Source organism: Pseudooceanicola sediminis (genome assembly GCF_003575965.1).
Classification (GTDB): Bacteria; Pseudomonadota; Alphaproteobacteria; order Rhodobacterales; family Rhodobacteraceae; genus Pseudooceanicola; species Pseudooceanicola sediminis.
Genome location: NZ_QWJJ01000007.1, coordinates 72,976 through 130,267, shown reverse-complemented (window position 1 = coordinate 130,267; position 57,292 = coordinate 72,976). Strand labels below are relative to the sequence as shown.

50 protein-coding genes (1 of these 50 cut by a window edge) are annotated in these 57,292 nt (G+C 66.3%); 19 read left to right on the top strand and 31 right to left on the bottom strand.

What is annotated here, in order from left to right:
• A protein-coding gene (locus DL237_RS09555; RefSeq protein WP_119398831.1) for an McrC family protein crosses the window boundary here: on the top strand, positions 1-1,270 show its 3' portion. Its footprint begins 44 nt before the window's first position; the window shows 1,270 of its 1,314 coding nt (coding positions 45-1,314); its start codon lies off the left edge, out of view; its stop codon occupies positions 1,268-1,270.
• Between the two features lie 199 nt (positions 1,271-1,469).
• Here the strand turns inward: DL237_RS09555 and DL237_RS09550 are convergent, their stop codons facing one another.
• The 14 genes from DL237_RS09550 to DL237_RS09485 form a co-directional block, all read right to left on the bottom strand.
• Positions 1,470-2,537: an alcohol dehydrogenase gene (locus DL237_RS09550; protein ID WP_119398830.1), complete on the bottom strand. Its 1,068-nt coding sequence runs from the start codon at positions 2,535-2,537 to the stop codon at positions 1,470-1,472.
• 23 nt (positions 2,538-2,560) lie between these two features.
• Positions 2,561-3,715, bottom strand: a complete 1,155-nt coding sequence (locus DL237_RS09545) for an acyl-CoA dehydrogenase family protein (protein ID WP_119398829.1) — start codon at positions 3,713-3,715, stop codon at positions 2,561-2,563.
• Positions 3,712-4,527 carry an oxepin-CoA hydrolase, alternative type gene (locus tag DL237_RS09540; protein ID WP_119398828.1) on the bottom strand — a complete coding sequence of 272 codons (816 nt, stop codon included), beginning with the start codon at positions 4,525-4,527 and terminating at the stop codon, positions 3,712-3,714. The genes DL237_RS09545 and DL237_RS09540 overlap by 4 nt, the downstream gene beginning before the upstream one ends.
• A complete protein-coding gene (locus tag DL237_RS09535; protein ID WP_119398827.1) occupies positions 4,524-6,482 on the bottom strand; it encodes a 3-hydroxyacyl-CoA dehydrogenase NAD-binding domain-containing protein in 1,959 nt (652 codons plus the stop codon). Before DL237_RS09535 ends, DL237_RS09540 begins: the two co-directional genes overlap by 4 nt.
• Positions 6,483-6,503: 21 nt before the next feature.
• Complete coding sequence (locus tag DL237_RS09530; RefSeq protein WP_119398826.1) at positions 6,504-7,715, bottom strand: CaiB/BaiF CoA transferase family protein; 1,212 nt, start codon at positions 7,713-7,715, stop codon at positions 6,504-6,506.
• Positions 7,712-8,617, bottom strand: a complete 906-nt coding sequence (locus DL237_RS09525) for an SMP-30/gluconolactonase/LRE family protein (protein WP_119398825.1) — start codon at positions 8,615-8,617, stop codon at positions 7,712-7,714. Before DL237_RS09525 ends, DL237_RS09530 begins: the two co-directional genes overlap by 4 nt.
• The gene (locus tag DL237_RS09520) at positions 8,610-10,130 is read right to left on the bottom strand and encodes a tripartite tricarboxylate transporter permease (RefSeq protein ID WP_119398824.1); all 1,521 of its coding nucleotides are present in this window, start codon (positions 10,128-10,130) and stop codon (positions 8,610-8,612) included. Before DL237_RS09520 ends, DL237_RS09525 begins: the two co-directional genes overlap by 8 nt.
• Position 10,131: 1 nt before the next feature.
• The gene (locus DL237_RS09515) at positions 10,132-10,581 is read right to left on the bottom strand and encodes a tripartite tricarboxylate transporter TctB family protein (RefSeq protein ID WP_119398823.1); all 450 of its coding nucleotides are present in this window, start codon (positions 10,579-10,581) and stop codon (positions 10,132-10,134) included.
• A gap of 72 nt (positions 10,582-10,653) precedes the next feature.
• Entirely contained in the window at positions 10,654-11,886 is a 1,233-nt protein-coding gene (locus DL237_RS09510) for an SDR family oxidoreductase (RefSeq protein WP_158585610.1), read from the bottom strand.
• Positions 11,887-11,907: 21 nt separating this feature from the next.
• The gene (locus DL237_RS09505; RefSeq protein ID WP_119398821.1) at positions 11,908-12,660 is read right to left on the bottom strand and encodes an SDR family NAD(P)-dependent oxidoreductase; all 753 of its coding nucleotides are present in this window, start codon (positions 12,658-12,660) and stop codon (positions 11,908-11,910) included.
• The gene (locus tag DL237_RS09500) at positions 12,650-13,648 is read right to left on the bottom strand and encodes an acyl-CoA dehydrogenase family protein (RefSeq protein WP_119398820.1); all 999 of its coding nucleotides are present in this window, start codon (positions 13,646-13,648) and stop codon (positions 12,650-12,652) included. The genes DL237_RS09505 and DL237_RS09500 overlap by 11 nt, the downstream gene beginning before the upstream one ends.
• A gap of 3 nt (positions 13,649-13,651) precedes the next feature.
• Positions 13,652-14,824: an acyl-CoA dehydrogenase family protein gene (locus tag DL237_RS09495; protein ID WP_119398819.1), complete on the bottom strand. Its 1,173-nt coding sequence runs from the start codon at positions 14,822-14,824 to the stop codon at positions 13,652-13,654.
• Positions 14,821-16,953, bottom strand: coding sequence for an acetate--CoA ligase family protein (locus tag DL237_RS09490; protein WP_119398818.1), 2,133 nt, complete (start codon positions 16,951-16,953; stop codon positions 14,821-14,823). The genes DL237_RS09495 and DL237_RS09490 overlap by 4 nt, the downstream gene beginning before the upstream one ends.
• A 1-nt stretch (position 16,954) precedes the next feature.
• Positions 16,955-17,728 carry an enoyl-CoA hydratase/isomerase family protein gene (locus DL237_RS09485; protein ID WP_119398817.1) on the bottom strand — a complete coding sequence of 258 codons (774 nt, stop codon included), beginning with the start codon at positions 17,726-17,728 and terminating at the stop codon, positions 16,955-16,957.
• Between the two features lie 187 nt (positions 17,729-17,915).
• Between DL237_RS09485 and DL237_RS09480 the strand changes: the two genes are divergently transcribed.
• Positions 17,916-18,893, top strand: coding sequence for a Bug family tripartite tricarboxylate transporter substrate binding protein (locus tag DL237_RS09480; protein ID WP_233544932.1), 978 nt, complete (start codon positions 17,916-17,918; stop codon positions 18,891-18,893).
• 92 nt (positions 18,894-18,985) lie between these two features.
• Here DL237_RS09480 and DL237_RS09475 read toward each other — a convergent pair whose 3' ends face one another.
• Together DL237_RS09475 and DL237_RS09470 are read right to left on the bottom strand one after the other, a co-directional pair.
• A complete protein-coding gene (locus DL237_RS09475) occupies positions 18,986-19,612 on the bottom strand; it encodes a TetR/AcrR family transcriptional regulator (protein WP_119398816.1) in 627 nt (208 codons plus the stop codon).
• Positions 19,613-19,660: 48 nt separating this feature from the next.
• Positions 19,661-20,593, bottom strand: coding sequence for a LysR family transcriptional regulator (locus DL237_RS09470; RefSeq protein WP_119398815.1), 933 nt, complete (start codon positions 20,591-20,593; stop codon positions 19,661-19,663).
• 108 nt (positions 20,594-20,701) lie between these two features.
• Here DL237_RS09470 and DL237_RS09465 point away from each other — a divergent pair, with 108 nt between their 5' ends.
• Both DL237_RS09465 and DL237_RS09460 read left to right on the top strand, forming a co-directional pair.
• Positions 20,702-21,772 (top strand): LLM class flavin-dependent oxidoreductase, encoded by a 1,071-nt coding sequence (locus DL237_RS09465; RefSeq protein WP_119398814.1) that lies wholly within the window; start codon positions 20,702-20,704, stop codon positions 21,770-21,772.
• Positions 21,773-21,776: 4 nt separating this feature from the next.
• Positions 21,777-22,571, top strand: a complete 795-nt coding sequence (locus DL237_RS09460) for a flavin reductase family protein (protein WP_119398813.1) — start codon at positions 21,777-21,779, stop codon at positions 22,569-22,571.
• Positions 22,572-22,634: 63 nt separating this feature from the next.
• Here DL237_RS09460 and DL237_RS09455 read toward each other — a convergent pair whose 3' ends face one another.
• The 11 genes from DL237_RS09455 to DL237_RS09405 form a co-directional block, all read right to left on the bottom strand.
• Positions 22,635-23,165, bottom strand: a complete 531-nt coding sequence (locus DL237_RS09455; RefSeq protein WP_119398812.1) for a nuclear transport factor 2 family protein — start codon at positions 23,163-23,165, stop codon at positions 22,635-22,637.
• Positions 23,166-23,508: 343 nt separating this feature from the next.
• Positions 23,509-24,552 (bottom strand): FAD-dependent oxidoreductase, encoded by a 1,044-nt coding sequence (locus DL237_RS09450; protein WP_233544942.1) that lies wholly within the window; start codon positions 24,550-24,552, stop codon positions 23,509-23,511.
• A gap of 5 nt (positions 24,553-24,557) precedes the next feature.
• Positions 24,558-25,205, bottom strand: coding sequence for an ATP-binding cassette domain-containing protein (locus DL237_RS09445; protein ID WP_119398810.1), 648 nt, complete (start codon positions 25,203-25,205; stop codon positions 24,558-24,560).
• Positions 25,202-27,043: an ABC transporter permease gene (locus DL237_RS09440; protein WP_119398809.1), complete on the bottom strand. Its 1,842-nt coding sequence runs from the start codon at positions 27,041-27,043 to the stop codon at positions 25,202-25,204. Before DL237_RS09440 ends, DL237_RS09445 begins: the two co-directional genes overlap by 4 nt.
• Positions 27,040-28,239, bottom strand: a complete 1,200-nt coding sequence (locus DL237_RS09435) for an ABC transporter substrate-binding protein (RefSeq protein ID WP_119398808.1) — start codon at positions 28,237-28,239, stop codon at positions 27,040-27,042. The genes DL237_RS09440 and DL237_RS09435 overlap by 4 nt, the downstream gene beginning before the upstream one ends.
• Positions 28,240-28,467: 228 nt before the next feature.
• On the bottom strand, positions 28,468-29,175 hold the full coding sequence (locus DL237_RS09430) for a CDP-alcohol phosphatidyltransferase family protein (RefSeq protein ID WP_119398807.1): 708 nt from the start codon (positions 29,173-29,175) through the stop codon (positions 28,468-28,470).
• On the bottom strand, positions 29,172-31,334 hold the full coding sequence (locus tag DL237_RS09425; RefSeq protein WP_199672033.1) for an FAD-dependent oxidoreductase: 2,163 nt from the start codon (positions 31,332-31,334) through the stop codon (positions 29,172-29,174). Before DL237_RS09425 ends, DL237_RS09430 begins: the two co-directional genes overlap by 4 nt.
• A 336-nt stretch (positions 31,335-31,670) precedes the next feature.
• Entirely contained in the window at positions 31,671-32,450 is a 780-nt protein-coding gene (locus tag DL237_RS09420; RefSeq protein ID WP_119398805.1) for an ABC transporter permease, read from the bottom strand.
• Positions 32,443-33,252, bottom strand: coding sequence for an ABC transporter ATP-binding protein (locus DL237_RS09415; RefSeq protein ID WP_119398804.1), 810 nt, complete (start codon positions 33,250-33,252; stop codon positions 32,443-32,445). The genes DL237_RS09420 and DL237_RS09415 overlap by 8 nt, the downstream gene beginning before the upstream one ends.
• Positions 33,252-34,271 carry an ABC transporter substrate-binding protein gene (locus tag DL237_RS09410; protein ID WP_119398803.1) on the bottom strand — a complete coding sequence of 340 codons (1,020 nt, stop codon included), beginning with the start codon at positions 34,269-34,271 and terminating at the stop codon, positions 33,252-33,254. The genes DL237_RS09415 and DL237_RS09410 overlap by 1 nt, the downstream gene beginning before the upstream one ends.
• Before the next feature lie 177 nt (positions 34,272-34,448).
• Positions 34,449-35,456: a LacI family DNA-binding transcriptional regulator gene (locus DL237_RS09405; RefSeq protein ID WP_119398802.1), complete on the bottom strand. Its 1,008-nt coding sequence runs from the start codon at positions 35,454-35,456 to the stop codon at positions 34,449-34,451.
• A gap of 242 nt (positions 35,457-35,698) precedes the next feature.
• Between DL237_RS09405 and DL237_RS09400 the strand changes: the two genes are divergently transcribed.
• The 14 genes from DL237_RS09400 to DL237_RS09335 all read left to right on the top strand — a co-directional run bounded on the left by DL237_RS09400 (position 35,699) and on the right by DL237_RS09335 (position 50,277).
• Complete coding sequence (locus tag DL237_RS09400) at positions 35,699-37,309, top strand: extracellular solute-binding protein (protein WP_119398801.1); 1,611 nt, start codon at positions 35,699-35,701, stop codon at positions 37,307-37,309.
• Positions 37,310-37,388: 79 nt separating this feature from the next.
• A complete protein-coding gene (locus DL237_RS09395) occupies positions 37,389-38,249 on the top strand; it encodes a carbohydrate ABC transporter permease (RefSeq protein WP_119398800.1) in 861 nt (286 codons plus the stop codon).
• 5 nt (positions 38,250-38,254) lie between these two features.
• Positions 38,255-39,181, top strand: coding sequence for a carbohydrate ABC transporter permease (locus tag DL237_RS09390; RefSeq protein ID WP_233544931.1), 927 nt, complete (start codon positions 38,255-38,257; stop codon positions 39,179-39,181).
• Positions 39,178-40,239, top strand: coding sequence for an ABC transporter ATP-binding protein (locus tag DL237_RS09385; protein ID WP_119398799.1), 1,062 nt, complete (start codon positions 39,178-39,180; stop codon positions 40,237-40,239). The genes DL237_RS09390 and DL237_RS09385 overlap by 4 nt, the downstream gene beginning before the upstream one ends.
• Complete coding sequence (locus tag DL237_RS09380) at positions 40,239-41,252, top strand: ABC transporter ATP-binding protein (protein ID WP_119398798.1); 1,014 nt, start codon at positions 40,239-40,241, stop codon at positions 41,250-41,252. Before DL237_RS09385 ends, DL237_RS09380 begins: the two co-directional genes overlap by 1 nt.
• Before the next feature lie 43 nt (positions 41,253-41,295).
• On the top strand, positions 41,296-42,381 hold the full coding sequence (locus DL237_RS09375) for a Gfo/Idh/MocA family protein (protein ID WP_119398797.1): 1,086 nt from the start codon (positions 41,296-41,298) through the stop codon (positions 42,379-42,381).
• A 15-nt stretch (positions 42,382-42,396) separates the two neighbouring features.
• A complete protein-coding gene (locus DL237_RS09370; RefSeq protein ID WP_119398796.1) occupies positions 42,397-43,311 on the top strand; it encodes a sugar phosphate isomerase/epimerase family protein in 915 nt (304 codons plus the stop codon).
• A gap of 55 nt (positions 43,312-43,366) precedes the next feature.
• Complete coding sequence (locus tag DL237_RS09365) at positions 43,367-44,581, top strand: aldose 1-epimerase family protein (protein ID WP_233544930.1); 1,215 nt, start codon at positions 43,367-43,369, stop codon at positions 44,579-44,581.
• A complete protein-coding gene (locus DL237_RS09360; RefSeq protein WP_119398794.1) occupies positions 44,578-45,366 on the top strand; it encodes an SDR family NAD(P)-dependent oxidoreductase in 789 nt (262 codons plus the stop codon). Before DL237_RS09365 ends, DL237_RS09360 begins: the two co-directional genes overlap by 4 nt.
• A 36-nt stretch (positions 45,367-45,402) precedes the next feature.
• On the top strand, positions 45,403-46,596 hold the full coding sequence (locus DL237_RS09355; RefSeq protein ID WP_119398793.1) for a CaiB/BaiF CoA transferase family protein: 1,194 nt from the start codon (positions 45,403-45,405) through the stop codon (positions 46,594-46,596).
• Positions 46,593-47,717 carry a carbohydrate ABC transporter substrate-binding protein gene (locus DL237_RS09350; protein WP_233544929.1) on the top strand — a complete coding sequence of 375 codons (1,125 nt, stop codon included), beginning with the start codon at positions 46,593-46,595 and terminating at the stop codon, positions 47,715-47,717. Before DL237_RS09355 ends, DL237_RS09350 begins: the two co-directional genes overlap by 4 nt.
• Complete coding sequence (locus DL237_RS09345; RefSeq protein ID WP_119398792.1) at positions 47,714-48,481, top strand: enoyl-CoA hydratase/isomerase family protein; 768 nt, start codon at positions 47,714-47,716, stop codon at positions 48,479-48,481. The genes DL237_RS09350 and DL237_RS09345 overlap by 4 nt, the downstream gene beginning before the upstream one ends.
• Positions 48,482-48,492: 11 nt before the next feature.
• Entirely contained in the window at positions 48,493-49,647 is a 1,155-nt protein-coding gene (locus DL237_RS09340) for a fumarylacetoacetate hydrolase family protein (RefSeq protein WP_119398791.1), read from the top strand.
• Between the two features lie 264 nt (positions 49,648-49,911).
• Complete coding sequence (locus DL237_RS09335) at positions 49,912-50,277, top strand: hypothetical protein (protein WP_233544928.1); 366 nt, start codon at positions 49,912-49,914, stop codon at positions 50,275-50,277.
• Between the two features lie 115 nt (positions 50,278-50,392).
• Here the strand turns inward: DL237_RS09335 and DL237_RS09330 are convergent, their stop codons facing one another.
• From DL237_RS09330 to DL237_RS09320, 3 genes are all read right to left on the bottom strand, one after another.
• Complete coding sequence (locus DL237_RS09330) at positions 50,393-50,767, bottom strand: DUF1850 domain-containing protein (protein ID WP_119398790.1); 375 nt, start codon at positions 50,765-50,767, stop codon at positions 50,393-50,395.
• A complete protein-coding gene (locus DL237_RS09325; protein ID WP_119398789.1) occupies positions 50,764-52,854 on the bottom strand; it encodes a TRAP transporter permease in 2,091 nt (696 codons plus the stop codon). The genes DL237_RS09330 and DL237_RS09325 overlap by 4 nt, the downstream gene beginning before the upstream one ends.
• Positions 52,855-53,009: 155 nt before the next feature.
• Positions 53,010-53,957 (bottom strand): TAXI family TRAP transporter solute-binding subunit, encoded by a 948-nt coding sequence (locus tag DL237_RS09320; protein WP_119398788.1) that lies wholly within the window; start codon positions 53,955-53,957, stop codon positions 53,010-53,012.
• Positions 53,958-54,314: 357 nt separating this feature from the next.
• Between DL237_RS09320 and DL237_RS09315 the strand changes: the two genes are divergently transcribed.
• Complete coding sequence (locus DL237_RS09315) at positions 54,315-56,351, top strand: putative bifunctional diguanylate cyclase/phosphodiesterase (RefSeq protein ID WP_119398787.1); 2,037 nt, start codon at positions 54,315-54,317, stop codon at positions 56,349-56,351.
• A 165-nt stretch (positions 56,352-56,516) separates the two neighbouring features.
• Here the strand turns inward: DL237_RS09315 and DL237_RS09310 are convergent.
• Positions 56,517-57,292 (bottom strand): alpha/beta fold hydrolase (locus DL237_RS09310; protein WP_233544927.1); only part of this gene is annotated, 776 nt, incomplete at its 5' end.

Below are 57,292 nucleotides of genomic sequence, written 5' to 3'. Positions count from 1 at the left end.
TGACGATGACGGGCAAATCCCAGCACATTTCGCGGATCAGCTTGCGGCTTTGGCCAGGCGCTCACCCTTCGCTGGAAAGGGCGGCAGCGGGGTGCTCGAGCATGGACGGCATGCTCTGCGCGCAAGAGGTGTCGTCGGTATCTTGGCCACCGCGAATTGTAGTCTCGAGATCCTGCCCAAGATTGACGTAGGGACGACAGGGAATGTCGAACAGCAGAATGCGGCGATCAGGAAACGTCTGATCCACATGCTGGCCGTCGCTCTAAATCTGAAACTCGATCTCGGATCGATAACAGAATTAGCGTGGCAGCGAGAAACCTTACTTGAAATCCTGATCCGGATCTTTTGCGACAAACTTACCGAGGCCGTCCGGAAAGGAATGCCGCGCCGCTATGTCGAGCAAGAGGACGATCTTTCCGCCTTGCGCGGCAGGTTGGACGTAGCACGCCAGTTCACGCGATACGCAGTCAATCCTTCCCGTCTCGCATGCCGATTTGACGTCTTGTCGGAAGACACGTCGTTGAATCGGATCATGAAAGCCGCCGTGTTGCACCTTTCTCGGAGGTCTCGGAGTACGGGAAATCAACAGTGGCTACGAGAACTGGCTTTTGTGTATGCGGACATCGCGGATATTTCGCCCTCGGAATTGCGGTGGGATGACGTGGTGATCGACCGTACCAATCGCCGGTGGCGGGAGCTTCTGAGCATGGCCCGTCTCTTCCTAGAGGGCCGATATCAGACGACGACTGGTGGCGCGGGGCAGGGAACAGCGCTGCTGTTTGAGATGAACACACTGTTCGAGGAATATGTCGGGCGTCTGATTTCCCGGGCACTGGCTGGGGCGGACCTGACGGTTTCCCTTCAGGGCGGGCGTCTGTTCTGCCTTTCCGCAGAATCGACCGAGCGAGGGCTCTTCCAGACTAAGCCAGATATCCTGATCCGCCGTGCTGGCACCGTAACTCATGTAATTGACACCAAGTGGAAGAAGATCTCCTCCCGGATCGACGATCCAAAACAGGGCGTCTCACAAGGCGATGTCTACCAGATGATGGCCTATGCGCAGCTTTACCGCGCGCCGCGTCTTACCCTTCTGTATCCTCATCATCCGGGGCTGGGTGCAACAGAGCTTGTTCACGCTCGACACCGAATAACCGGTCACGAGACAATCCTGGAGACTGCAAGCATTGATGTGGCAAATGGTGTATGCGTACTTGACCGACTGCGAAGTCTACTTCTCGGGGATGAGCCAGTATCTGAGCTTTCAACGTAACGGACCTTCCAGCCTTTTCAATGTCTTGCAGGGTGGAGAAGGTTCGACGTCGGGCCCATCCCCTCCGCCAACCTGAATCTTCAGTGGTTCCGATTGAGCCGCCTTGGGTGGCCTTGTCTTGGCAGCGCGTCATGGTTAACCGGGGTGATGCCGAGAACGAGAAAACGTGCCCGGCATAGCCATTTACACTTCTAGCCTTTTAAACCTGCGTTGCCGGGGACAGGACCGCGCGCCCGACGATCTTGCCCTCTTCCAGCAGGTTGAGCGTCTCTTCGGCCTTGTCGAGCGGGAAGACGGTGCTGGGGATCGCATCGATGGCGCCGCTGCGGGCGATCTCGATCAGCTCGGCGAACTCGGTCAGGGAGCCGACGTAGCTGCCCATGATATGTACGGATTTCAGGGTGATCATGGGCAGAGACCAGGGGGCCGCCCCGCCGAAGAGGCCGACTGTGACCAGCTTGCCATTGCGCGCCAGAGCGTTGAAGGCGAGCTTGGCAGTTGCCTCGGCACCGACGAAGTCAAGAATGGCGCGGGGCGGGGTGCCGCCGCAGGCACTGGCGATCTCGGACAGGACATCGGGCGACGCGGGGTCGATCACGGCGGCAGCCCCAGCCTCCAGCGCGGCGGCGCGTTTGGCCGGGTCGATGTCGGCCACGACAGGGGCCTTGGCGCCCAGAGCGGCCAGGAGCCGGATACACATCAAGCCCAGGCCGCCGGCACCGATCAGCAGCGGCGGCTGGTCGAAATAGCTGTCCCCCAGCTTTTTCAGTGCCGAGAACGTCGTCAGCCCCGAGCAGGCCAGCGGAGCGGCACGCGCCGGGTCCAGGTCGCCGATGTCGAACAGGTAGCGGGGATGGGCGATCCGCAGCTGGGTGGCATAGCCGCCATCCACGTGGATGCCCAGGTAGCGCGGTGTGGCGCAGAGGTTCTCATCTCCTTGGCGGCAGACGTCGCAGGCACCGCAGCCGCACCAGGGAAAGACGACGTAGTTGCGGGTCATGTCGATCTCGCCCGCGTCGGGACCGGCAGCGATCACGCGGCCCACCGTTTCATGCCCTACGGTCAGTGGCAGCTTGATACCGCGATCCGCGTAGTTCAGGCGCTCTCCACGGCCCAGGTCGACACCGCCTTCGCGCATGTGCAGGTCGGTGTGGCAGACGCCGGCGGCCGTGACCTCCAGGATCACCTCGGTTCCGGTCGGGGTCATGTCAGGGCGTTCGTCCTGGATCAGCGGCTGGCCGAAGTGCTGGATGCATTGGCACTGCATGTGGGGTGTCCTTTCTGTCGCGGCTACGCCCGGGCGCGGCGCATCTGTTTCATGATGTTGAGCTGGTGGATCTGGCTGGTGCCCTCGTAGAGGCGGAACAGCCGAATATCGCGGTAATAGCGCTCAATGCTGCTGTGGTTGGCCACGTAGCCTGCACCGCCGAACACCTGCACGCAGCGATCCGCAACACGGCCGCAGGCCTCGGAGGCGAAGTACTTGCAGATCGAGGCCTCGAGCGCGATGTCGCGCCCCTGGTCCCGGGCGCGGGCGGTTTGCAGGACCAGGGCGCGGGCGGCCTCGATATCGGTGCGGCAATCGGCCAGCAGGGCGGCGACCAGTTGAAAATCGGCGATGGCGCGGCCGGACTGGTGGCGGCTTTCGGCGTGATGCATCGCCATGTCCAGCATTCGGATCGCCGGGCCGGTGCAAAGTGCGGCCAGGTGGATGCGTTGCTTGTTCAACACCTTCATCGCGGTGCGGAAGCCCTGACCCTCTTCTCCGCCGATCAGGTTGCGGGCGGGGACACGGACGCCGTCCAGATGCACTTCGCCGACGGGCGAGCCACGCTGGCCCATCATCTTGTAGCCCGCCGAGGTGGTCAGGCCGGGCATGGTGCGTTCCACCAGAAAGGCCGACACGCCGCGTGCGCCGGGCGTGTCGGGGGCGGTGCGGGCCATGACGGTGAACAGGTCGGCAATCGGCGCGTTGGTGATGTAGCACTTCATCCCGTCCAGGATGTAGTCATCACCATCGCGCCGAGCAGAGGTCGTCAGCGCCGAGGCGTCCGATCCGGCCTCGGGTTCGGTCAGCGCGAAGCTGCCCGTCATCTCGCCTTTTGCCAGCAGCGGCAGGTAGGTCCGTTTCTGCCAGTCGGTGCCATCTGCCACCAGCGCCTCGGAGCCGATGCCGGTGTTGGTGCCGACCCGGGCGCGAAAGGCCACGGCGCATTGCGACAGCTCCATCGCACCCATGACCAGTTCTTCGGTGGTCAGGCCAAGGCCGCCATATTCCTCGGGAATGGACCAGCCGAAATAGCCGCGCTCGGCCATGTCGGCGACGATTTCGGCCGGCACCTCGTCACGCTCGTCAACGAGGTCTTCGGCGGGGTGGGCGGTGCTGCGCACCCAGTCATGCACGCCGGAAATCAGTGCGTCGAGAGCTTTGGGGTCGCGGATCATCGGCTGTCTCCTTCTCGGTCGTTCGGCGAGAAATTGGGCGCGCGCTTTTCCAGGAAGGCGGCAAGGCCTTCGCCTGCCTCGTCACCGTAGCGGGCGGCGTTGATGCCACGCGCCTCGAGGTCCAACTGGGCGGCCAGGCCGTTCAGCGGTGCGGCCTCGATCTCGGCCTTGATGGCGCCCATGGCAGTGCGGGGGCCGCGGGCACAGTCGATGGCCAGCTCCATCGCGGCCTCAAGGCTGCCGCCCTCGGGGGCGAGGGTGTTGATGGTGCCGGCCTGGTGCAGGCGGGTGGCGGGCATGGGGCGCCCCAGCAGGCACATTTCGCTGACCAGCTGGCGTGGCAGGGCCTCGCGCAGGAAATGGGTGGTGCCGCCGTCGGGTGTGAGGCCGATCTTGACGTAGGCGGCGGTGAATTTCGCGGTCTCCGACGCCACGAGCATGTCGCAGGACAGAGCCAGCGCCAGGCCGAGGCCCGCCGCACCCCCCTCGACCGCGCCGATCACCGGCAGAGGGCAGTTGCGCAGCGCCAGGATCATCGCACCTAAGGAATCGGTGTTCTTCATCACTTCCGACAGGGGCAGGGCGCGACCTTGCTTGAGCGCCGAGACATTGCCGCCCGAGCTGAAGAAGCCCCCGGCGCCGGTCAGAACCACGGCGCGCAGGTCTGTCCGGGTGCCGGCGTCGACCAGCGCCGCGCGCAGGGCATCGTATTGGTCGCGCCCGATGGAGTTGCGGGTCGCGGCACCGTCCAGGGTGATCTGGAGGATGCCTGGCCGGGCCTCTTCGCTGCGAATTTCGGTGATCTTGCTCACGCCTTGGGCCTCCCGTTCGCATCCCAGTACATCGGGCCGCCCAGGGCGCGCGGAAAGCCGTAGCCGTTGACCCAGACCACGTCGATGTCGTCGCGGCTGCGGGCGATGCCCTCGGCCAGCAGGGCCTCGCCCTCGGCAATCATCGGGTCATGGGTGCGGGCGATGATTTCTTCTGCAGTGATCTGGCGCTGGCGGATGCCCTGACCCGTGGCGATCGCGGCGACCACCTCGTACACTTCGTCAGAGGGCTGCTTTTTGCCGTCGACGTAGTCGTACCAGCCCTTGCCCGCTTTCTGGCCCAGGCGCCCGCGTTCGCAGAGCGTATCGGCCACGGGTTCGCTCAGCCCTTCGGCCTTGCGCATCCGCCAGGCGATATCGAGGCCGGAAAGGTCCTGCACCTCGCACGGGCCCATGGGCCAGCCGAGCGCGCGGAACGCCTCGTCGATCTGGGCAGGTGTCGCGCCTTCGCACAACAGTTGCGGCACGGCGCGGTTGCGGGCTTGCAGCATGCGGTTGCCGACGAAGCCGCGGCAGACGCCGACCGTCACGGCCTGCTTGTTCAGTCGCTTGGCCAGCAGGCTGGCGGTCTGCAGCACGTCCGGCGCGGTCGCTGTGGTCTGGACGACCTCAAGCAGCTTCATGATGTTGGCCGGAGAAAAGAAATGCAGGCCCAGCACGTCCTGCGGGCGAGAGGTGGCCGCAGCGATCTCGTTCACGTTCAGATAGGAGGTATTGGTCGCCAGGATCGCGCCGGGTTTCGCCACGGCATCGAGCTGGGCAAAGAGTGATTTCTTCACGCCCATGTCCTCGAACGCGGCTTCGACGAACAGGTCACAGTCGATCTGGGTCGCCAGGTCGGTGGTGGTCGCGATCCGGGCCTTGCGGCCCTCGGCGTCGGAGGCGGCGATGCGACCCTTGGCGGCCATGCCGTCGTAGAGCGTTCCGATCGCTGCCAGCGCGGCGTCCAAGGCGTCCTGGGACAGGTCGCAGAGGGTGACGGAGAAGCCCGCATCGGCAAAGGCCATGGCAATTCCGCGTCCCATGGTCCCTGCGCCGATGACGCAGACGGAAGAGATGCCGCGCGCCGCGACGGAGCGGTCGATCCCGGATTTCGCCGCAGCGCGTTCGGCGAAGAACAGGTGGCGCAGCGCCGCCGAGGTGGGCGAGGCAACGGCGTCGAGAAAGATCTCGCGCTCCTTGGTCAGCGCCTCGTCGAAGGGTAGGCTCTGGGCGTTGAGGATGGACTGCAACACCACGCGCGGCGTGGGCGCGCGCAGCTTGCGCTGCTGCGCGGCGGCCAGCAACTCCAGCTGGTCGGTATCGGCGGCGATGGCGGGCATGCGGTTGCGCACCAGTGCGGGCGGGGTGCCGTCCGCGATCAAGGCGCGCAGGCGCGCGGCGGCGGCCTCCACAGGATCGCCCGGCACCACCTCGTCGACGAGGCCATGGGTCAGCGCGGTTTCGACGGGCATCATCTCTCCGCTGCCCGCGAGGGTCTGGGCCACTTCGGCGCCCGCCAGGCGGGTGGCGCGGACGGTACCGCCGGATCCGGGCAGGATGCCAAGGCGCACCTCGGGCAGGCCGATCTTGCTGTCGGCGCGCGCCACGCGCAGACCGCAGGCCAGCGCCACCTCGAAACCGCCGCCCAGAGCGGTGCCGTGCAACGCCGCGGCGACCGGCTTGCCCAGCCCCTCGATGCGTTCAAGCACTTCGGGCAGCGTGGGCGAGAGCGGCAGACCGAGTTCGGAAATCTCGGCGCCGGCGATGAAGGTCTTGCCGGCGCAGGCGAGGATGACCCCTTCGACGCCGGTATCGGCCGCCGCGTGGTCCAATGCGGCCAGAATTGCCGCGCGCAGGTCCTGGGACAGGGCGTTTGCCGGTGGGCGGTCGATGGTCAGGGTGGCAATGCCGTCTTCGGTGACGCTGCGGACGAGCGGCTGGGTCAGAGTATCCATGGTGTCCTCTCGGGGCTGAGGTCAGATGATGCCGTTGGCGCGGTGGCGGGCGATGTCTTCGGGCGAATAGCCGAGGTCCTTCAGGATGGAGTCGGTATCTGCACCCAGGGATTTCGCGGCCCAGCGGATCTGGCCGGGGTTGTTGGTCAATCGGGGCACGACGTTCTGCATGCGGACCGTGCCGAAGTCCTCGTCCTTCACCGGGGTGACCACCTCACGGGCCTGTACCTGTGGGTCCTCGAAGATCTGCTCTACCGAGTAGATGGGCCCGATCGCGCCGCCTTCGCGGGTGAAGTCCGCCAGCGTCTCGTCCAGGGTGTGCCTGTCCATGTAGTCGCGGAAGATGCCGTCCAGCTCTTGGCGGTACTCCATCCGGTCGCGGTTGGTCTTGAAGCGCGGATCCTCGATCAGCTCGTCCCGGCCGATGGCGCGCATGTTCGCGGCGAACATCGAATTGGTGGAGCCGGTGACGGTGACGAAGCGCCCGTCGGAGGTGCGGAAGACATTGGCGGGGGCGGTGTATTGGTTGTTGTTGCCGTCGCGTGCGCGCACCTGGCCCAGCTGGTCGTATTCGATGGCCAGGTTTTCCAGCAGCCGAAAGGTGGCTTCGGTCAGGGCCAGGTCGATCTCTTCGCCCTTGGTGCCGTTCTTCACCACGCCATAGAGCGCGGCCATGATCGAGAAGGCACCGAAGAGCCCGCCGAAGGCATCCGCGATGGGATAGCCGGGGTGGACCGGGTCGCCATCGGCCATGCCGGTGATATGGGTCAGCCCGCCCATGGCCTCGAAGATGCGGGCAAAGCCGCCCTGGTTGGCGCGCGGACCGGTCTGGCCGAAGGCGGTGACGCGCAGGATCACCAGGTTCGGATTGATCGCCCACAGGGTCTCACGGTCGAGACCCCAGCGGGCCAGCGTACCGGCGCGGAAGTTCTCGATCAGCACGTCGGTCTGGGCGATCATGCGTTTCATCACCTCCAGCCCCTCGGGGCGGCGCAGGTCCAGTGTGCCGTAGCGCTTGCCGCGGTTGGTGACCTTCCACCACAGGGACTTCTGATCCCGGAAGGGCGGGAAGGCGCGCAGCCCGTCGCCTTGGCCGGGGATCTCGAACTTGGTCACTTCGGCGCCGAAATCGGCCAGCAGCGAGGCGGCGAAGGGCGCGGCGATGATGGTGGCGATGTCGAGGACACGCAGCCCGGCGAGCGGGCCGAAGGTCTCTGCGGTTGCGTCGTTCATGGGACTGTTCCTTCGGAATGGGGCGTGAAGACGGCCTCTGGCAAGCCTGCAGCGCCGAGACCGTCGAGGGCGAAGACATGGCCTCCGTCGGGATGGGAGGAGACGGCCCTGCCGGTGCCGGAATCGCGGATGGACGTGACGAACAGCCGGTCGCGGGCGGGGCCACCGAACGCCAGGCTGCTGGGCAGGTCGGTGGGGGCCGGGACCTGGCGGATCAGGCGGCCATCCGGCGCGAAACAGGCGATCTGCGCGCTGTGGATCATCGCGGCCCAGAGGTTGCCCGCCGCATCCACCGTCGCGCCATCGACGCCGGAGCCGTGTTGGCCGGTGTCCACGTGCAACCGGAAGGGTCCGGTCTTGCCCGTTTCGGGGGTGTAGTCGCAGGCCAGGATGCTGCGTTCCGGCGTATCGGCCAGGTAGAGCGTTGTGCCATCGGGCGAGAGGCAGAGGCCGTTGCCGATCCGGATACCCCGGTGCAGCACCCGGTGCCGGCCCACGCCGTCGAGCTGGTGCAGGGCGCCGCGCCCGGTGCCGTCGCGTCCCATCCCGGCGCAGAGGAAACGCCCCTGCCGGTCCAGCTTTACGTCGTTCAGTCGCATCAGGGGGTCCGCGCCCGCCAACGTCAGCAAGGACGTGGTCTCTGCGGTCGCGGGATCGAAGCGCAGGACCTCGTGATCACGCGACAAGATCAGCCCCCCGCCAGAGGCCGGGGCGATGCCACCGATGTGGCCACCCAGGTCGAATGCGCGTCCGTCAAGGCAGTGAATCCGTCCCGCCACGCCGTCGATCCACCACAGGGTGTCGTCCATCCACAGCGGACTTTCCCCTAGGTCGGCCGGAGCGGTCGAGATGCGGTGGACGGTCAGCCCGTCCACCGAGAGGTCAGAGCGCGCTTCAGGCATTGCTGCTCCGGCGGTTGCGTGGGCGGAGCTGCTTCCAGGCGGCATTGGCCAGGGCCCAGACCAGCAAGGCGCCGGTGATCACGGTGATCGTTCCCGCGATGGGGCGGTCCAGAAAGGACATCATGTCCCCGCCGGACACGATCAGGGCGCGGCGGAAGTACTCCTCGATCATCGGACCCAGGACAAAGCCCAGAAGCAGCGGCGCAACTTCGAAGCGCAGGGCCTTCATGCCCAACCCGAGGAAGCCGAAGGCCAGCAGCACGAAAACATCCGTCACCTGGTAGTTGACGCTGTAGATCCCGATGCAGGTCAGTGCGACGATGACCGGGAACAGCAGGGTGTAGGGAATGCGCAGCATCCGCACCCACAGGCCGACCAGAGGCAGGTTCAGCACCAGCAGCATCAGGTTGCCGATTACGAAGCTGACGATCAGACCCCAGAACAGGTCGGGAGAGGTCTGGATTACGTCCGGGCCCGGCAGGATACCGTGGACCATCATCACGCCCAGCATGATCGCCATCACCGGATCACCCGGGATGCCCAGGCTGAGGGTCGGGATGAAGGCTGCCTGGACCGCGGCGTTGTTGGCCGCCTCGGGGGCCACGACGCCTTCGATGGCGCCCTTGCCGAACTCCTCGGGGTGGCGGCTGCAACGGGCCTCGACCGCGTAGGAGACGAAGGTGGCGACCAGGCCGCCGGTGCCGGGCAGGGCGCCGAAGAAAGCGCCGATGCCGGATCCGCGCACCATCGGCATGCCGGAGCGGCGCCAGTCGGATCGGGTGGGCAGCATGTCGCGCAGACGGATCTTGTCCTGGTTCACCTTGGGCGTGGTGGTGCGCCCGGCGTTGGCGATGATCTCGGGCAGGCCGAACAGGCCGATGGCCACGGCGACCAGCGGCAGCCCGTCAAAGAGCACGGTCTGACCGAAGGTGAACCGCGCCACGCCGCTGTTGAGGTCCAGCCCGATCAGGCCCAGGGCCAGACCGAGGGAGACCGACGCCAGCGAGCGCACGGTGCGCCCCGATCCGATGACCGAGGCCGCGATCAGGCCCAGGGCCATCAGTGCGACATACTCTTGCGGGCCGAACTTGAGCGCGACGCGCGACAGCGGGACGGAAAGCGTAACCAGCAGCAGCACACCGAAGAGCGACCCCACGAAGGAAGCGATCGCCGTCATGAAGAGCGCCTGACCCGCACGGCCCTGCTGGGCCATCGGGTAGCCGTCCAGGCCGGTCACCGCAGAGGTTGCAGTGCCCGGCAGGTTCATCAGGATCGAGGCGGTGGAGCCGCCATAGGAGGCGCCGTAGTAGATGCCGCCCAGCATGATCAGCGCATAGTTGGGGTCGATGTGGTAGGTGATGGGCATCAGCATGGCGAGGGTGGCCATGATGCCGATCCCCGGCAGCACGCCGATCACGGTGCCGAGGAAGACCCCCAGGAAACAATAGAGCAGCCCGCCGACCGATGCGGCAACGCTGAGGCCCAGGGCGAGGTCGTTGATCAGTGTGGACATGTCAGAATGCCTTGATCTGGAGGCCAAGGCCGACGCGGAACACCAGCGCCGAGACGACGGCGGTGCCTACGGCGAGGATCAGCGCGGTGATGAGGGATGTCTTGCGGTTCGCCAGCGAGGCCAGGAAGACCGCGATGGCGACCGAGGCCAACATGCCGAGGTTCTCGACCGTCAGGGCGAAGCCCACGAAGGCCGCGGCCAGAAAGGCCATGCCGCGCAGTTGCCCGTCTTCGGGTCCGATCTGCGCCATTTTCTCCGGCTGGGCCGAAAGGACCATGAACAGCGCCAGCAACACCATGATCCCGCCAAGGATCACCGGGAAATAGCCCGGCCCCATGCTGTGGAGAGAGCCCATGCGGTAGCTGAGCCCCTCGATGATGATGAAGGTGCCGATCGCCCCGGTCACAAGCCCGGCGATGTAGTCTTCAAGTCTTTCAAGGACGTATCGCATGTTCGCCTCCCATCGAATTATGCGTGAGTTTCTGTCGTGCCCCCTGCGGGCCTCAGTTCCGATCAGGTGTCTCTACGGGGGCGAGGGGCCGCCCTCCAGGCATTGCCCCGTCACGAGGGCCGCTTCCGATGAGCAGAGGAAGCGGCAGAGACTGCCAAGCGTTTCGTCCGGCGTGCCGCGCCAGATCAGCGCGTTCACCCGAATCCGGGCCGGGGCCCATTCCAGTGCCAGGGTGCGCACCAGCATCGCGGTGGCGGCTGTCGCGGCGTGTCCGGCGGGCGTGTCGTCTTGTGCCGAGACGACCAGCAGGGAAAAATCGGTGCTGCGCGCGGCATGACCGGCACAGGCGCGGGCCAGGGCGTGCAGGCGCGTCAGGGCCGCGGCGGCGGGCTCCCCGCGTTGCAGGCCCCGGGCGTCGATGACGCAGCCGAGGGGCAACCCCGTCGGCAGGGCACTGGCGCGCAGGTCGGCCTCGATCTCGTTCAGCCGCTGATCGGTGATCAGCAGCGTCGCGCCCTGCGCATGCCTGCCAATCTGTGGCCAGGTGGTATCTGGGGCGGTGCCCAGCTGCCCGCCGCCATCCACCACCAGCGTCTGCCCCCCGAGGGCGGCCCCGCCGGGCGAGGCCAGAAAGGCCACGGCTGAGGCGATGTCGCCGGGCAGGGCGATGCGGCCCAGTGGAATGCCTGCGGCCACCTGGTCAAGGTCGACGCGACCGGCGGCAGCCAGCTCCTCGACCAGCGGGGTCAGGGTGTAGCCGGGGGCGACGGCACTGACTCGAATGCCGCGTTGGGCGATACGGGCATCAAGCGCGGCAGTCAGCGCGGTGACTGCCGCCTTGGTCGCACTGTAGGGCCCGCGCAGCGCCAGCGGTCGATAGGCCGCGCCGGACGAGAGATTGATGATCCGCCCGCCCTCGGGCAGCAGTTCGCAGGCGGACTTGCAGATCTGCTCTGGCGCGACGAGGTTCAGGTCGACGAGGCGCGCGAAATCGGCCTGAGGCAGGCAGGCAATGCCCCGCCCGGAGCTGTCGGTCATGCCGGCGTTGTTGATCACCAGGTCCAGCCGCCCCATGGCCTTCATGACCCGATCCGGCAGCAGGCGCGCCTGGCCCTTGCCGGTCAGGTCGACATGGAAGTCGACGTGCTGCGAGCCCAGCGTGCCAAGCGCGGTGCGGGCCTTGGCGCGGTCGACGTCAGCCAGCGCCACGCGGTATCCTTTGCGGGCCAGCCGGGCACAGATCGCCCAGCCGATGCCCGAGGCTCCGCCCGTCACCAGCGCCACTTTTGACCGCTGCTCCTGCATGTCTCCCCCCATGTCGCGGCCTCAGGTGATGGCGATGCCGATGCCGCCGTCGGCGGACAGGACCTGGCCGGTGATGAAGTCGCTTTCCTCGCCCAGCAGGTATCCGATGGCGCGGGCGATGTCCTCGACCGTTCCGAGGCGACCCAGTGGCGTGTCGGCGATCCGCTTGGCGTCCCGCTCGGCCGAGCGGTGCTTGGCGGTGCCTTCGGTCGGCACGGCAGAAGGAGCTACGGCATTGACGCGGATATTGCGGGGCCCCAGTTCGACGGCCGAGGCGCGTGTCATGCCCATGACGCCCGCCTTGATGCCCGAATAGACCATCGAGCGCGGCGCCGAACGGAAGCCCGCGGCGGAGGCGACGTTGACGATTGCACCGCCGCGCGTTTCGTCCATGGCGGCCGCGGCAAGCTGTGTCGCCCAGATTACCCCGGTGAAACCGACGGCCAGCATCCGCTCGACGGTTTCCGGCATGATGTCGGGGATCGGCTGGTAGCGGACCCATGCGGCATTGTTGACCAGCCCGTCGAGGCGGCCGGTTTCCGAGACCACGGCGTTGATCGCCGCTTCGATCCCATCGTAGGTCGATACGTTCTGGACCACGGGGAAGGCACGGCCTCCGGCGGCGGTGATCGCGGCCACGGCTTCTTCGGCGAACTCGGGTTTCAGGTCGTTGACGCCGACGGTCCAACCCCGCGCGGCCATGAGCTGCGCTGTTGCCTTGCCAATGCCGTGGCCAGCGCCTGTGATGAGAACGGATTTGCTGTCAGACGACATCGGGAACCTCTTCGTACCATTGGTTGCTGGAGCCGGAGATCAGCGTCTCGGCCAGGGCAGAGACACTTGCGGCGGCCTGGCCCTGGATGGCCAGGGTGCGCATCTGGCGCAGGTGGCGGTGCAGCGGCACCTCCCAGGTGAAGCCCATGCCGCCGAAAACCTGGATGGCGCTTTCGGCGCAGGCCGGACCCATCCGGGCGGCGCCCAGCCAGGCGGCCCGGCGGGCCATTGGGGCGGCCTCGCCCGGGTTGGAGAGCGCGCGGGTCACGCCCATGCGCATCGTTTCCAGCGCCAGCAGGTCGCGCGCCAGACGGTGACGCAGGGCCTGGTAGGACGACAACAGACGGCCGAACTGCACCCGGTCCTGGGCGAGGTCGCAGGCCTGCTTGAGGCAGCTGGCGGTCGACCCCGCGATGAAGGCTGCACGCAGGATCTGGGCGTTGTCCTTCAGCGTTGCAACGGCGTCGGGGCTGAGTTCAAGGCCGGTCAGCGGGCCGGCCAGGCGCAGGGTGGCCGAGGCGAAATCGGTGTCGAGCTGATCGGAAAGCTGGGCGGACAATCCGGCGGTTTCCGTCAGCACCGCAGAGCCATCAGCGCGGAAGACCAGCAGGTGTTCAGCCCCTTCGCCCCTGGGCGCACCGGCGACGATGCCGTCGGCCTCGGTGCCCAGCCAGGCGATGGTGGCGATGGTCTCACCCGAGACCAGGGCACTTGCCATCTCGGGGTGCGCATGGGCCAGCGCCTCGCTCAGCAGCATGGCTTCGATCAGGGGGAAGGCCAGCAGGCCCGCCCCGGCGGCTTCCAGGATCGGTACCGCGAAACGCGCGGGCAGGCCCAGGCCACCGACCGCTTCGGGCGCGATGACGCCCAGCAGGCCGGCCTCGGCCAGGGTAGAGGCCCGGGCGGCGAGGTCATCGGTCGCCGCGCAGGCTTCCATGACCTCGCGGGCGGTTTCCTCGAAATCCTTGGGGTCGAGATCGTCGAACATGGGTCAGGCCGCCTTCTTCAGGTTGAGGATGCGCTTGGCAATGATGTCGAGCTGGATCTCGGTGGTGCCCGCATAGATCGTCTCGGCGCGGCTGGCGAGGTAGATCGCCTCCATCCGGGCCTTGGCGTCCAGCAGGGGCTGGCCCGCATCGGTGGGGAAGCGCGCCACGATTTCCGCCGCGATCCGGGCGAATTTTTGGTGCGCCTCCGACCAGTAGAGCTTGGGCAGGCTGCCGCTCGGGCCGATCTCCTCGCCCGCCAACAGCGCCTCGACCAGGGTTTCCACGTGGCCCTTCAGCAGCTCGATCTCTATCCTTACCTCTGCCAGATCACGGGCATAGCCTTGCAGGATCGCATAGGTTCGGGCGTCGCTGCGGCAGGCGGTGATCAGATGGTCCAGTTCGCTTTCGAACCGCCAGGAGCGGTACATGCGGTTGCTGGCGCGTTCGATGGAGAGGACGCGTGTCGCCGCGCTCCAGCCTTCGTCGGGCGCGCCCAGCATGTTGGCCTCGTCAACGACCACGTCATTGAAAAAGACCTCGCAGAAATGGCGGTGCCCCTCGATCGAGCGGATCTCGCGGGTGTCGATGCCGGGGGTATCCATCGGCACGGCGAACAGGACCAGGCCCTTGTGGCGGTCTTCTTTCACGCCGGTCCGGGCCAGCAGCAGGCAGCGCTGTGATTTGGACGCGCCGGAGGTCCAGATCTTCTGGCCATTGACCACCCAGCCATCCGAAGTGCGGTCCGCACGGGTGCGCAGCGCGGCCAGATCGGAGCCCGCGCCCGGTTCGGAAAAGCCCTGGCACCAGACGTTTTCCATGGTCAGGATCTTTGGCAGGTATTCCAGCTTTTGTTCCTCGGTGCCGACCGCCTGGATGATCGGGCCGGCCAGTTCCTTGCCGATCGAGTTCACGGCATTGGGCGCCGGTGCCAGGCCTATCTCGCGGTTGGCTTCCAGGTGCTCGCGCAGGGTCAGGCCGTGGCCACCATAGGCCTTGGGCCAGGTGATCCCGGCCAGGCCGGCGCGATGCATGGCAGCCTCGAAGGCCTTCAGCTCGTCCAGGGTGGCAGGCGTTTCGTGCACCCGGTCAGTGCGCAGGTTGCCGGTGAGGTTCTGCTGTAGCCACGTGCGGGCCATGGCGCCATAGGCGCCGGGGTCTTTGGGGGCAGTCGTCATTCGGCGGACTCCTGGCGGGGGGTAACGGTGGGGATGATCAGTGCATCCAGGGCGATGGCACCCTGACCTTTGGGGCGGGCCAGAAGCGGGTTGATGTCAATCTCGGCCACCTCGTCCGCGTGGCGCGCTGCAAAGATCGACAGGTCGACGATGGCCTGTTCCAGCACCTCAAGATCGGCAGGGGCACGGCCCCGGGCGCCGTCGAGCAGCGGAAAGGCACGCAGCTCGCGCAGCATTTCGGCGGCTTCCGCGCGCGAAACCGGCGCCAGCCGCAGCGAGGTATCCTCGAAGATCTCGGCGAAGATGCCACCGAGGCCGACCATGACCACCGGGCCGAACGTCGGATCGGTGGTGGTGCCCAGGATCAGCTCGGTCCCGCCCGAGGTCATCGGTGAGATCAGCACACCGTCGATCGCCGCCTTCGGGGCGTGTTCGGCAGCGGCGGCGATGATCCGGTCGAAGGCGGCGCGGGCGGCCTCGGCGCCGATCACGCCCAGTTCGACACCGCCGATGTCGGATTTGTGCTGGATGTCGGGCGACAGGATCTTCATCGCCATGGCACTGCCCATGCTCTCAGCGGCCCTGGCGGCCTCGTCTGCGGTGGTGGCGGTGATGTCCTGCGCGAAGGGCAGGCCCGTACGTGCCAGCGTGGCGCGGGCGGTGGCTTCGTTGCGGCAGGCGTCGGCGTCAAGTTCGGCCGGGGTGATCTCCGGCAGGCGGGCGCGTGTTTCCTGGGCGATGGCTTCCATGCGTCCAAGCGCGGCGATGCCGGCCATGGCCGCGTCGATCGTGGGAAAGCAGACAACACCAAGGTTCGACAGCTCTTGCACCGCATCCGCCGGGCCTGAAACGCAGGCCACGAGGGTCCGATCAGGATGGCGGCGGGTCACCTCCGCCAGGGCGGCGGTGAAGACCGAGCGCAGGCGCGGGATTTCCATGCTGAGGGCCAGCATCAGGCAGAGGGTCGAGTTGGCCTCGTCCTCCATCACCGCGTCCAGCAACTCTCCCAGGATATCGGGGTCGGCGGACATCTGCGCGGTGGCGTCGATGGGGTTGGTGGCCGAGGCGAGTGGAAGGGCGGTGTTGATGCGCCTGCGCGCTGCCTCGCCCAGCGGATTCACGGCCAGTCCGTTGGCGGCGGCGGCATCGGCCATCATCACGCCAAAGCCGCCCGAGGCGGCGATCACCGCGACGGAAGGCTGGCTGCCGATGCGACGGGTACCCTTGGCCTCGGCGGCGGCGCCGACCTGGGCCAGCTCTTCCAGGGAATGCACACGCACGGCACCATGGCGGGCGAAGACGGCGTCATAGACCCGGTCGCTGCCGGCAAGGCCACCCGTGTGGGACATGGCCGCCTGCTGGCCAGCCTCGGAGACGCCGATCTTCAGCGCGATCACCGGCTTGCCCGCGGCGCGCGCGCGATCCAGCGCCGCGGTCAGGCGGCCTGCGTCCCGACAGGTTTCGAGGCAGCAGAGAATCACCCGCGTTTCATCGTCGTCGGCCAGCCACTCGATGGCGTCGGCGGCCTGAACGTCGGCCTCGTTCCCGGTGGCGACGAAACGCGCCAGACCGGCACCGCTCTCGCCCAGAAGGCGTAGTGCGGCGCTGCCGATGTTGCCGCTTTGCGAAACGATTGAGATCCCACCGACCCGCGGCATCTCCTGTTCCAGCGCGATCGAGAAGGTGCCGATGGCGCGTTCGCGGACGCCGATGGCGCCAAGGCAGTTCGGTCCGACGATCCGCATGCCGGACTGCGCGGCGATCTCGGTTACGCGGGACTGGAGGGCGAGGCCCTCGGGTCCGCTTTCGGCAAACCCGGCGCTGAGAACGATTGCTGCGGGCACGCCCATCTCGGCGGCCTTTTCAAGAACAGCAACGGCGCCGGCTCCGGGCACCGCGACCAGGATCAGGTCAGGCACGCCGGTCAGCGAGTCGAGCGTGGCGAAGGCGGGCAGGCCCTGGATCTCTGTGGCGTTGGGGTTCACAGGCCAGATATGGCCGGCGAAACCGTGCTTGATCAGCATGTGAACCGGCCGGCCGCCTGTCTTGTTCGGGTTCGAGGAAGCGCCGACAACGGCAATGGAGCGGGGTTGAAAGATCGCCGTCAGACCCTTTGGTGTCGTCGTCATGTCAGCGCCCCTTGAAGACAGGCGTACGCTTTTCCAGGAACGCCATGCGGGCCTCCTTGGCGTCGTCGGTGCGCGACAGGGCCATCGTGTAGTTCTGTTCCAGGCGGTAGGCATCGCGCTGCGGCATGTTTTCGACCATGTTCGCGGCCTGCTTGGCGTAGTTGATTGCCAGCGGCGCCTTCGAGGCGATCTCCTGCGCGACGTCCATCGCGGTCGGGATCAGAGCCTCGGGGGTGGTGACTTCCTCGATGATCGAACGGGCCTTGAGTTCGGCTGCCGACAGGCGAACCCCGGTGAAGAACATCCGGCGAGTGGTGGAGCGGCCGAACAGCGAATGCAGCATCGAGGCACCGCCGGCGAGGCCGACGTTGATCTCGGGCATGCCGAAGACGGCATTCTCGGAGGCATAAAAGATGTCGCAGGCGGCCATCAGGCCAAGGCCGGCGCCAAGGGCAGCACCATTGACGGCGGCGACCACGGGCTTGGAGCATTCCTTGATGGCATTGCCGGTCTCGCGGGTCATGCGATTGTGTTCCAGGAAATCCCCGGGGTTCGCAGGATCGGGACGGTCCTTGAGGTCCGCGCCCGCGCAGAACGTGTTGCCAGCGGCGGTCAATACGGCGCAACGTACGTCGTCGCGTTGCGAAATCTCGTCGAAGATGTCGATGATTTCGCGCCGGGTCAGGCGGTCGAGAGCATTCACGGGCGGGCGGGCCAGCGTGACCAGGGCCACCATGCCATCCATCTCAACACGAACATTCTGCTTGTCGAACACGTCAACCTCCCTTTGACACTTTTGGGCTGACCGACCGGTCAGTCACTTGATGTAGGTAGCAACGGAAAGATGAGTGCGCAACAATTTTCTTGTCGATTTTGTGATTGACTGACCGGACGGTCAGCGCTTAGCGTCAGGGCGACTCCGGGGCGCGAAGGCCTTGGATGACCATGGGAGGAGGATTGCCATGATCCGTATTGATCGAAGAAATATCGTTAAATCTCTTGGGGTTGCTGCCGCTTTGGCGGTGACGCCAGCCGTGACGTTTGCGCAGTCGGGTGATCCGGTTACGCTGGTTGTGCCCTATGGTGGCGGTGGCCTGATCGACGGCCTCGTGCGCGAAGTGGGGGAGAAGATGGCCGCCGAGCTTGACCAGCCGGTGGTGGTCGAGAACAAGCCGGGATCCAACGGGATCATCGGTGCGAACTACGCGGCCTCGGCTCGTCCGGACGGTCTGACCTACTTTGTCGGTGCCACGGGTCCGCTGTCTCTGAACGTCATGCTTCGCCAGGGCCTGCCCTTCAGCATGGATAGCTTCGAACCCGTCGGCACCATGATGAGCGGCCCGCTGACCGTCACCGTGCCCGCCGAAATGGGCGTGAACACCATCGACGAGCTGAAGGCCTATGCCGAGGACAGCGGCAAGCCGCTGCGCTACGCGACGCTTGGGCCCGGCAGTGTGACGCACCTTTTCGGCATGGTCCTGCAAGGCGCCTTGAACGTGCCGATGATCGATGTGGCCTACCGCGACAATCCGTCGATGATCCCCGACCTGCTGAACGGGCAGAACGACCTGAACTTCTCGACCCCGATTTCGCTGATCAAGTATCAGGACGAAGGCAGCGTGAAGATCTTGGCGATCTCCTCGCCCGAGCGCAATCCGCTGTTCGCCGACATCCCGACCACGACCGAACTGGGGTACCCGGAACTGGTGTCCTCCTTCTGGTTCGGACTGCTGGCCCCGGCCGGCACGCCGCAGGATGAGATCGCCCGCGTGAGCGCTGCCCTTCAGACCGCGATGAGCGACGAAGCGTTGCAGGAGCGTATGATCAAGGTTGGCCTCACTCCGCAGGTCGGCGGTGTCGAGGCGATGCAGGAACAGCTGGACTGGGACAAGGAGTTCTGGGGCGGCGTGATCGAGGCGAATGAGATCTCGTTGAACTGATCCGGCGCCAAAGCAATCAACGGAAAACCCCGAAGCGCAGGCTTCGGGGTTTTTTGTGTTCATGGGATGCCGCGATGCGCACGACCCTCAGGTCAGGAGGTCCGGCGGATCATGCCCTTGAGGATGATGTCGGCATAATCGTCGGCGATCTGCTGCGCAGACCTTTCCCCGTCGGGCGACCACCAGCGGTGCATCCAGTTGATGCCAGACAGGATCAGCCGCCCGGTTATCGCTGGATCGACGGGTTCGAACTCGCCGTTCTCGACGCCCTCGCGGATGAGGTCGCGCAGGCGGGTCTCGAACTGCCGGCGTCGCGCGATGCGGATCTCCATCCGGTGCCGGTCGGGATCGGACCAGAAGGCGGTGCTGGCCGCCATCCAGGCGGTGCGATGTTCGGCAAAGAAGGTCGCAGAGGCGCGCATGTAGGCGCGGACTTTCTCGGCGGCCGTCCCCGAGGCAGGGATACGCTCTTCGACGAATGTGTTCAGGTGCTGGGTCGCCAGAAAGGCGATGCGGGCGTAGATGTCATCCTTGCTCTTGAAATGGTGGTAGAGCAGCGCCTTGGAAACCCCCGCCGCCTGCGAGATATCGCGCATCGAGGTTGCCTCGAATCCCTTCTCGGCGAAGAGCTGGGCACCGATGTCCAGCAGGCCGCGCACCCGTTCACTTGCCTCTTCTTCGCCTGGTGGCTGGTCCTGGTCCGAAACTGCGGTTGTCATGCTATTGCCCTACCTTCCACCCCAACCTGCCCGGGGCTGACCGACCGGTCAAGGTGGGGCGGAGGCTCTTTCTCCTTTCCGCAGGGCATCGGACCAATTCCGCACCACGAAATCGATGTAGACCCGCAGCTTGGTCGGCACATAGGACGATTCGCGATAGGCGACGAAGACTCCTTCCTCGAAAGTGGAGTTAGTGACCCGCACGTCCGGCATAAGTTGCACCAGGCGTCCCGACGCAAGTTGATCGGCGACCGTGTAGTCATCCAGCAGCGCGATGCCGCGCCCGGCCAGGGCCATGTTCAGCAGAACCAGTCCGTTGTTGCTGATGAAGGCGCAGGACATCGTCATCTCCATCTCTCCCTCGGCAAGGCGAAAGCGCCAGTAGACCGGTTCGTTGCTGATCCAGTAGCCGAGGCACTGATGCCGCTTTAGCTCCGAAGGGACCTTGGGGGTGCCGTAGCGGGCCAGATAGTCGGGCGCGGCGACCAGGATCCGGCGTGACAGGAACAGGCGACGGCGGACCAGCCCCGCCTCCGTGGGCGGGGTGATCCTGAAATCCAGGTCATAGCCGTCCTCGCGCATCCGGGCGTGGCTTTCGGACAGGTGGAGGTCGACCAGCAGGTCCGGATAGGCATCGCTGAATGCAGGCTGTAGGCGCGACAGGACTGAAACACCGAACATGGTGCGCGAATGTACCCTCAGCAGGCCGTGCGGCCGATCCTGCCGATCCGCGGCGGCGGTATCGGCCGCGCGCACGCTGTCGAGGATGTCGCGGGCGTCCTGCAAATAGCGTTCGCCGTTTTCGGTCAGGGCGAGGGCGCGGGTCGAGCGGTGCATCAGGCTGACCCCGAGTTGTCCCTCCAGCTCGTCTATTCGGCGGGTCACGCTGGCCGGGGAAATACCATGCTGACGCCCCGCGGCTGAAAAGCTGCCCTGCTCTGCGGCCGACACGAAGAGCTCCATGGCGCGAAGTTTGTCCATCGATCTACCTTTTCGGAAACTGAAAAGCTGCCATCATAATTTTGACTATTATGTCCACTCACGCAAGAAGGTACGGTTTGAAAAGATGTTTTTGGAGGAGGACACACTATGGATTTCGGCGCATTTATCCTGGCGCAGCAGCGCGGCTACCATCAGGATTCGCACACTGTCATCGCCAACTCGGTCGAACAGACGGTTATGGCGGAACAGGCCGGGTTCTCCAACGCCTGGTACGCGGAGCACCACTTCAACAACTATTCGCTGTCACCCTCGCCGCTGATGATGGTGGCACATTGCGCGGCCAAGACCACCAAGATCCGGCTGGGCTCTGCGGTCTGCATCCTGCCGCTCTATCACGCCCCGCGTTTCCTGGCCGAGGTGGGCCTGGTCGACTCGCTCTCCGATGGCAGGCTGGAACTGGGTATCGGCTCCGGCTACCAGCAATTTGAATTCGAACGCTTCGGCACCTCGCTGGCAGAAGCCGGCAAGATGTTTGAAGAGTACATGGATGTCATTCCGATGGCGCTGAAGCAGAAGATCTTTGAATACCACGGCCAGTACCTCGATATCCTGCCCAGCTCGATCGCCGTGCGTCCGGTGCAGGATCCGATGCCGCCGATCTGGGTCACCACCGGCAATCCGATGATCCGCCAGCGTGCCTTTCGTGAAGGGCACAACCTGTTCGTAACCGCGCTGTTGGGCGGCACGGACGCCATCCAGGGCCTGCGCGACAAGCTGGATTCCGACATCGAGGCGTCGGGCACCGACGGCAGCAAGAGCCGCATTGGCTTCCTGCGTTGCGGCTATGCCAGCGACAGCCAGTCCGAGATCGACAGCTATCTGGAAAGCGCCCAGTTCCAGCGCCGCCTGTCCTTCAGCCTGAAGGAACGCACACAGCAGACCGAAGACGGCTACCTGATGAAGGAGATCCCGCATCCCACGGACATGTCCTTTGAGGACATGCAGAGGAACCTGCCGATCGGCAACGTGAACTACGTGATCGAGCGGATGATCGAGGAAATCGAGATTCTGCGCCCGGACCACATCGCGCTACAGACCCAGCTGGGCGATTTCGACCAGAAGACGATGCTGAAGCAGATGGAGCTGTGGGGCGATACGATCATCCCGGCGATCCAGAAGGCCGTAGGCCCTTCGGTCAAGCTCTCGGCGGCGGAGTGATCCGATGCGGATCGTTCTGAAACCCGGCTTGGCGCCCCGCCTTGAGGGTGCCAGCGACTTTCGCAGCTTTTCGATCGCGCTTGATCCCCGGCTTCAGGGCGATCTGCGCACTGCCGCTGCCCCGGTCGGCCATGCCGAGGGGGATCATGTCTGGGTCCGTCCCGATGCGGTGCGCGCGCTTTGCGCCACGGCAGGGGACGGGGCCTGGAGCGAGGGCTTTGCCGCGATGGTCAGCTTCGCAAAGGCACATGGCTGGGTCGATCCGTCCGGGTGCATCCGGGCGCATGTCGAGCTGCTGGACGAACCCGCGCCGGTGTCGGTGGACGCCTTCCGCCAGGCCATGCGGCGCTTCGCCTCCGGTGTCTGCATCGTTGCCGCGGGCGAAGGCGACCAGAGGATCGGCATGACCGTTTCGGCCTTCTCCTCTGTTTCGGCTGAACCGCCGCTGGTGCTGGTCTGTCTGAACCGCTCTGCCGGCTCGCATGACAGCCTGGTCAATGCGTCCAGCTACGCCATCAACATCCTGGGGGCCGAGCAGGAAGAGGAAGCCATGCTCTTTGCCGGGCAGCGCGGGCTGCATGGCGCGGATCGGTTCGGTCTCGGCTGGCAGCAAAGCGACAGCGGTGCCCCGGTGCTGACCAGCGCCCACCATACGCTGGTCTGTCAGAGCGAAGCGCAACATCCCGCCGGTAGCCATACGGTTCTGATCGGACGCGTGATCGACATCATCCCTGGGCGCGGCACGGCGGCCCTTGTCAACTACGATGGGGCCATGGGCGTGACCTCCCACGCCGCCTGACACTCTCCTCCCCGTCAGGGTGTGCCTTGGGGCGGTCGGCATCTGCCGCCGCCCCTTTTTCTGTCACGGGGCCAGCGCGATATCGGCCAGCGCATAAACGGGATCGTCCGGGAAGGCACTGCCGATGGGGGTGCGCGGACCAAAGCGGTCTGCTTCGCTGCCCTCCGGCAAGGGCTGCGGATCGACCCAGTCATAAACCACCGTCCGCCGAGCCACGCGCCATTCGCCGCCGCGGCGCTGGAACAGGTCGCAGTAGCGCCCGCTGAGCATGACCTGCCGCTCGACGCCGTCCGGACCGCTGCCGCGTTGCAGGGCGAGGAAGTAGCTTTCTACCTCGGCTTCGCCGTCGCATCTGAAGCTGATCAGGATATTGTTGATGTGATGGATGTTGCGGGGGCCGCGCGCCCAGGCCTCGCGGACCCTCTCGTAGAAGACGGCCACCGGGCCGCTGGTTGCGCCGTGGCAATCTTCGGCATCCTCCCAGTAGCTCGACCGCAGCGCCGCCTCGTCGGCGCGGTCGATCCCGCGTGCGTACCTGTAGAGACAGTCGCGAATGGCCTCTCGGGCCTGTAGTTCTTCCAGCGGTGCCAGCATGTATCCTCTCCCTTTCTTACAGTCGGAAGATACCGCTTACAGCTCTGGAAAAGAATGCTTTTTTCTCGATCATCGACGGGTTTTGGACACTAAAACCATCGCTTGTGCCAAGCGAATATCCGGGGGTGCAATGAAGCCCATCTGGCAGGGCGTTTCGACCGGATGGGCGATAGCCCAGGTTTGCATCCGGTCGCGCATGCAGGCCTAGCAGCAGTCTCGCCGTCAGGTGCGCTCTGCCTCAACGTTCCCGCATATTGTGGGTGACCTCCGCCAGCTGTCAGTCCGAAGGTGCCGAATGCCTGGGGTCGGCCCGAGGTCGCGGCGCGGAGTCAGGGCCCGGGGTTCAGGCGGTCGGAAACTGCGCCATGAAGGCACGGTCAATGTGATCCTTGAGCAGCCATGGCAAGCGCCCGCTTGCGGTCAGGCCATGCCAGTCTGCGATGGCGCGATGATCGCCCAGCGACAGCAGCTTCAGGTGGTCGTGTTGCGGGCGATAAGGCCGCAAGGGCCTGCCCATTGCATGCCGTCGCAGGTTCTCGGCCAGGATGGGGGCCTGTCGCACGGCGTAGACGCCGGCCTTGGCCAGCGGGCGTTGCGTGAAGTCTGCACAATCGCCGCTGGCAAAAAGGTCGGGGTGGTCGCGCAGCAGCAACGTCGGCATGACCGGAATGCCGTCCGGGCCGCAAAGACCGCTCCGGCGCAACCAGGCATGTGGCCGCCCGCCAGTCGCCGCGATTACCAGGTCCACGTCGTCCATGCCGGTGCTGCCGAGGCACAGTTTGATGCCCGCGCGGCTCAGTGCATGCTCCAATTTATGCCGCAGGGCCTTGCCGTGCGTCGGGACGATCCGGTCAGCCCGATCTGCCAGGCTGATCTGCCCGTGACGGCCCAGCCGGTGCGCTGCCGCCAAGGCCAGTTCGCACCCCGCTGCCCCGGCCCCCAGCACACAGAGCCGTCGTGGCCCCGGCCTGCTGACAAACGCGTCCCAGGCATCGCAAAGCGCATCGAAGGGTTTGACGGGGCGCAGATCTCCGGGCGGCATACCCCCGACAGGGCGATGATCCTGGCCGATGTCGAAGGCGGCGATGTCGTAGGGCAGTTGTTGGCGGCTGCCATCGGCGAGGATCAGGCTCAGCCGCTTTGCGACGGGATCGATCGCGCTGACGTGCCCTTGGACGAAGCTGGCCTGCGCCCGTGCGGCCAGGCGGGCAAGGTCTATCTGCAAATCACGGCGGGCATAGTGCCCGGCAAGGTATCCGGGAACCATGCCGCTATAGGTGGCACGCCGAAACGGATCGATCAGCGTCAGCCGCAGGCGCTGCGCAGGGTTTCTGGCCTGTTGCGCCAGCACAAGGGCATGGCTGTGCCCGCCGCCGATCAGGATCACGTCAGTCAAGGTCTGCGCCCGCCGAGCGCGACAATTGGCCCCTGCGCGGCCTGCGCATCCGCATGGTCGTGTGTGACCAACAGAACCGGGATGCCGCGCGCGCGGACATGGGCAAAGGTAAAGGACCGAACCTCGTCCCGCAGCTCGGCGTCCAGCTTCGAAAAAGGTTCGTCCAGCAACAGAGCCTGCGGATCGGCCAGCAGGCTGCGCATCAGGGCGACGCGCGCCTTTTGACCACCTGAAAGCGTGGCAGGATCGCGGGATGCCATGTCGCCAAGCCCGGCCTGTTCAAGGGCGGTGGTCACCGCCTTGCGGCGCGCGGCGCGGCCCCGGATGTCCGGGGACAGGCCGAAGGCCAGGTTGTCGCCCACCGAAAGATGTCCGAACAGCACGGCATCCTGAAACAACAGGCCGATGCGGCGCCTGTGCGCGGGCTGGCCCGTGATGTCTTGACCATTCAGGGTGATGCCCCCCGACATGGCGACGCCGCCGGGCAGGGTGCCCGCAATCGCGTCGAGCAGGGTCGATTTGCCGATGCCGGATGGGCCCGTAACGGTCGTGATCGTGCCACGCGGCACGTGCAGCGTCAGGGGCGCAAACAGCACGGGTTGCGCGGCGAAACGCAGGCTGAGCCGTGTCAGGTCAAGGCTCATCCGGGGCTGCCTCCGCCGCCGCGCAGCGCACGTCTGTCGCGATGCAGGACTGCCGGTATCAACAGGGCGGCCAGAAATCCGGCAAATGGCAGCGCCGCCTGAAGCGCGGCGGTCACCGCCGTGATCCTGCGGTCCGAACCGGAGGCAAGGGTCACGGCCTCGGTCGTCAGCGTGGTCATCCGGCCCGCCCCCATGAACAGCGTCGGCAGATATTGCGCGACCGAAACCGCGCCTCCGACCGCCGCCGCGATCAGCAGCGGCCGTAGCAGCGTCGGCAGTTTGACGGCGACCAGCTGCCGCCACGGGCCTGCACCCAAGGCCGCCGCGGTGCGGGCAAGCCGGGGGTCGAGCGCCCGCCACGGGGCCGCCAGCGCGATCATGACATAAGGAAAGACGAACAGCGTCTGTGCCCAGATCACCGCTGCCAGCCCGCCGGACAGCCCGAGCCTTAGAAACAGGATGTTCAGGCCATATAGAAACGAAATCTGTGGCACCAAAAGCGGCAGATAGATCATCGCCTCGCCCCAGGCAGGGGTGCGTTTGCGGGCGCGGTCTTCCCCCTCCAGCCAGGCGATGGCCAGCAGCGTCGACAGGGCGGTGGTGGCCAGGGCCAGCACCAGGGTCGTGATCAGCGGTGCGTGCCAGTTGCCCTGGGCGCCCTGCCAGGCGTGCAGGGACCACGTCTGCGGCAACAGCCCCGGAAAGGGCCAGCGCCACGCCAGCGACCACATCAGCAACGCCAGAACGCTCAGCGTGCCGAGGGTCAGCAGCCCCGCCATGACGACGGAGGTCGCAGTGCGCAGCATCTGTCCGGGCCAGGCAGGCCGCGCCCCCCGCCCCCCCAACCGCAGCCAGACCAACCCGACCGCGCGCATCGCCCTGCCCGTGGCCCAGAGCACGCCAAAGGTTGCCAGAACCAGCAGCGCCTGTACCACGGCCCCAGCCGAGGCAGGCAACAGCAGGGTGGTATCAGGGTCGGAAAACAGCCGGGTCAGCAGCACCGCCAGCGTCGGTGGGTTCGATGGGCCGAGGATCAGCGCCATGTCGACGTTCGACAGGGCGTAGGCCAGCACGATCATCACCGGCACCCGCAGCATCGGCCATATCTGCGGCAACACTGTTTTCAGCCAAAGCGTGCCCGTGCCGTAGCCAAGCGTCCGTCCGGTCACGAGGGTCCGATGCAACGGGATCTGGTTCAATGCGGAGAGTGTCACCAACATGAGGAACGGGAACTCCTTGATCACCAGCCCCAGCATCAGGGCCACTCCGCCGGGATCGTGCACCGTGATCCACGCGGGGGGGGATGACCAGCCAAGGATCAGCGCAATCGCCCGCGCGATCCACCCCGACGGGGCGATGACAAAGGCCAGCCCGATGGCCATCGCGGCATGGGGCGCAGCCAGGAACGGCGCGAGGACGGGGGCAAGGGCCAGGTGGGCCGTGCGGGGGCCAGCCGAAGGGGCGGATGGGTGGCTGGGCTGGGGCGTCGCAGGTTGGGCCTTGGGATCTTGTCGTGTGCCCATCCGAGCGTGGCGCGGGCGCTTGGGCGCGTGTGCCGCGATGTCGCGACCGGACCGGGTGATGCAGACGGCCATCACCAGCAGCAGGGCCAGGGCCGTCGCGCCAAGGCCACTGATCAGGGTCAGACGCAGGCTGGTGGCGATGCCGGGCAGATGCGCCAGCTCCCGCCAGGGGGCGAGGGACGGCGCGGTCGCGCCGATGGCGGGCAGGACGGCAAAGCTGGCGCGCAGGGCCTGCCACAGCCCGGCCAGGATCGGGCCGGCGCCGAACAGGGCAACCACGATCAGGACGCATATGCGCAGGCCACCTTGCGTCATCGCGTGTAGCGCCGTGCCCAATCCCGGGTCAGCCGCGTCATCCAGCTGGGGTGCGGTTCGGCCAGCGTCGGCCCGAGGTCGCGCAGCCGGGGCAGGGCGGGCGCACCCGGCAGGGCATCGAAGGCTGCCTGTGCGGCGGGGTCCAGCCGCGCCGGGTCCAGCACGGAAAAGGCCCCCAACACGTTGATATCCTGCATATATGCCTGTGTCTCCGGAGCGAGGAGAAAGTTCGCCACGACCTCGGCCCCTTCGCTGTGCGCCGCGTTATAGGGGATGGCGACGAAGCTGACGTTGCCGATGGTTCCGCCGTCCGGCACGAAGACGCGGGCCGTGTCGGGCAGGAGGCCCTGGTCGATGGCGGCGGCGGTCGAGGCGGGATCGAAGGACATCGAGATGTCGATTTCGCCGTCGTTCAGCATCTGCTGCTGCACCGACTGGTTTTCGGGAAAGGCCGTGCCGCCGCGCCACAGGTTCGGGCGCAGGGCGTCGTACCAGGACCAGAGGGGGGCCGTCGCCACCTGGTAGGCCGCGTCGGTGACCGGCATGGCAAGTGCCGCGGCGTCTGGCGCCAGTTCGACCAATGCCTGTTTCAGAAAGGTCGCGCCCATGAAATTGGACGGATTCGGGTGGGTCATGCGGCCCGGATGCGCAGCGGCCCAATCGCTGAAACCGGCCATGCTGCGGGGGGGCGAGGGGGCCCGCGCGCTGTCATGGACAAAGACGAACTTGGCCAGCCGCCAGGGGCTTTCCAGGCCATCCACCGGCACTGTAAAATCCGTCGTGGCGGCTGAACCTGTTGAAAGATCAAGGTATTTCGCGTTCGGCAGGTCGGTCGAAAACGGGCCATGCAGCAGGCCCTGATCCTTCATCGCAAGGAAGTTGGGCCCGTTTATCCAGATCAGGTCGACGCTGCCACCGCTGTCCTGACCGGCGGCTTTTTCCGACAGGACGCGCGTCACCGCCTCGGCCGTATCGGAGAGCTTGACCTGTCGGACCTCGACGCCATAGAGGGCCTGCGTCCGGCTGCCGACCCAGGTAATGAAGGCATTGGTGCGTGCGTCACCACCCCAGGCATTCCAATAGACGGTCTGCCCGCGCGCCGCCGCCAGCGTGGCGGCCCAGTCGGCCAGCGCGGGCGCGGCGGCAGCGCAGGAGAGGGCGAGTCCGAGGGCGGCGGAAGCCAGGGCAAGGCGCATGATATTTCCTCTTTCGGGGCGCGGTATTCACGTCGGTATCTTGACGGTATTCGGGCGGTGTCGGTCGGTGATTGGCAAGGGCGTCGGGCGTGCCGGGCCCTGCGGGTGATGCCAGCGTACCGCTGGGGCTGGTCGGCTGGTGGGCCGGTGCGGCGGTGCCGGTCCTCGGGCCGGGCCTCGGGTCGGGCAAGGGGGCACTGGTGGCGCGGTGCGGGTCATTGGCGCAGGTCATGGGCGCGGGTCGTACCGGACTGGGTCCTGCGGGGCGGTGTCCTGCGGGGCGGTGTCGTGTGGGGCGGTGTCATATGGGGCGGGGTCGTGTGGGGCGGCGGCGGAAAAGGCGCGCCAGCCCTGGTGCCAGCGCAACAGGGTGGTTACGGCGCAGGCCAGCGAAAAGATCACTGCCAGGGCAGGAAAGGCGGCGGGCCAGAGGCACATGGCCGCAAAGATCACGATGGTTTCGAAGCCTTCGGTCAGGCCGCCGAGGTAGTAGATCCCCTTGGTGGGGTAATCCGGCGTGGCGCGTCCCTGCTTGGCGGCGATGGTGGCGAAGGCGAGGAAGGACGAACCGGTGCCGACGAAGGCCGCGATCAGGATGGCGGCAGGCAGGGCATTCTGCACCGGGTCGTGCAGCGCGAACCCCAGCGGCACCAGCGCGTAGAAGACGAAGTCGAGCGAGATGTCGAGGAAGGCCCCGCGATCTGTCGGTGTGCCAAGCCGCGCGACGGCCCCGTCGAGCCCATCGCAAAGCCGGTTCAGCGCGATCAGAAGCAGGGCGATGCCCCAGACGCCCAGGGCCAGCGCCGCCACCGCCAGCAGACCGCAGGCAAAGCCTGCGAGGCTGAGGCTGTCGGCCCGGACGCCCCGGTGTGCCAGCCAGCGCGCAATCGGGGCAAGCGCGGCGCGTTGCAGGGGCAGGATACGGGCGTCGATCATCCGCGCCTCCAGTCGTGAAAACGTTGCACCATGCGCAGCAGGCGGGCGTTGATGTGGCCGCGCCGCCAGGTGCCGGCGACGCCTTTGTTCGCCTCGGCCAGCGTCGGGTAGATGTGGATCGTGCCGAGGATCTTGTTCAGCCCCAGCCCGTGTTTCATCGCCAGGACGAATTCCGCGATCAGGTCGCCCGCATGGGCCCCGACGATGGTGGCGCCGAGGATGCGATCCTTGCCCGGCACGGTCAGCACCTTGACGAAGCCGCGCGTGGTGCCATCGGCGATGGCGCGGTCGAGGTCGTCGAGATCATAGCGCGTGACCTCATGGGCGATGCCCTGCGCCGTCGCCTCGGTTTCAGACAGGCCGACGCGGGCGACTTCGGGGTCGGTGAAGGTGGCGGCGGGGATGACGCGGTAGTCGGCCTTGAACCGCTTGAAATCCCCGAACAGCGCATTGACGGCGGCGAACCAGGCCTGATGGCTGGCAGTATGGGTGAACTGGTAGGGCCCCGCGACATCGCCCGCCGCAAGGATGTTGGGATATCGGGTTTCGAGGTATTCGTTCGTCTCAAGCACCGTGTCCGAGGGGATGCCGAGCGTTTCGAGCCCGAAACCGGTCAGGCGGGCGGTGCGCCCGACGGCGACGATGATCGCGTCGAAGGCGATCCGCCGAGAGGGGGCGCCATCGTTCGCGTCATCGCGGAGGTCGATCCAGGTTTCGCCGTCGGTGGTGCCGCAGGCGGTGGCGGTGTGCCCGGTCAGGACGCGCACGCCGTCGCCCTCAAGCGAGGTTTGCACCATGGCGGCGACCTCGGGGTCTTCGCGGCCCAGCAGGCGCGCGCCCTTTTCGATCTGGGTGACACGAGAGCCGAGGCGGGCGAAAGCCTGCGACAACTCGCAGCCGATGGGGCCGCCACCGAGGATGACCAGCCGATCCGGCGGGGTATCGCGATGGCCGAGCCGATCCCACATCGTGTCGGAGGTCAGGTACCCGATGTCCGACAACCCGGGCAGCGGCGGGATGGCCGGGCGCGATCCGGTGGCAAGGATCACCGCCCGGCTGGTCAGGCGCTGGACCGTGCCGTCGTGGGCGGTGATCTGCACCGTCCAGGGGTCGATCAGGCACGCGTGGCCGAGCAGGACCTCGACGCCCAGGCCCTGGTACCGCTCGACGCTGTCGTGTGGCGCGATGTCCGCGATGATGCGCCGGATGCGGGCCATCAGGGCGCGGAACGGCACCTGCGGCGTGGTGTCGGCCAGACCGTAATCGCCGGCGTGGCGCATCTGGTGGGCGAGGGTGGCGCTGCGGATCAGCGCCTTGGAGGGCACGCAGCCGTAGTTCAGGCAGTCGCCGCCCATCTGGTGCGCCTCGACCAGTGTGACACGGGCCTTTGTGGCGGCGGCGATATAGGCCGAAACGAGGCCGGCCGCGCCGGCGCCGATCACGATGAGGTTGCGATCATAGCTGGCGGGTCGGGTCCAGCCGCGGTAGGCGCGGCGGCGCCTGATCATGGCCAGCGCCAGGCGGGCCAGCCAGGGAAACAGCGCCAGCAGCGCGAAGGACGCCAGGATGCGGGGCGAGAGGATGCCGGACAGGCTGTCGAGCGTCGCCAGTTGCGTGCCCGCGTTGACGTAGATCGCGGTGCCCGCCAGCATCCCCGCCTGACTGACGAGGTAGAACACCCGCGCGGGCATGGCGCTGAGGCCCATCAGCAGGTTGACGGCAAAGAAGGGCACGACCGGGATCAGCCGCAGGGTGAACAGGTAGAAGGCGCCGTCGCGCTTCAGCCCCGCGTCGATCTTGTCGGCACGCTGCCCGAGGCGCTGTTTCACCCAGTCGCGCAGCAGATAGCGCGCGGCCAGGAACGCCAGCGTCGCACCGATGCTGGACGCGAAGGAGACCAGCAGCAGCCCCTGCCAGAAGCCGAACAGCGCCCCGGAGGCCAGCGTCATCCACAGCGCCAGCGGCAGCGACAGCGCGGTGACGGCGACGTAGCCCGCAAAGACCAGCGCGAACAGGGCGAGGGCATGGTCCTGCCGCCAGTCCTCGGCCCGTGTCAGCCATGCGCGCAGCCCCGCCAGATCCAGCGGATGCGCCTGCAACTGAACGAAAGCAACGGCCACGACGATCAGCAGCACGAGAAAGAGCAGGGGTTTCTTCACTTGGGGCCTTTCGGGCGGCGCGGCAGGGATCTGCCTGTCCAGTCGGACAACGTAGGGGTCAGCCTGTCCATTCGGACAAGGTAACGCTTTGTTACGCCGTGTCAGCGGATTTTCCCAAATGAATGATGCGAGGGGGCGGCGTGAGCGGCCCGGCGGGCACTGGCAGGCACGGGGCCCGGCACCGCGCGGCCCATGTGGCCTTTCGCGCCGCCTTGCACAGGACTGTGCCGCAAGGTGGGGCATGGGGGCCTGGGGCTTGGCCCCGGTGGGGGAGGCATCGCCGCGCCCGCCCGCCGATGGCGACAGGGGCGCGGCGACAGGGGCGCGGCGACCGGTCTAGTGCGACGCGGCGGAGGCGGCGTGCCAGGGCGCGAGCCAGGCCCGCAGCCGCCCGATCAGCAGATACAGGCACAGGCCCACCAGCGTCAGCACCACGACCACGGCAAACAGGTTCGGGACCGAAAGCTCCTGAAGGTATTTCACCGCGAGATAGCCCAGACCTTCGCTGCCGCCGATGAATTCACCGACAATGGCCCCGATCATCGACATCACGACCGAAACTTCCATCCCGGTCAGCACGACCGGCAGGGCGTTGGGCAGTTCCAGCATGACAAACCGCTGCGCGGCGTTCGCCTGAAGCATGGTCATCACGTCGCTGTCGCCCGGATCGACCGATTTGAATGCGATCAGCGCGTTGGAAAACACCGGAAAGAACGCCAGCGCGGCGGCGATGACGATCTTGGATTCCAGGCCAAAGCCGAACCACAGGATGAACAACGGGGCCAGCGCGATCTTGGGCACCAGTTGCAGCAACACGATGAACGGCTTGGCGGCCCATTCCACGGGCGGAAAGCGCGCCATCAGGAACCCCAGAACAGTGCCGAGGGTCACGGCGATGGCAAAGCCCGACACGGCCTCGGTCACCGTGATGCGGGCGTGATACCAAAGCTTCGGGTCAAGGATCAGCTGGCCGAGCGCGACGGCAATCGCCTCGGGCGTGGGAAGCACAAAGGCCGAAACCTCGGCGGTGCGGACATAGGCCGACCAGCCGACGAGGAAGATCACCACGGCGATGGCCGGCAGGGCCATGCGCCAGAAATTCGCGGATCTAGGCATCATGGCCCTCCGTCAGCTGTGTGCGCAGGTCCGCGACGATATCCTGAAAGGCGGTGCTGCGTTGCAGGTCCAGCGTGCGGGGGCGGGCAAAGGGGATTTCGACGACATTGGTGATACGCGCCGGGCGCGGGGCCAGGACGACGACGCGATCCGACAGGAACGCGGCCTCGGCAATCGAGTGGGTCACGAGGATGGTGGTGACGCGGGCGCGCGCGCAGACCTCCATCAGTTCAAGGTTCAGCGTGTCGCGGGTCATTGCATCCAGCGCGCCGAAGGGTTCGTCCAGCAGCAGCACCTGCGGGTCGGTGACCAGCGCCCGCGCCAGCGAGGCGCGCTGGCGCATCCCACCGGACAGTTGCGCGGGGCGGTGATTTTCGAAGCCCTTCAGGCCCACCGTCGCGCAGATTTCATGGGCGCGGGCCATGCGGTCGGATTTCGACATGCCGGTGATGCGCAGCGGCAGGGCGACGTTTTCCGCCACGCTGTACCACGGGAACAACCGCGCCTCCTGAAACATCATCGACACCGGGCGCGTCGCCTTGCGTGATCGCTTGCGCCCGCGCCAGACCGGCAGGCCGCGAATGCTGACGTTGCCCTCGCTCGGCGCCTCAAGCCCGGCGACGACGCGCAGCAGGGTGGTCTTGCCACAGCCCGATGGCCCGAGGAGCGATATGAACGCCCCCCGGTCCAGATCGAGATCGGCGCGCGAGATCGCGGTGACCGCCTGCGGCCCCTCACCAAAGATCTTGGTCAGCCCGCGGATATCGATTTCCGCGGGCGTGATATCGACGTCATGGTTCATCAGGCCAGTGCGCTTTCCAGCAGATCGTTGGTGTACAGGGTCGTCGGGTCGACCTGCTTGGTGATCATGCCCGCCTCGAACAGCATCTCGACCGCGCTGGCCCAGACCTCGGGGACGTTGCGCAGCAGGTTCTCGTCGCCCTTGGCGACCCAGTTCTGGGCGTTGGTGTACAGATCGCTGCGCGCGGTTTCGACATCATCGAGGCCCGAGACATCGAACTTGCCACCGATGGCCTGCAGGATCGGGTCAAGCTGGTCCTGTGGCAGGGCGGCGATTTCGGCAGCGGCCTTGTGCGTGGCCTTGAGGAACGCGATGAATTTCTCGGGGTTGGCGGCGATCACATCGGGGTGGGCCACATAGACCTGACCGGGCATCCCGTCGTCCATGGCAAAGGCATGCACGCCCTCGCTTTCGGATTGCGCCTTGATCATGGAGGAGGTGTTGCCAATGAACGCCCCGGCGCGCCCCGCTTCGATCAGCGCGTAAGAGGCGGCGGTATCAGCCACCTTGACCTTTTTGACGCTGTCGGGGTCAAAGCCACCCTTGCGCATCAGCAGATCCAGCGTGCCTTCCATCGACCCGCCGAGCGAGGCCATGCCGACGGTGCGGCCCTGAAGATCTTCGACGGTATCGGCGGGGTCTTCGCCCGAGGTGATGACGAAGAAGGGCGACAGCTGCGCAATGGTCGCGATCGAGATCAGCGGCGCATCGTTTTCAACGCGCGACAGGATGAAGTTGGTGCCGCCGGTGCGCCCCGCGTCCATCTGCTCGGCGATGACCATCTGTGCGGCCAGTGCGGCGCCCTTGCCCGACTGCGGGCGGAAGGTCAGGCCCTCGGCGGCGTAATACCCCGCCGCATCGGCATAGAGCACGGCACCGAAGGCCAGGGAAAAGCTGAACGGGGTGATGAAATCGAAGGTCATTTCGTCCGCGTGGCCGGCCTGGCTGGTGGTCAGGTAGACGGTGGTTGCGGCGGATGCGGCCAGGAAATGACGACGAGTCAGCGAATGATCAGGCATGAAAGCCCCCCTGTTACATGTATCTGGCAGAAATTCTTGGGGCGGGTGGGGGACAGGAACAGACACCATTTTGCCGGTCAAACGCCGGGTGCCCTGGCGCAGGGCCCCGCCGCACGATTTTCGGGCATCCCCGTCGGGTTGGGCCCGTAACATCGGTCACAGGGGGGCGTAGGCGCTCTAGTTCGCGGGGATGTTTTCCTTGAACACCACTTGCAGGCGCGGCAGGTATTCCGGCTCCATCGAGCCTTTGACGGCCGAGGCCAGCAGGCGCACGATCTCTCTCGCTTCGACACGGGGGTTCTGGTCGATCACGGCGTCCATCGTGCGATCCAGCAGCATCAGCCGGGTCGCATCCGTCAGGTCGTGGCCGATAAAGACGACGCGGCGTTCGGCCTTGCGGTCGCGCAGGGCGCGGGCGATGCCCTGGTTGCCGGAGCCGATGTTGTAGATGCCATCGATGCCGCCGGTGTCGAGGAATTTCAGCGTTTCGAGATAGGCGCGATCGCGATCGTCGCTGACCTCGGCCAGGCCGGCGATGCGGATTTCGGGAAATTCCTCGGACAGGATCGAGCGAAAGCCCATCTCGCGCTCCTCATGGCCGCGATAGGCCAGAGAGCCCATGAAAACCGCGATGTGCTGGGTGCCCTGGCCCTTCAGGAACCGCCCCAGCAGCAGACCGGCCAGACGCCCCGCCGCGCGGTTGTCGACGCCGACATAGCCGACCTTTTCCACCGTCGGGATATCCGACACCAGCGTTGCGATGCGCACGCCGCTTTGCGCCAGGGCGTTGATCTCTTCGCGCACCTGGGGGTGATCCAGCGCGACCACGCCGACGGCATCGGTGCGCCCGCGCAGGTCACGCAGCCGGGCCGACAGGCGGTCAGGGTCGAACCCTTCGATCTGGTGCACGTTGGCGGTGACGTCGCCCCGGCCATGCGCCTCTTCCAGCAAATAGCGTTTCAGGGCAGCGAGAAAGCTGTTGGTGCCGGCGGGCAGCACGAAGTCCATCCGCACGCGCTGCTGCGCGACCTCGGATACCGGGCCGAAATAGCCAAGCCGCGTGGCGACCTGAAGCACGATGTCACGCGTGCGCCCGCGCACCCCGTCGCGGTCGTTCAGCACGCGGTCGACCGTGGCAGGCGATACGCCGGCCTCTCGGGCGATCTGGGAAACGGTGGTGCGCATGGGGGATCCTTCGAATCGACAGACCTTCATTATTCATCATCCCGCGCCCTCGGGTGCAATCATTTACCATCATTTGGCGGCTCTGCGGGTGCAAACACCCTCCGCCGAACCTCGCTGCGGCGCAGAAATGCTGAGAATGATGTGAAATGATGTAATTTGATGATTGTTCGGGCCTCATCCCTCGTCAATCCTGATCGGGCAACAAGCGTCCGGGAGGGGACGCCTGCAGGGGAGGATTCCAGATGTCCACGATACCGCGTTTCTCGCGGCGCCGCTTTCTGTCGGTCGCCGCACAGACGACCGCGCTCGCCGCTGTCGCTTCGCCGCTCTACCTGCGACCGGACCGGGCCCGGGCGGCCGACGGGCTGGCGCAAGGGATGACGGGCGGGCCGACCGGCTTTGCCGGGGCCGAGCGTTACCAGTATGGCCCCGACACACCCGAGGGCCGCGCGATCGAGGCCGCAAAGGCGCTGAAGGCCACAGGCAAGGCGCCCGAGCGCATCGTGCTGGGTCTTTCGGACGGCTCGATCGGGCAGATCACCCAGCCGTTCCCCGAGGGCGCGCCGTCGGTGAAAGAGCTGTGGGAGGCCGAGACCGGCATCATCCTGGATATCGTCGGCGTGCCGAACGGGCAGGAATTCACCAAGGTCATGCAGGACGTGTCGACCAATGGTGGCGGCTTTGACATCTACGCAGTCGAATGGAACCGCCTTGGCGATCTGGCGGAAACCGGCGGCATCGTGGCGCTGGATGATTTTGTTGCCACCCACAAACCCGAATGGGACGACCCCGAGCGCGGCTATGTCAACGGCGAACAGGGCGTGTCGCTGCTGAACGGGTATCGCGGTTCGGTCTACGGCGTGTCGCTGGACGGTGATTTCCAGACCTGGAACCACCGCACCGACCTGTTCGGGAATGCCGACGAGCAGAAGGCCTTTGCCGATCAGTACGGCTATGACCTCGCCCCGCCGACGACGTGGAAGCAACATGACGAGATCGCGGCGTTCTTTCACCGCCCGGATCAGGGGCTGTTCGGTTCGACCGACCTGCGCAACCAGGGCTGGGGCTATACCAACTGGTACCAGCGCTATGTCTCGATGGCGTCGCCCAACCAGTTCCTGTTCGCCGACGACGGGACGGCCCTGATCAATTCCGAGGCCGGCTGGGCCGCGACGCAGGAATATGTCGACAGCCTCAGCCACCATTCGCCCGACGCGATCAGCTGGGGCTGGCCCGAGCAATACGGCAACTTTGGCAATGGCAGCGCGGCGATGACCTGCGCGTTTTCCAACCTGCCGAAATTCCTCGATAATCCCGGCAACGAGGGATCGAAGGTGACCGGCAAGGTCGGCACCCACCTGCCGCCGGGGCGCGAACATGCCGACGGCAATGCGCGGCGCACCGTGCTGTGGCTGAACCTGACGGCCTGTGTCTCGTCCCAGTCCGATCATCCCGAGGCCGCGTATCTGCTGCTGCAATGGCTCGGCTCGTCCCGCATCTATTCCTGGATGACGGCCAATCCGGGCGGTTATTTCGACCCCTTCCAGCTGGCCAACTTTGCCGATCCACTGGTGCGCGAAACCTACCACGCCTACCACATGGACGTGGTCCGCGAGAGCGTGCGGCGCACCGTGCCGACCATCAACTATCCCGGTGCCACGGCGTTTCACAACGCGCTGGATGAAAACCTGATGGCCGCACTGACCGGCGGCATGTCGGCGGAACAGGCGATGGCCAATACCGAACGGCAATGGCAGCGCATCGCCCGCCGGGTGGGAGAAGACAAGCTGATCGACGCCATCAAGGCGAACAAGGCCGCCTGGCCGACCCTGATGGACCCGATCGCCAGCTGATCCTGCCGCCTGTCCTCTCTCTCGGCCTGCCTGGGTGGGCCGAGAGAGGGGGCGCGCCCCTGATACCGGACCCGACTTCATGCAACGCTCTCTCTCCTTCGAGATCTTTCGCTATACGGCCATCGCGCTGTTCCTGGCGCTGTCGCTGATCCCCACCGCCTGGATGCTGTCGATGGCGTTCAAGCCGATTGCCGAATGGCAATCCAGCGGCGTCGATCTGACGTGGTGGCCCAATAACCCGACGCTGGACAATTTCCGCTTTATCTTCGGGCACAGTTCGTCGGATCTGATCGTCGCGCTGGATCGCACGGCGGGCCGGCCGATCCTGGCGTCGCTGCTGTCGGCCAGTTTCGGCACGGCCATCGCGATGACGGCGGGCACCGCCGCCGCCTACGGGCTGTCGCGTTTCGGATTTGGCGGCAACCTGCCGCTGGCACTGATCCAGCTGCGGTTGTTCCCGCCGATGGCGGTGATGATCCCGGTCATGATCATGTGGGCGTTCCTGGGCCTGATCGACACGTGGTGGGGCCTTGCGCTGATCTACGGCATCGTCACGCTGCCCTTTGCCTTTTGGCTGATGAAGACCTTTTTCGACGACATGCCGCGCGAGATCGAGGACGCGGCCCTGGTCGAGGGCTGTTCGCGCTGGCGTGTCTTTCTGCGGGTGACCCTGCCGATGATGCGGCCCGCGCTGGCGTCGTCTGCCCTGTTCGTCTTCATCCTGAACTGGTCCGATTACCTGATCGCGCTGCTGCTGACGACGCGCGACTGGGTGACGATCCCGGTCTACATGGCGTCGCTGTCGTCTTCGATGACCGGACAGCTCTACGGCGCGAAGGCCGCGCTTGGCCTGATTGCCGCCGTGCCGCCCGTGATCATGGGCATCGCGATCCAGAAGCAGCTGGTGCGCGGCCTGACCTTCGGAGCGTTGAAGGAATGACCGACATGACATCCCCCATGCCGCATGCCCGCACCGACGCGCCCGACGCCGAGGGGCGCGAGGAAAGGCGCCTGGGCTTCTGGCTGACGCTGCCTGCGCAACTGCTGGTGCTGTTCATCGCGCTGTTCCCGATCCTGATGCAGATCTACATCTCGCTGACCGACTGGTCGCCGCTGGACGGCATCCCGTGGTATCGCGCCTATGAGCTGTGGATCGGCCTGCTGAACTATGCCGACCTGGCCGGCGACCCGCGCTTTTGGTCCGCCCTGTGGCGCACCGGGCTGGTGATGGCGATCTGCGTGCCGGTGCAGGTGCTGCTGGGTCTTGGCCTTGCCATCCTGTTCGTCGATGATTTCCGCGGCAAACGGGTGCTCTATTCCACCATCCTGGTGCCGATGATGGTGGTGCCGGCGGTGGCGGGCTACATGTTCTTCATGCTGTTCCAGTCCGGCGGGCCGATCAACGACCTGCTGTCGATGATCAGCGGTCAGCGCGTCACCATCGCCTGGCTGTCGGACCCCGACCTGGCGCTGTTCGCGGTGATCGTGTCGGACATCTGGCAATGGACGCCGCTGATGTTCCTGATCCTGCTGGCGGGCATGGTGTCCGTCCCGCAGGATCAGCAGATGGCAGCGGTGCTGCTGGGTGCGTCCTGGGGGCGGCGGTTCCGCACCATCGTTCTGCCGCGCATGAAGACCATCATCATCATCGCCGTCGCCATCCGCGTGATCGAGAATTTCAAGGTCTTCGACAACTTCTACATCATGACCGGGGGCGGCCCGGGCGTCGCGACCGAAACCATCTCGATCTACATCTACAAGGTCACCCAGCAGGAGCTGATCTGGGGCTATGTCGCGGCGATCGCGCTGGCCATCCTGATCGTGCTGTCGGTCGTGTCCATGTTGGCCATCCGGAAAATGAGGAAAGCATGACCGAAATCGTGATGGAAAACCTTGGCAAGGACTTTGGTGATTTCACCGCGCTGGCGGGGATGAACCTGACCATCGGGGATGGCGAATTCGTCGCGCTGCTGGGCCCGTCGGGCTGTGGCAAGTCGACGACGATGAACATGATCGCCGGGATGCTGGACCCCAGCCATGGCGAGATCCGCTTTGACGGCCGCCCGATGAACGGCGTGCCGATGGCGAGGCGCGGCGTCGGCTTCGTGTTCCAGAACTACGCCATCTTCACCCATATGAGCGTGCGTGAAAACCTGGCCTACGGGCTGCGCGCCCAGGGCGTCGGGCGGTCCGAGATCACCCGCCGCGTGGCCGAGATTGCCGAGCTGCTGCAACTGACCCCGATGCTGGATCGCCGCGCGGCGGGCCTGTCGGTGAACATCCTGCAACGGCTGGCCATCGGGCGGTCGGCGGTGGTGGAACCGGCGATCTTTCTGCTGGATGAGCCGCTGTCGAACGTCGATGCCGCCTTTCGGGCCGTCATGCGGTCGGAACTGAAATCGCTGCAACGCCAGTTCCGGCAGACCATGGTCTATGTCACCCACGACCAGCTTGAGGCGATGACCATGGCCGACCGCATCGCGGTGATGGACCACGGCAGGCTGTTGCAGGTCGGCACCCCGCTTGAGGTCTACAACCACCCCGCCGACACCTTTGTCGCCCGTTTCATCGGCGCGCCGGGGATGAACCTGCTGTCGGGCCAGGTCGTCAGCTCGGACAGCGGCACGCAGGTCGATCTGGGGGCTGCGGGTCGGTCCGGCCCCGTGATGGCGGCGCAGGGGGGCGATGTCCTGTTCGGGTTCCGCCCCGAAGAGGTCCAGCCCGATCCGGCCGGCCCGCTGGCGATGCAGGTCAGCATGGTCGAACGCATCGGCGCGCGCACCATCCTGCACCTTGTGACGCAGGGGCACGAGGCGAAGGCGGTGCTCGACAGTGAAACCCCGACGCCCGGACAGGGCGAGGTGTTCCGCTTTTCGATCCCTGCGGCCTCGGTCCGCCTGTTTGATGCCAAGACGGAAAGGGCGCTCTGATGGCCTCGATCTCCTTTCGCAACGTGACCAAGCGGTTCGGCGATGTGACGGCAGTGGATGACGTCAGCTTCGACATCCGCGACAACGCGTTCTTCTGCCTGTTCGGCCCGCCGCTGTCGGGCAAATCCACCATTCTCAAGCTGATCCTGGGGCTGGAAAAACCCGACGCGGGCGAAATCCTGATCGACGGCCGCCCGGTCACCGGCATCGGCCCGGCACAGCGCAACGTGGCGATGGTGTTTCAGAACCTGGCGCTGTTTCCGCATATGTCGGCGCTGGACAATATCCGCTTTCCGCTGGTCGAACGGCGCGTCGCGCCGGACAAGATCGCCGCGCGCGTGGCGGAGGTGTGCGAGAAACTGCACATCGGCCACATCCTGCACAAGCCGCCCGCGCAGCTGTCGGGCGGCGAACGTCAGCGCGTTGCCATCGCCCGCGCGCTGGTGCGCGATCCGGTCGCCTACCTGATGGACGACCCGATTTCGGCGCTGGACGCGCGCCTGCGCGAACAGACCCGCGTGGAACTGCGCCGGATCCAGCAGGAAATGGGCAAGACGCTGGTCTATGTCACCCATGACCAGGAAGAGGCGATGTCGGTCGCGGATGGCATGGCGGTGTTCCAGGCCGGCCGCATCTGCCAGACCGGCACGCCGGAAGACATCTATCGCCACCCGAACTCGACCTACGTCGCCGGGATGCTGGGGGCGCCGGCGATGAACGTGGTGCCGATGGCGCTGGCCGCGTCGTTGCAGGTGCAGGGGCCGCAGGGCGCCGACAGCCTGGGCGTGCGGCCCGAAAACCTGCGCGTCGCGCCGGGCGAGGGCGCGCGCATCACCGAGGTCGAGCCGCTGGGCGGTTTCACCACGATCAGCGTCGATCTGGCGGGGCAGAGCCTGCGCGCCACGCTGCGCGGTCAGCCCCGGTTCACCACCGGCCAGCCGGTCGCCCTGTCGGTCGACGCGGGCCGGGCGCATTTTTTCGACACCTCAGGCGCGGCGCTGGCTGCACACTGACGAAAGGGAGGCCCGGTGAACCCGGGCAGGGGAGGGAGAACCCATGAGAGATTTCGCATTCAGACCGGACCCGGAGGTCCGCGTCCGCACCTACAGGATCGGCGCGATCGGCGCGGGCATGATCATGGCCGATTGCCACCTTGCCGCCTACGACAGCGCCGGGTTTCCGGTGGTCGCCATCGCGTCGCGCACGAAATCCCATGCGCAGGCCGTGGCCGACCGCTGGAGCATCGGCAAGGTGCACGACACGCCCGAAGACCTGATTGCCGACACGGATGTCGAAATCGTCGACATCGCCTATCCGCCCGATCTGCAACCCGCGCTGATCCGCCAGGCGCTGGCCGCGCCGCACGTCAAGGCGATCCTGGCGCAGAAACCGCTGGCCCTGTCGCTGGAGGAGGCCCGCGCCCTGCGGGACGAGGCCGCGGCGGCGGGCAAGCTGCTGAGCGTCAATCAGAACATGCGCTATGACCAGTCGATGCAGGTGCTGAAACAACTGCTGGACAGCGGCACGCTGGGCGATCCGGTGTTCGCGCAGATCGACATGCACGCCATCCCGCACTGGCAGGGGTTCCTGCAAGGCTACGACCGCCTGACGCTGGCCAACATGTCGGTGCATCATCTTGACGCGCTGCGCTTTCTGTTCGGAGACCCCGAGGAGGTCACCTGCGTCACCCGCACCGACCCGCGCACCGAATTTGCCCATACCGACGGCATCGTCGTCACCACGCTGCGCTTTGCCTCGGGCCTGCTGGCGCTGAGCACCGAGGACGTGTGGTCCGGCCCGCGTGCCGAGGGCTACCAGGATGATCAGCATATCACCTGGCGGGTCGAGGGGACCAGGGGCGCGGCCAAGGGCAGCATCGGCTGGCCCACCGGCGCGGCCTCGACCCTGTCGTACAATTCCATCGACGACACGGGCGGCAAATGGGTCAGCCCGACATGGGACACGATGTGGTTTCCGGACGCCTTCGTCGGCGTGATGGAACAACTGCAATACGCGCTGCACGCGGGCACCCAACCGGTTCTGAACGTCGCGGACAACGTCCGCACGATGGCGCTTGTCGAGGCGGCGTATCTATCCATCGACACGGGCCGCACGGTCCAACTCGACATTTCACAAGACTGAGGGAGGAAACACACCATGATGCAAACCGGGATCTTTTCGGGATATTTCCCGTACGAGCTGAAGAAGACCGCCGAAATCATTCGCGGCCACGACTTCAACACCGTGCAGCTTGATCTGCACTTCAAGGACATCGACGTGACCGACGGGCAGGTCACACCGGAAAAATGCCGCACCATCCGCGACACCTTCCGCGATCATCACCTGCCGGTGTCGTGCATTTCCGCCTATACCAACATCGTGCACCCCGACGCGGGCGAACGCGCCAGGCGCAACGGCCGCCTCAAGGAACTGCTGGCCCATGCCCAGTACCTCGGGTCGCCCTACGTGATTTCGGAAACCGGCACCTTCGACACCACCTCGGACTGGGTGCATCACCCCAAGAACAAGACCGAGGAAGGCTGGGACGATTGCCGTGCCGTAATCGCGGACCTTGCGCAATTCGCCTATGATCACGGGTCGGTCTTCCTGCTGGAAACCTACGTCAACAACGTCGTCGGCAGCGTCGAGGAAACCCTGCGCATGTTCGCCGAGGTCGACCACCCCGGCCTTGGCCTGCTGATGGACCCGACCAATTATTTCGAGGCCCACAACATCGACGACATGGACAAGATCCTGAACCAGGTCTTTGACGCCCTGTCCGACAAGATCAAGATCGCCCATGCCAAGGACGTGAAACGGTCGGGCGACGACAAGTCCGAAAAGCACTCCGACATCGGCGACGACACGGCGGCGGAATCCCACACCTTCCGCGGCGTGGGCGAGATCGAGCTGCCCGCCCCGGGTCTGGGAGAGCTGAACTATGACCTCTATTTCCGGCGGCTGGCGAAAAAGCACCCCAATATCCCGATGATCATCGAACACCTCGATGAATCGGACGTGCCCCGCGCCAAGGCCTTCATCGACGGCAAGATGCGCGCCAACGGCTGCTGATCCCACCGGGCGGGCCGACCCCTTCGGCCCGCCACCCCCGAAGACCCCAACGACAATGCCCCCGACGACATGGGCGGCAAACGGAGACGTCATGGTCAAGCTCTATGGCAAGAACCTGTCCCGGCATGAGGCCGAGGCGCTCAGCGGCAACCTGTCCCATGCGGCGGGCGTGCGCAGCATGGTGCTGGACGACGGCGTGGAACGCGGCATCCGCCTGCTGGAGTTTCGCACCGGCACGGGCCTGCGCTTTACCGTGCTGATCGACCGCGCGATGGACATCGCGGATTGCGACTTTCGCGGGCAGGCCATCGGCTGGCACTCTCCCGCCGGGTTCCGACACCCCGCCCTGCATGAACCCGAGGGCGAAGGCGGGCTGGGCTGGATGCGCAGCTTTTCCGGGCTGATGATCACCTGCGGGCTGGATCACATCCTGTTCATGGCCGAGGTGCCGACCCCCGAATACACCTATGGTCCGCGCGCAACCGCGCGCCATTCCCTGCACGGGCGCATCGGCACCATTCCCGCGCGGCTGACCGGCCATGGCGAGCGGTGGGACGGCGACCGCTGCTTTCTGTGGGCCGAAGGCGTGGTGACGCAGGGCACCGTCTTTGGCGAACACCTGGAACTGCACCGCCGGATCGAGGTCGAGGTGGGCAGCAACGACATCACCCTGTCGGATCGCGTGGTGAACCGCGGTTTCTACCGCACGCCGCACATGTTCTGCTATCACATCAACGTCGGCCATCCGGTGCTGGAGGAGGGGGCGCGTTACCTTGCCCCCGTGCGCGACGTGGTCTGGGCCGCCCATGCCGAGAGTTACCGCGCCCAGAACGCAGGCTATCGCACCATGCCCGCCCCGCAGGCCGGGTTTCACGAACAGGTCTGGCAGCACGAGATGGGCGCGGATGACGCGGGCCGCGTGCCCGTCGCGCTGGTCAATGACCGCCTCGGCCTCGGCTTCATGGTCACCACCCGCAAGGACCAGTTCCCCTGCCAGTACCAGTGGCAGAACTTTCAGCAGGGCCAGTATGCGATGGGGATCGAACCCTCCTCGAACCATGTCCTGGGCAATGACGCCGCCCGCGCGCGGGACGAGATGACATGGCTGAACCATGGCGACGAACGACGCTATGACAGCACCTTTTCCATCCTGCCGGATGCCGCCGCCATCGCCGCCGCCGAGGCCCGCATCACCGCCATCGCGGCCCAGCCGAAGGAAGATTTCCCCGCACCCTCGGGCACCTTCACCCCGATCGGAGGCCGCTCATGAACTCTCCCTCAGCCGTTGCCGGTGCTGTCGCGCAGGGCCGCCTTGCCGGGCGACGTGTCCTCTATACGGGGGCGTCCGGTGGGCTGGGTCATCAGACCACGCTCGACATGCTGGCCGAAGGCGCCGAGGTCTTTGCGCTGGACCGTGACCATTCCAAGAACGCCAGCCTGCTGGCCGACACGCCCGAGGCACAGGCCGCCCGCCTGCACCTGCTTGAGATCGACCTTGCGGATGTCGCCGGGCTGCGCGCCACGCTGGCCCGGATCACCGCCGACAAACCGCTGGACGTGGTGATCAACAATGCCGCGATCTATCCGTCGAAACCGTTCGAGGAATTCACCCTTGAGGAACACCGCACCGTCCATGCGGTCAACGTCGAGGCGGCGCTGATCTGCATGGCCGCCGCCCTGCCGGGGATGCGGGCACAGGGCTGGGGCCGGGTGATCAACGTCACCTCGATCACCCTGACCGGGGGGTGGGAAAACCTGACCCCCTACGTGCAATCCAAGGGCGCGCTGCTGGGCCTGACCCGCGCCTGGGCGCGCGAGTTCGGCAAATGGGGCATCACCGTCAACGCCATCGCGCCGGGGGCCTTTCCCACCGACGCGGAAAAGATCCACCCCGACCCCGAGGGATACGTGAAATTCGTCATGGATCACCAGGCGGTCAAGCGGCGCGGCACGCCGCACGACATCGCCGCCGCGATCCTGTTTCTCGCGTCCGAAGGCGCCGGCTTCATCACCGGCCAGAACATCGCCGTCGATGGCGGCTGGAACATGACCTGAGGGTCAGCAAACTCAAACCCATATCGGATATTTTTCATGGGAATACTCAGCGGCTACACCGTACTGGATTGCTCCATCGCCATGGCGGGCCCCTTTGCGGCGCAACGCCTTGGTGACCTCGGGGCGGATGTGATCAAGGTTGAACCCCTCTCCGGCGAATGGCAGCGCCACGCGCCTGCGGGCGGCATCACCGGCAACAGGATCAACGTGTCGTTCCTGTCCCTGAACCGCAACAAACGCTCGCTTGCGATCGACCTGAAATCCCCCGGCGGCCAGCGCGTGATGCGCAAGCTGGTGGAAAAGGCCGACGTCTTCATCCAGAACTATCGCGCCGGGGTCGCCGGGCGACTGGGGGTGGATTACGACACGCTTTCGGCCATCAATCCGCGCCTGATCTATGTCTCGATGACCGGCTATGGCGAAGACGGCCCCCATGCGCAGCGCCCCGGGCAGGACCTGCTGTTGCAGGCCATGTCGGGCGCGATGATGTCGACGGGGCGCGCGGGCGAACCGCCGCAGGCCGCCGGGCAGTACCTGGTCGATGCCGTCACCGCCTATACCGCGTTCGAGGGCGCGCTGGCCGCCCTGCTGCACCGTGAACGCACCGGCGAGGGCCAGAAGGTCGAGGTCAACATGCTGGATGCCATCACCACGTTGCAGATGCAGGAACTGTCGGTCTTTACCGTCGGTCACAAGCCGCAGGACCGCAGCGCCGAGCCGCACGCCCATGTCTACATCCGCGCGCCCTATGGCACCTTTGCCACGACCGATGGCTATATCGCGCTGGCAATGCCGAATTTCCCCGGCCTTGCCGCGGCACTCGATGCGCCCGCGCTGGCCGGACTGGATGAAACCGCTGCCGGTTGGCACGACCGCGACGCGACCTTTGCGCTGGTGCGCGACGCCATCGCGCCGTTTTCCTCGGCCGAGGTGCTGGCGCGGCTGGATGCACAGGGCATCTGGGCCGGGCCGGTCTATGGCTATGCCGACCTGGTCGCGGATCCGCAGATTGCCCATAACGGCACCTTCATCGAATACGACCACCCGACCGAAGGACACGTCAAGACGCCCGGCTTTCCCATCCGCTTTTCCCGCACGCCGTCGCAATTGCGCCGGGGCGCGCCGCTGACCGGCGAACATACCGATGAAATCCTGCGCGCGGCGGGGTTCAGTGACGACGACCTCGCCGGTCTTGCGGCCGAGGGCGCCATCGGGCGGGGGCAGGCATGACGACCGGTGCAGGCATGACCACTCCGGCCCGCTTGCGCGGCCTCACCTGGGACCATCCGCGCGGCTACAACGCCCTTGCTGCCGCGCATGGCCCCGTCGACTGGTCCGTTCAGCCGCTGGAGGGGTTCGAATCCGCCCCAATCGCGGACCTCTGCGCACTCTATGACCTCGTCGTTCTGGATCACCCCCACCTGGGCGAGGCGCTGGCCACCGATTGCCTGCGCCCGCTGGACGACGTGTTCGCCCCGGATGACCTCGCCACCATTGCCGGACAGGCCATCGGCCCGGCCTACGCCAGCTACACGATGGCAGGCCACCAGTGGGCGCTGCCGCTGGATGCCGCCACGCAGGTCATGGCCCTGCGCCCGGATCTGACCGAGACCCCGACGACATGGGCGCAGGTCGACGCGATCAGCCAGCGCGGGTACACCGCCCTGTCGCTGGCCGGGCCCCATGCCGCGCTCAGTTTCCTGTCGGTCTGCGCCGCGCTGGATCCGGGCCTCGACATGCGCGACGGTGGCTGGCCCGACGACGGGATCGCGGTGCAGGCCTATGAGATCCTGGCCCCGCTGGCGGCGCGCACGCCTGAACAGGCCCGCACCCTGAACCCCATCGGCCTGCTCAATCACCTCAGCAGCCAGGACGACATCCACCTGATCCCGCTGGTCTACGGCTACGTCAACTATACCCGCGCCGCGCGCGCCGTCGCCTTTCATGACGCGCCGGTGCAGGGGCACCGCCCCGGCTCGATCCTGGGTGGCACCGGCATCGCCATCTCGCGCCGTGCCGATGTCACCGATGCGCTGCGCAGTCACCTCCTCTGGCTGCTCAGCCCCGAGGTGCAGCGCGGCTTCATCCCCGACCATGACGGCCAGCCGGGTCTGCGCAGCGCCTGGGCCGACGGCCGCGTCAACGCCGCCTGGGGCAATTTCTACCACAACACCACCACCACGCTGGAGGCAGCGACGATCCGCCCCCGCCACGACGGCTATATCGCCTTTCAATCCCGCGCCTCGGCGCATCTGCGCGATGCCTTCGCCGCCCGCACGCCCGCGCCCCGCGCCGTCGCCACCCTGCGCGACATGTTCGATCAAAGCCTGCCCGAAAGGACCACCGCATGAGCGTCCCCCTGACCCTGGACATTGCCGACGGGATCGCCACGATCACCTACAACCGACCGGACAAGCTCAACGCCATGACCCCGGAAATGGCCACCCTGATGATCGAGGCGGTCACCACCTGCAACGCCTCCGATGCCGTCCGCTGCGTCATCCTGACCGGTACCGGGCGCGCCTTTTGCGCCGGGTCCGATATCTCCGAACTCGACCGCTATGCGACGCCGTGGGATTTTCGCAATCGCCCCGAATACTGCGACGCGTTGCGCGCCCTGCTGAAACCGTCCATCGCGGCGGTGAACGGCTATGCCATGGGCGGAGGCCTGGAAATGGCGCTGTCCTGCGACATCCGCATCGCGTCCGAGGTGGCCCGTTTCGCCGCCCCTGAGATCAAGCTGGGCTGGATCGGCGGCGGCGGCATGACGGCGCTGCTGGCCCATTCCGTCGGCCCGTCGAACGCGGCGATGATGGTGATGACAGGCGACCTGATCGACGCGGACAAGGCGCTGGCCTGGGGCCTCGTGTCGGAACTGACAGCGCCGGAGACCCTGCAATCGCGCGCCCGCGAAATCGCCGCGACCATCGCGTCGCGTGCCCCCATAGCCGCCGAAACCGCGCGTGCAAATCTGAAGGCGGCCTATAACATGCCCCTGGAACAGGCCGTCGCCTATGAACGCGACCTGCAGGCGATCTGTTTCGCCACCGAAGACGCCCGCGAGGGGCGCGCCGCATTCGAATCCAGGCGCCCGCCCGTGTTTCACCGCCGCTGAAGGAGCCAGCCATGACGATCATCGACGACACCGATGGCCTGTATCTGGGCCGTGCCTGGCTGCCCGATGTGCAGGGCCCGGCCGTGGTGACCCTGCGCGACGGTCAGGTGCTGGATATCACTTGCGCCGCCGCCCCCACGGTCAGCCATGTTCTGGATCTGGACGATCCTGCCGCGCATGTCCGCCGCGCCCCGGGCGTCGCGCTCGGTTCGCTGGCGGAAATTGCCGCCAATCCCTGTGCGCCCGACGCCCTGCACCTGCTGGCCCCCTGCGACCTTCAGGCGATCAAGGCCTGCGGCGTCACCTTTGCCCGCTCCATGGTCGAACGCGTGATCGAGGAAAAGGCGGCGGGCGATCCGGCGCGCGCCGAGGCGATCCGCGCCCGCATTGCCACCACGATCGGTGACAGCCTGCGCAACCTGCGCGCCGGATCGCCCGAGGCGGCGGAGGTCAAGAAAACCCTGCAAAACGAGGGGCTCTGGTCGCAGTACCTCGAGGTCGGCATCGGCCCCGACGCCGAGGTCTTCACCAAGACGCAGAGCATGGCCTCGGTCGGGCCGGGGGCCGATGTCGGCCTGCATCCGATCTCCACCTGGAACAACCCCGAACCCGAGATCGTGCTGGCGGTTTCTTCGGCGGGCGTCATTCACGGCGCGACGCTGGGCAATGACGTGAACCTGCGCGATGTCGAAGGGCGCTCGGCCCTGCTGCTGGGCAAGGCCAAGGACAACAACGCCAGCTGCGCCATCGGGCCGATGATCCGCCTGTTCGATGCGGGGTTCACGCTGGACGTCGTGCGCCGGGCCGAACTGACGCTGACGGTGACGGGCACGGATGGCTATGCGCTGACCGGGCATTCCTCCATGTCGGAAATCAGCCGCGACCCCCAGGATCTGGTCGCCCAGACCCTTGGCCGGCATCACCAATACCCCGACGGCATCCTGCTGTTCCTCGGCACGCTGTTCGCCCCGACCGAGGATCGCGATACCCCCGGCGAAGGTTTCACCCACAAGCCCGGCGATGTGGTGACGATCTCGGCGCCCGGCCTTGGGGCGCTGACCAATACGGTGCGCCTGTCGACCGAGGCGCCGGAATGGACCTTCGGCACCCGCCGCCTGATGGAAAACCTGGCCATGCGCGGGCTGCTCGGGCACCCGGCCCCCTGACACCGCACCCAACGGCGGTGCCACCCTCTTCACCCCGCGCGGCGACCTCTCGCCGCGCGGCCTCTTCCAACCTGCCCGGCCTCTTCCAACCTGCCCGGCCTCTTCCAACTTGCCCGGCCTCTTTCAACTTGCACGGCGCCCCCTCGCCGGGCGTCCCCATTGACCCGCGCGACACGCCGTCAATCCGCGCCGAAGGGCGAAATCGCGCGGCGGGCCGGGAACAGCCTTGGCCACATCGGGGTTCTTCCTTGATAGGAGGCCGCCATGACCATCAAAACCCCAAAACCCATTGCCCTGCGCCGCCCGAGCTTGCCGAAATCCCTGCCGCAGCTGCCGCCATCCTCGCAAGAGCGGCTGACCCCGATCCTCTACGCTGGTGGAATGTTGGCGATCGGGGCGGTGATGCTGATCGCCAAGCCACGTCTCGGGCATGTGCCCAACCCCAGCCGCGCCGGGGATTTGCCGCGCGCTGCGCGCTGGCGTCGTGCGGCGCAGATCAGCCGCGACAACCTGCACACCTTTGCCCCCGCCAACGTCACGGATTCCATCGGGCGTTCGCTGCTGCTGGGGGGGACCGCATTGCTGCTGACCCGTCTGCTGGACGAGGTCACGGGGCACGACGGCCAGTAAGGACGGCCAGTAGGGACCGCCAGTAAGGACCGCCAGCAACCGATAACAGACCCTGGGCGCCTGGGGCGCGCGCCTGTCCGCAGCCGCGCCACCGCGCCGCGACGGGCGTTTCCGCCTAGGGTTTGCCGTCTCCCTCGCACGCGGCGATGCGCAGCGCCTCGCCCGGTTCCGCCCCGAGGTCGACGCAGTCCGCGCCGCACAGCCGCCAGGCCGACGGCGTCATGCCCGAGGCCGCCAGGTTCAGTTCGGCCACCGGCGCAAGATCCGGCACCCAGATCCACCAGCCATCCTGAAAATGGCCGCCGGGGCCGGGCTCCATCCCCGCCCCCGATCCTTTGACGGCTGCTTCGACAAGATGCAGATGGTGATCCGCCACTTCCCATGTCTCGCGCCAGGCCTCGCGCTCGACCGAATGGGTCCACTCCAGCGTGAAGCGATTTCCCGCAGCCAGCCCCAGTGCCAGCGCGCCTGCCATCACGCAGCCGCTCATGCCGCCGTCGTGCGATCCCGGCGCAGCCACATCACCACGGCAAAGACCGCCGTCAGGGCAAAGCCGATCTCGTCCGTGATAGGCAGCGCGGCAACCAGCGTGAACGCCGCCACCATGGCCAGCGCGCGTTCCCACACCGCCAGCGGCCGCCACAGCCAGCCGATGACCGCCGCGCCCCACAGCGCCAGCGCAATCAGCGCCTTCAGCACGACAAAGGCCACCGCAGGCCAATAGCCGATCTCAGCCGCCAGCGCGCCACCATCCTGCAACATCAGCGCCGGGGTATAGACCGCCATGAAGGGCACGACGAAACCGGCGGCAGCGACCTTGACCGCCTCAAAGCTGATCTTGAGGCCGCTCTCCTTGGCAATCGGTGCCGCCGCGAAACAGGCCAGCGCCACCGGCGGTGTCAGATCCGCCAGGATGCCGAAATAGAACACGAACATGTGGCTCACGATCAGCGGCACGCCGAGGTCCAGCAGGGCAGGCCCGGCGATGGACGAGGTGATGATGTAGTTCGGGATCGTCGGGATGCCCATGCCCAGGATGATGCAGGTGATCATCGTCAGGACCAGGCTCAGGAACAGGCTGTTCTGCCCGACCGACACGATGAACTGACCAAAGGCGTTGGCCCCCCCGGTCAGGGTCATCACGCCGATGATCACGCCGACCAGCGCACAGGCAATCCCGACGGGCAGGGCGGTCTTGGCGCCATCCGCCAGGCTGTCCCGACAGATCGCCAGGGTTTCGCGCCCGCCCTTGAGGCAGGCACAGCACACCACGAGGATCGCCAGAACCAGCAGCAGCGCGTTGATGCCATAGCGGAAGAACGCGCTGGCCGCGAGGCCGAGGACGATCCAGAAGATCACCCGCACGACGGTCGATGGCATCCCCAGCGAGAGCGCCATGCCCAGGATCAGCATCCCCGTCAGGGCCAGCCCGATGGTGCCCGCGAACAACGGCGTGTAGCCCGAGAACAGCAGGTAGACCAGCACACCCAGCGGCAGGATCAAATACCAGCCTTCCTTCAGCGCGCGGCGGGCCGAGGGCTGGTCTTCCTTGGCAAGGCCACGCAGATCGCGCTTGCCCGCCTCAAGGTGGACCATCCAGAAGACACCCGCGAAATACAGGATCGCCGGGATCAGGGCCGCCTTGACGACCTCGACATATTGCACGCCCAGAGTCTCGGCCATGATGAAGGCGACGGCGCCCATGACCGGCGGCATGATCTGCCCGCCCATCGAAGCCGTTGCCTCGACCCCCCCGGCAAAGGCCGAGCGGTAGCCGAAACGCTTCATCAGCGGAATGGTGAACTGCCCGGTGGTGACCACGTTGGCGACGCCCGACCCCGAAATCGTGCCCATCAGGCCCGACGACAGAACCGAAACCTTTGCGGCCCCGCCCATCCGGTGCCCCACAAGACCCAGCGAGACATCGGTGAACAGCTTGATCATCCCGGCCTTTTCCAGGAACGACCCGAACAGGATGAACAGAAAGATGTAGGTGGCCGACACATAGGTCGGAATGCCGTAGATGCCCTCGGTGCCATAGGCGATCTGCTCGACCACCTGCTCGAACGCGTAGCCCCGGTGGTTGAACGGCGATGGCAGGTGCTGACCGAACAGCGCATAGCACAGGAACAGCCCGCAGATGATCGGCAGCGCCGGACCCATCAACAGCCACGCGGCGATAAAGACAGTGGAAATCGCGATGATGCCGAACACAAGGTCGGTGGTCAGCGGCGCGCCCGCGCGCATCAGCAGGGGCGTGTATTCGACCCATTGATAGGCGGCGACAGAGACGCCCAGCAGCGCCAGCGCCCAGCAGACCGTCTTGCCTGCCGTGCCGTATCTGCGCGCGATGGCCAGCAGCGGAAAGCCAAGGCACATCAGGAACCCGACGTGGACCGCGCGCATCACCTGGCTGGGCAGGTCGATGACATGGGCGGCGATGGAAATCTGGTAGACCGAAAACAGGACCGCCAGCCAGAACAGAAAGCGCCCCTCGAATGAGGCCGGAAAACTCTGAGCGAGCGGATCGTGCAGCTCCAGCTCTTCGTTCGGCAGGCTGTGCGGATGGTCGGTCATGTCGTTGTTCTCTCTACTCACCGCGCTGGCCGCGCCGTTTCGTTTCGCTCGGGGGATGGCATCGAAACAGGTGCTCTGGAAGCGGTGCCCGGATTGATCATCTGAAAACGGCCCGGACGAACCGGGCCGTTTCCTCTTTTCGTCAGAACCTCAGCTCAGAGCAAGCCCTGTTCCTTGTAATACCGCTCGGCACCGGGGTGCAGCGGGATCGGCGAGTTCTTGACCGCGTCCTCGATGTTGATGGCACCGGCCGCCGCGTGGGCTGCCTTCATCGTGTCCAGGTTTTCAAACAACAGCTTGGTCATCTGATAGGCAACCTCGTCCGACACGTCGGAACTGGTGACCAGGATGTTGGTGATCGCCAGCGTCGGAATGTCGGCATCCTGACCGGGGTAGGTGCCTGCGGGAATGACGCCTGCCGCATAGGGCGCGCCCAGTGTCTCCGCGACTTCGGCGGGAACGGACAGGTAGGTCACGTCCTGCGTCGACGACAGATCCTTCAGCGCCGCCGAGCCGAGGCCCGAGGATTGCAGCGTCGCGTCCAGCTGGCGGTTCTTCATCAGCTCGACCGATTCCGCAAACGGCAGGTACTCGACCTTGCCCAGATCGTCATAGGTCATGCCGAGCGCGTCGAGGATCTTGCGCGCGTTGACTTCGGTGCCCGACTTGGCCGCACCGACGGACACGCTCTTGCCCTTGAGGTCGGCCACGGTCGTCGCGCCCGAGGCCGAGGCCGCCGCGATCTGGATGTAGTTGGGATAGATCGCCGCGATGGCGCGCAGCTTGGTCAGCGGCTTGGTGAACCCGACATCGGCGTTGCCCTCATAGGCATCCTTGACGGAATCGCCCAGCGCGAACCCGATCTCGCCCCGGCCCTGCTCCAGCAGGTTCAGGTTCTCGACCGACGCCTTGGTCGACTGCACCTGCGCGCGCACGTCGTCCATGTTCTTTGCATAGATGTCCGACAGCGCCACGCCGAGCGGATAGTACACGCCCGAGGTGCCGCCGGTCAGCACGTTGATGAATTCCGTCGCCATGGCGGCGGGGGCGGCAATGGCCAGGCTGCCGGCGACAAGCGCTCCGAATCCGAATGTCTTAATCATGATTGCTCCTCCGAGATTTAGCGTGATTTTAGACGCTGTGCCCCATTGTTCGCGGTCTAAGGAGCCGTTGCAATCAGGATTCTCGGGGCGCAGGGCCTTTTTTGCCTTATCCGGTCGCTAACTTTCGGCCATTTTCTAGAGCATTGGCGTTCAAGCTGCCCGTCGCGGCATCTGTTTATTGAGAAAGCGGATGGTGATAATATGTTGGCAGTATCCTTTCGGCCTGTTTCCAGGTCACCGTTTCATCGCTGCCGTTTGTTGGCAGCGCCAGGGCGGAAGACCGGTCACGTCTCTGCTCCGGCCGAAAGCCTTGTGTGATTTCGCCATGATCTGGCGCGTGTAAAAAGGCAGAAACGCTTGAACCGAACGAATATACTGATCCTGATAGCATCCATTGCCGTCTTTGCCTTGATGCACAACGCCGATTTCTACGAATCCCTCTACCGACAGACCCGCCTCTACGAAGACTACCAGCTCGATGAACTTCTGAACGCCTTCTTCGTGGCTGCTCCAGCGCTGGCGCTGGCCCTGGCGCTGCGGGCCCGCAGCCTCAGCCAAGAGGTCCGCCAGCGCGAAAAGGCCGAGGCCACCGCCTCCCGGTTGGCGAATTACGATGCGCTGACGGGCCTGGCCAACCGCCGACTGTTCCATACCGAGATCGTGCGCCGCCTGGCCGAGGCCGAGGCAACGGGCACCGAACTGAACGTGCTGCTGGTCGACCTGGACCGCTTCAAGGTGATCAACGATCTCTACGGCCACGACACCGGTGACTCGCTGTTGCGCACGATTTCGGCCCGCATCCGCTCGGCCATTCGCAGCACGGATCTGGCCGCGCGCATCGGTGGCGACGAATTTGCCATCCTCAGCGACGCGCCCACGGTGGAACGCGCGCACCTCAGCCTGCTGCGGCGCTTGCTGTCCAGTATCCAGGAACCGATCTACGCAGGCGAATACCAGCTGGGCACCACCGTCAGCATCGGCGTCGCCAGCTATCCCAAGGATGGCAAGACAGCCGAAGACCTGCTGCGACAGGCCGACCAGGCGCTGTATCAGGCCAAGGCGGCGGGCAAGAACCGCTATGCGCTGTTCGACGACAAGCTGGCGCGCGCGATGCACGACCGCCGCACGCTTGAGGAGGACCTGCGCGCCGCCCTGTCCCCCGACCGGGGCGAAATCGTGCCCTATTTCCAACCCATCCTCGACCTGCCCTCGCGCGAGGTTCGCCAGTTCGAGGTGATGGCCCGCTGGAACCACCCCCAGCGCGGGCTGATCAAGGCGGCGCAATTCGCCGGGGTTGCCGAAGACATCGGTATGTCCGATCAGCTCTACCGTACGATTCTGCAGCAGTCTTGTGCTTGCGCGCTGCACTGGGGGCAGAGCATCAGCGTAAACGTGTCCCCGGCCCAGTTTTCGGACAAGCAGCTGGTGCCCAAGACGTTGCAGATCCTGGCCGAAACCGGCTTCCCCCCACATCGCCTTGAGCTCGAGATTTCCGAAACCGCGCTGGTACAGGATTTCGCGCAGGCCCGCCGCGTCATCCAGGGGCTGCGCAAGGTCGGCATCCAGGTCGCGCTGGATGATTTCGGCACCGGCTATTCCGGGCTGCGCCACCTGCACGCCCTGACCGTCGATCGCATCAAGATCGACCGCAGCTTTGTCGAACTGACCCGCACGCAGATGGATATCAAGATCATCGTTTCCGCGATGATCGCGCTGGGGCACAGCCTCGGCATGACCGTCACCGCCGAAGGCATCGAAAACGATGGAGAGGAGGCATGGCTGACCGAACAGGGGTGCGACATGGGGCAGGGGTTCCTGTTTTCCCATCCGCTTCAGGGCACGGACGCGGGCCGGATCGCGGCGCAGGGCCGGGTCGATGCGGCGGCGCTCGACGCCGGTGCACCCGTACTGATGCCACCGCCTGCGGATCAGCCGACCAACGCCTCCCATGCCTCCGACGACACCGCCGACGCCCCCGGGGTCACGTCCGCCGATGGCCCCCCGGATATGCCCCCCGGCAGGTCTTGCGATATGCGCCCCGATATCCCCGCGGACGACATGGGCCCAGATGACACGGGACCGTATGACATGGGCCCTGATGACATGGGCCCTGATGACATGGGACCAGATAAAAACGGGGCTGAGGAAAACGGACCAGATAAAAACGGGCCTGACGACACGGGACCGGGGGATCCTGCCGGCGTGACCCCGACGGTGCTGTCCCGCAACCTGCCCTCCCTGCCTGCGTCAACCTCCTCGGCCACCATGTCTCCTGCGCCCATGGCACTGCCGATCACCGCGCCCCATGCCGGGCAGGGACCGTCCGGCGCGATGGTCGGGCAGGCTTCGCTCAACCCGCCAAGGCATTCGCCGGTCAAGCGATCCGGCACCTGACGGGCGCACGTTTTGGGCACACGTGTTGGGTGCACTGGGCGGGTCCTGCGCGTCGGCAGGGCCCTGCGCCTTGGGACGGGCCACCGCCCAAGAAGGCTGGCCCCCTGTTTGCTCAGGCCAGACTTTCGGCCCAGGCCCCCCTCTCTGCCCCGGCCCCGTTTCCGATCAGGACTCGCCGCGCAGAAACGGAACCAGCGCCGCACTCAGCGCCGCCGGGTCGGCCAGTTGCGGCACATGGCCCGTGTCCAGTGCGACAGTCCTTGCGCCGGGCACCAGCGCCTGCATCCGGGCCTGCGCCAGCGGCGTGACGCTGCGGTCGCGTCGCAGGGCGACATACAGGCGGGGCAGGGTGGCGAACCGCCCCTCTGTCAGCGTGGCGGCGATGCTGCGCAGCCCGTCCCCCTGCGGGGTCAGCCGCCCTGCCGCCGCCTCCGCCGCCTCCGGGGCGCAGTCGTGGAAAAAGATCTCGCGTGCGGCGGCGGCAGGCACCGTGCTGACCTGACCCGCGTCGGACCAGATCAGGTGTTCGGTGATGCCTGCGCCATAGCCCGGTTGCCCCTTCAGGCTGGCCTGCAACGCGCCAAAGGTCATCCCCGAGGGCAGCATCATGCCCGCCACGTAGGCAATGCGACTGACCTGCTCGCAAAACGCCTCTGCCGCAGCCGACGCGATGACCCCGCCGCCCGAATGCCCCACCAGGCTGACCGGGCGACCGATTGCGGTGATCCGCGCGCCGATCTGCGCCAGCGCGTCCGCCAGCGTCACCTCCTGCGGCGCACGCCCGTCGACACCGTTGCCGGGCAGGTCGATGGCGTGGGCCTCGATCCCCGCGCGCCGCAGATAGGGCATCAGGCCCTCCCAGGCCCAGCTCCCCTGCCAGGCTCCGTGGATCAGGATCACCGGATCCGGGGTTGCCAGTGTCGTCATGATGAAGTCCCTTT

What these genes read in the sequence shown, in the direction of transcription:
- DL237_RS09550 (WP_119398830.1), bottom strand. Translation starts at nt 2,537, where the DNA reads ATGCAGTGCCAATGCATCCAGCACTTCGGCCAGCCGCTGATCCAGGAC.
- DL237_RS09545 (WP_119398829.1), bottom strand. Translation starts at nt 3,715, where the DNA reads ATGATCCGCGACCCCAAAGCTCTCGACGCACTGATTTCCGGCGTGCAT.
- DL237_RS09535 (WP_119398827.1), bottom strand. Translation starts at nt 6,482, where the DNA reads ATGGATACTCTGACCCAGCCGCTCGTCCGCAGCGTCACCGAAGACGGC.
- DL237_RS09530 (WP_119398826.1), bottom strand. Translation starts at nt 7,715, where the DNA reads ATGAACGACGCAACCGCAGAGACCTTCGGCCCGCTCGCCGGGCTGCGT.
- DL237_RS09525 (WP_119398825.1), bottom strand. Translation starts at nt 8,617, where the DNA reads ATGCCTGAAGCGCGCTCTGACCTCTCGGTGGACGGGCTGACCGTCCAC.
- DL237_RS09520 (WP_119398824.1), bottom strand. Translation starts at nt 10,130, where the DNA reads ATGTCCACACTGATCAACGACCTCGCCCTGGGCCTCAGCGTTGCCGCA.
- DL237_RS09515 (WP_119398823.1), bottom strand. Translation starts at nt 10,581, where the DNA reads ATGCGATACGTCCTTGAAAGACTTGAAGACTACATCGCCGGGCTTGTG.
- DL237_RS09510 (WP_158585610.1), bottom strand. Translation starts at nt 11,886, where the DNA reads ATGCAGGAGCAGCGGTCAAAAGTGGCGCTGGTGACGGGCGGAGCCTCG.
- DL237_RS09505 (WP_119398821.1), bottom strand. Translation starts at nt 12,660, where the DNA reads ATGTCGTCTGACAGCAAATCCGTTCTCATCACAGGCGCTGGCCACGGC.
- DL237_RS09500 (WP_119398820.1), bottom strand. Translation starts at nt 13,648, where the DNA reads ATGTTCGACGATCTCGACCCCAAGGATTTCGAGGAAACCGCCCGCGAG.
- DL237_RS09495 (WP_119398819.1), bottom strand. Translation starts at nt 14,824, where the DNA reads ATGACGACTGCCCCCAAAGACCCCGGCGCCTATGGCGCCATGGCCCGC.
- DL237_RS09490 (WP_119398818.1), bottom strand. Translation starts at nt 16,953, where the DNA reads ATGACGACGACACCAAAGGGTCTGACGGCGATCTTTCAACCCCGCTCC.
- DL237_RS09480 (WP_233544932.1), top strand. Translation starts at nt 17,916, where the DNA reads ATGATCCGTATTGATCGAAGAAATATCGTTAAATCTCTTGGGGTTGCT.
- DL237_RS09475 (WP_119398816.1), bottom strand. Translation starts at nt 19,612, where the DNA reads ATGACAACCGCAGTTTCGGACCAGGACCAGCCACCAGGCGAAGAAGAG.
- DL237_RS09470 (WP_119398815.1), bottom strand. Translation starts at nt 20,593, where the DNA reads ATGGACAAACTTCGCGCCATGGAGCTCTTCGTGTCGGCCGCAGAGCAG.
- DL237_RS09465 (WP_119398814.1), top strand. Translation starts at nt 20,702, where the DNA reads ATGGATTTCGGCGCATTTATCCTGGCGCAGCAGCGCGGCTACCATCAG.
- DL237_RS09460 (WP_119398813.1), top strand. Translation starts at nt 21,777, where the DNA reads ATGCGGATCGTTCTGAAACCCGGCTTGGCGCCCCGCCTTGAGGGTGCC.
- DL237_RS09455 (WP_119398812.1), bottom strand. Translation starts at nt 23,165, where the DNA reads ATGCTGGCACCGCTGGAAGAACTACAGGCCCGAGAGGCCATTCGCGAC.
- DL237_RS09445 (WP_119398810.1), bottom strand. Translation starts at nt 25,205, where the DNA reads ATGAGCCTTGACCTGACACGGCTCAGCCTGCGTTTCGCCGCGCAACCC.
- DL237_RS09440 (WP_119398809.1), bottom strand. Translation starts at nt 27,043, where the DNA reads ATGACGCAAGGTGGCCTGCGCATATGCGTCCTGATCGTGGTTGCCCTG.
- DL237_RS09435 (WP_119398808.1), bottom strand. Translation starts at nt 28,239, where the DNA reads ATGCGCCTTGCCCTGGCTTCCGCCGCCCTCGGACTCGCCCTCTCCTGC.
- DL237_RS09430 (WP_119398807.1), bottom strand. Translation starts at nt 29,175, where the DNA reads ATGATCGACGCCCGTATCCTGCCCCTGCAACGCGCCGCGCTTGCCCCG.
- DL237_RS09420 (WP_119398805.1), bottom strand. Translation starts at nt 32,450, where the DNA reads ATGCCTAGATCCGCGAATTTCTGGCGCATGGCCCTGCCGGCCATCGCC.
- DL237_RS09415 (WP_119398804.1), bottom strand. Translation starts at nt 33,252, where the DNA reads ATGAACCATGACGTCGATATCACGCCCGCGGAAATCGATATCCGCGGG.
- DL237_RS09410 (WP_119398803.1), bottom strand. Translation starts at nt 34,271, where the DNA reads ATGCCTGATCATTCGCTGACTCGTCGTCATTTCCTGGCCGCATCCGCC.
- DL237_RS09405 (WP_119398802.1), bottom strand. Translation starts at nt 35,456, where the DNA reads ATGCGCACCACCGTTTCCCAGATCGCCCGAGAGGCCGGCGTATCGCCT.
- DL237_RS09400 (WP_119398801.1), top strand. Translation starts at nt 35,699, where the DNA reads ATGTCCACGATACCGCGTTTCTCGCGGCGCCGCTTTCTGTCGGTCGCC.
- DL237_RS09395 (WP_119398800.1), top strand. Translation starts at nt 37,389, where the DNA reads ATGCAACGCTCTCTCTCCTTCGAGATCTTTCGCTATACGGCCATCGCG.
- DL237_RS09390 (WP_233544931.1), top strand. Translation starts at nt 38,255, where the DNA reads ATGACATCCCCCATGCCGCATGCCCGCACCGACGCGCCCGACGCCGAG.
- DL237_RS09385 (WP_119398799.1), top strand. Translation starts at nt 39,178, where the DNA reads ATGACCGAAATCGTGATGGAAAACCTTGGCAAGGACTTTGGTGATTTC.
- DL237_RS09380 (WP_119398798.1), top strand. Translation starts at nt 40,239, where the DNA reads ATGGCCTCGATCTCCTTTCGCAACGTGACCAAGCGGTTCGGCGATGTG.
- DL237_RS09375 (WP_119398797.1), top strand. Translation starts at nt 41,296, where the DNA reads ATGAGAGATTTCGCATTCAGACCGGACCCGGAGGTCCGCGTCCGCACC.
- DL237_RS09370 (WP_119398796.1), top strand. Translation starts at nt 42,397, where the DNA reads ATGATGCAAACCGGGATCTTTTCGGGATATTTCCCGTACGAGCTGAAG.
- DL237_RS09365 (WP_233544930.1), top strand. Translation starts at nt 43,367, where the DNA reads ATGCCCCCGACGACATGGGCGGCAAACGGAGACGTCATGGTCAAGCTC.
- DL237_RS09360 (WP_119398794.1), top strand. Translation starts at nt 44,578, where the DNA reads ATGAACTCTCCCTCAGCCGTTGCCGGTGCTGTCGCGCAGGGCCGCCTT.
- DL237_RS09355 (WP_119398793.1), top strand. Translation starts at nt 45,403, where the DNA reads ATGGGAATACTCAGCGGCTACACCGTACTGGATTGCTCCATCGCCATG.
- DL237_RS09350 (WP_233544929.1), top strand. Translation starts at nt 46,593, where the DNA reads ATGACGACCGGTGCAGGCATGACCACTCCGGCCCGCTTGCGCGGCCTC.
- DL237_RS09345 (WP_119398792.1), top strand. Translation starts at nt 47,714, where the DNA reads ATGAGCGTCCCCCTGACCCTGGACATTGCCGACGGGATCGCCACGATC.
- DL237_RS09340 (WP_119398791.1), top strand. Translation starts at nt 48,493, where the DNA reads ATGACGATCATCGACGACACCGATGGCCTGTATCTGGGCCGTGCCTGG.
- DL237_RS09335 (WP_233544928.1), top strand. Translation starts at nt 49,912, where the DNA reads ATGACCATCAAAACCCCAAAACCCATTGCCCTGCGCCGCCCGAGCTTG.
- DL237_RS09330 (WP_119398790.1), bottom strand. Translation starts at nt 50,767, where the DNA reads ATGAGCGGCTGCGTGATGGCAGGCGCGCTGGCACTGGGGCTGGCTGCG.
- DL237_RS09325 (WP_119398789.1), bottom strand. Translation starts at nt 52,854, where the DNA reads ATGACCGACCATCCGCACAGCCTGCCGAACGAAGAGCTGGAGCTGCAC.
- DL237_RS09320 (WP_119398788.1), bottom strand. Translation starts at nt 53,957, where the DNA reads ATGATTAAGACATTCGGATTCGGAGCGCTTGTCGCCGGCAGCCTGGCC.